Genomic DNA, 57,515 nt, shown 5'->3' with positions numbered 1-57,515 from the left:
GAGCACTGCGCTCACCTTCAGCTACACAGTCGCGGCAGGCCAGAACACCGCCGATCTCATCGTCTCATCGCTCACCCTCAACGGCGGAACTATCATCGACGGCAACGGCAACGTCGCCAATCTGGTGGGCGCCACCAACTCCAACCCGGTCGGAATCCTGCAGATCGACACGACGGCGCCGACAATCGCCTCGATCGTCGCGACCGGCACCGGCATCACCAACGGCACCGGCAGTGTGAACACCGGCCAAGTCGTCACCTTGACCGTCAATCTCAGTGAGGCCGTCACAGTCAACACCACCGGCGGCACGCCGACGCTCACCCTCAACGATGGCGGCACGGCGAGCTACACCGGTGGCTCCGGCGGCACCGCGCTCACCTTCAGCTACACGGTCGCGGCAGGCCAGACCACGTCCGATCTCGCCATCTCGTCTTTGAACCTCAACGGTGGGGCGATCAACGACAGACCCGGCAACGCCGCCAACTTGTCTGGCGCCGCCAACTACAATCCCACCGGCACCCTGCAGGTCAACCCGACCACGACCACCACTGGCGTACCGAAGTACAGCCATATCGTGGTCGTCGTTGAAGAAAACCACAACTATGACCAGATCGCCGGCAATAGCCAAGCACCTTACATCAACAGCCTCATGGCCGGCGGCGCATCGCTAACCAACATGACGTCGGAGGCTCATCCAAGCCAGCCGGACTATTTCGCCCTCTATGCCGGCTCGACATTCGGTACAACCGACGACAACTCCTACAGCCTCCCGGACCCAACACTTTACACGGTCTTGCACAACGCGGGTCTCTCGTTCACGGGCTATGTGGACGAGGGCGGGATCGGCAGTGACTTCAATCATGACCCCTGGGTTTCATTCCCGGAGGGGCGCACGGTTCAAACGGATTTCACCAGCTTCCCGGCGCTTTTTGCCAACGGCAATTATTCGAGCCTGCCGACTGTCTCGTTCGTCATTCCCAGCGTGAGCAACGACATGCACGACGGGACGATCGCCCAGGGTGATACATGGCTTCAGCAAAACCTGGGCGGCTATGCTCAGTGGGCGGTCAACAACAATTCGCTGCTGATCGTGACCTGGGACGAAAATGACGATTCGACTTCCGAGGCTGCTTCCAATCAGGTTCCAACTCTCTTGTATGGCGCCAACGTGGTCGCGGGAAACTACGGCGCCGCCTACAATCACTACAATGTTCTGAGCACGATCACTGATTCATTGGGCTTGACCGCTCCCAACAACGCCGCGACAGCGGCGCCCATTCAAGTGTTTGGGACAGCTGCCGGTGGGGCCGCGCTGGCCGCAGTGGATCAGGACGCGGGGCCCGAGGTCCCGGCACTGACCATCAGCAACACCTCGCTGACCGTGCAGGCCGGAGGATCCGTGGCGTTGGGCATCACCGCGACGCCCGTCGACTCCGACGACAAACTGTCGCTGACGATCAGCGGCTTGCCCAGTTACGAGTCGATCACAGCCCCAGCCGGAAACACTGTGACGAGCAGCCTTCAATCCAACGGAACCTATACCTGGTCCATTACCGAGGGCTCCTCCACGACAGGCAATCCACTCACCGGGCTGACGCTGTCGTCGAGCTATACGGGCACCGACCACCCGGTCGCTACGTTCACGGTAACGGCGAGCAACACAACTACGGGCGAAACCGCGACGTCGGTGGCGCAGACCATGCAAGTGACCGATCCTCCGGCGCCAACGTCGGGTGCAGCGCAGTCTTCATCGGCTGGCCCGAATGACCATTCGAGCGGGGATGCGGGGCATATTGGTCGCCTTGCAGCCATGATGGATCAATTCGCGGCAGCCGCCAGGTTGCCCGGAGACGCCTCTGGCCCGATCCACCAGGCATTTTATCCGACCGGCTGCTTGCAGGACCCGGCGTTGCTGGCTGCTCCCCATTTTCACACGGGATGAGCACGGTGGATCCGGTCACCCGCTCGGTGGAAAGGATTGCGGCGATCAATCTAGAGCGCAGACTCGGGCTGTGGCGAGGAGCCGTATGCACCCCAGATCGACTGGTCGTAGTTCACCATGGACCCCGTCATCAGACCTGACTCATCCGTCGACAGAAAGGCAACGGCACGCGCAACCTCATGGGGGTCAATGAGACGGCCAAATGGTTGAGCGGCCGACGCCTGTTTGAGCCAATCCGAGCTTGCACCATGATGCTCGATCTGAGTCCGGTCTTCGCCTTCGGTGGCCATCCATCCGATATTCAGCCCGTTGACGCGGATACGATTGCGCATGACGGCATAGGCCGTATTTTCCGTAAGTGTTGCCAGGGCGCCTTTTGACGAGCAATAGGCGGCGATGAACGGTTGGCCGGCTTTGGCCGACATCGAACCAATATTCACGATGTTGCCCGCGATCTTTTCACGGCGCATGATCTTGATCGTTTCCTGCATCAGGAAAAATGGGCCGCGAACGTTGACATTGAAGATCCTGTCGAACAATTCAGGCGACGTATCGAGGATCGTGCCGCGATCTGTTACTCCAGCGGCATTCACCAGTACGTCGATGCGGCCGAATTCTGCGTCGGCCTTTGCTATGACGGTCCGGCAATGTTCGACCTTGCCCAAATCGGCGGCGACAAATACAACCCTCGTGCCGGTTGCGTCCTGAATTTCTCTGGCTTTCGTCTGGCCTTTTGCTGCCGAGCGACCGCAAGTCACGATGCCGGATGCGCCACGATCGGCAAACAACCTCGCGATGGCTGCGCCGAGCCCCTGCGTGCCACCAGTAATGACCGCAATTTTTCCAGTCAGTCCGCTCATGACGATGTCCTTCGATTTGGTAACCGGCCGTAGCAATCAGACAACGAGGCGACGATCAGTTACGGGAGTAAGCCGCACCATGTCGGGGGTCGGGTGGCGAGAGCGCGGTTGAGCCGAAATCGCTTGCGGTACCCCGGTTGAAGCGGCCCGTTGAATGGCGAGCAGTGCGCGCATGTCCGCCAAGCCCTCGTCGCCATCCGCTTCAGGCGGCGTTCCCGATCTGATGCAGTCCGAGAAATACGCGACCTGCGCGCCAAAATGATCGATTTGCGGAAACCGGGTCTCGGCGATCTTTCCGTCACTGCGCAGCCGCAGCCGTGTCGCAGTCTCGAATCTGAAGCCAGGATCGAGCTCCAGGTCGCCCGTCGTTCCCACGACCCGATAATTGTCGACCGCCGCTGCCGCGAAGCTGGCGACGAATTGGGCGAGGCCGCCCGAGGGAAATCGCAGCGTTGCAGCCACCGAGGCGTCCACCTCGCCAAAGCGCGGGTCGTCGACCGGCCGGTGCGCCGTCGCTATGGCTTCGATCGGCTCTTCCGCAAAGATGTGACGGGCGGCGTTGATGCAATAGACGCCGACGTCCTGAAGCGGGCCACCCCAGGCCGTCGCTTGCAACCGATGATTCCCCAGAGACGTCTGGAAGCTGAACACCGACTGAAAGAACAGCGGTCGGCCGATGGCGTTGGCGCGGATGTGTTCGAGAACGGCGACGGTTCCCGGTTCGTGGTGCAGCCGGTACGCGGTCATCAGAAACACGTTGGCGCTGCGCGCCGCGGCGATCATGGCGAGCGCTTCGTCCTCGCTCACGGCGAGCGGCTTCTCGACCATGACGTGCTTGCCGGCGCGTGCGGCCCGAATGGCGTAATCGGCATGCATGTGGTTCGGCAGGGCGATGTAGACCACGTCGATCCCGGGGCTGGCGATCAGGGCGTCGTAGCCGTCATAGCCGACAACCGTGCCAATGCCGTAAAAGTCCGCGAGGCGCGCTGCCTTGGCGCGGTCGCCGGTCACGATGGCCGCAACCCGCGAATTTCCCGACTGAACCACGCCGGGCAGGAACGCTTGCTGCGAAATCCAGCCGGCGCCGACGACGGCATAATTGATCATCAATTCTCTCCCTGATGTCGCCGATGGAACGCCTGAAAGGGGATGAAACGTCTCGCCTGTGGTTTGGCGTATGGGTTCAGTCGTACAACGACGGACGTGACGGGTATCTCAACGTCGTCGCATGGTTCTCGGTTAGACCTGCTGCGATCTGCTCGGCGATGGCCGAGGCCATGTAGCCGTCCCAGGCGCTTGCCCCGACCGGAATTTCTGTCGTCACCGCGCCAATCCAGTCGGTCAATTGCCTGCGATAGGCGTCGCCAAAGCGCGGAATCCAATTGCCGGGATAGGAGACTCCGCCAATGCGGTCCTTGTTGCGCATCGTGAGCGAGGGCAGAGCCAGCGCGATCGTTCCTTCCCGACCCACCAGTTCGGCATGGACATGATAGCCGTAGGCGGCGTTGATATTGACCTCGGTCGACACGATCTCGTCGCGGTCGGTCCGCATCGTGATCATCAGCGGTTCGCCGCCGGGCCCGCTGGCGACATGAGCCGAGACCATTTCCGATCCGGTCAGCCATCGGCTGATGTCGATCTCATGCACGAATGAATTCGTCACTGCCATCGGTCCGGTAAACCACTCCGGCGCGCTGACGTTTCGGTGGACGTTGTGCAGCAAGACGGTTGCGCCCACAGCGCCTTCGTCCTTTATCCGCTTCATCTCCTGATAGCCGGGATCAAACCGCCGCATATAGCCGACCTGGATCAGCCTGCGCTTCAATGCGACTTCAGTCTGAACCACGCGCAGGGCTTCCGCCGCGGAGAAAGCCAGCGGCTTTTCGCACAGGACGGGCTTGCCCGCCTCCAGGCAGGCCAAGGTCATCTCCGCATGCGTCCCGTCCGGCGATGCGACGATCACCGCTTCAATGCGGTCTGAGGCGATCAGAGATCGAGGGTCAGGAAAGACAGTGGCGCCCGCCGCGGCCGCTTGCGCGCGGGCGGCGTCGGCGTCGAAGACCCCCGCCAGATGCGCGCCGGGGATCTCGCGGCTGACAAGACGCGCATGTTCCGAACCCATCACGCCCGTTCCAATGACACCTACACCAACGCCCATTTCCTTGCTCCTTCAGGCTTCCCCGGCCCAACGCCTTCGGACACGTTCGATCCGTTCGCAGTCGTGCTCCCGGGCAATCGCCGCACTGAGTCCCCGGGTCACGCGGCGATCATGCGCAGCTTGCGATCCCGGCGATTCATCGAACGACCTCATAGCCAGCCAAGGCCATGACGCGCACCAGCTCCGCGTGTCCTTTTTTTGCCATTGCGAGCGGTGGATTGATCTTCGGATCCTGCTCGGCCTCGACGACGAACCAGCCCTCGTAGCCGTAGGAGGCCAGTCGTCCGACGATCGAGGCGAAGTCGAGCGAGCCGTCGCCAGGCACCGTGAAGGCGCCCTTGACGACCGCGTCGAGAAAACTCTCTCTGGTGCGGTCAAGCTTGTCGATCACATCCATGCGCACATCCTTGGTGTGAACATGCGTAATGCGCTTGTGGTGCTTGTCGATGACGCGCATGACGTCGCCGCCGGCAAAAGCCATGTGGCCTGCATCAAACAGCAGCGGGATGCCTTCGCCGGAATGTCTCATGAACATGTCGAGTTCCGGCTCGGTCTCGATCACAGCGGCCATATGGTGGTGATAGGATAGCGGCATGCCCTGCTCGGCGCACCATTCGCCGAACTTCGTCATCTTGTGGGCATAGACCTTGATTTCGTCCTCCGAAAGCTTGGGCTTCGTTGCCAGAGGCCTCGAACGATCGCCCTGAACAGTGCGTGCGCATTCGCCGTAAACGATGCAGGGGGCGTTGACAGCCTTGAACAACGCCATTTGCTCGGTGACGCGTTGCTTTTCCTGTTCCAAATCGCCATCGAGCAACAGACCGGAGAACCAGCCGCCGCATACCTTCATTCTGTGGGCTTTCAGGACGGGGCCAAGCACGTTCGCGTCCATCGGAAAACGGCGGCCGGTCTCCATGCCGGTGAAGCCGGCCTCGCTCGCCTGACGCAGACATTCTTCGAGCGAAACATCATCGCTCAGCTCCTCCAGGTCGTCATTCCACCACGCGATCGGAGCGATACCCAATTTCGCCTTCATAGGAGTCTCCGGGAGTTAAACCGCTTGTCACTTGCGCAAACGGCGCTAAACGCCGACACGCTGTTTTTTGCGGCCGTCCAGTTGGCCTTTCGAGGCCTCGAGAACGCCCTCGCGGGCGCTGACTTGCGGCACGCCGACATCCCACCAGGCATCGCCGGGCGTCCAGGTGAAAGCGTCGGAGACGATGGTCAATACCGTGGTACGATCGGTGCTCAAGGCCCAATCCATGGCAGCACCGAGCTCGGCGAGGCTTTCGACCTTTCGCGCGAGCGCTCCCATGGATTCGGCGTGCCTGGCAAAGTCCACGGCGAACGGTTGCTTGACGCGGCAATCCTTGATCAGGTTGTTGAAGCTTGCGCCGCCCTTGTCGTTCTGCAGGCGATTGATCACGGCATAGCCGCCATTGTCGCAAACGATCACGATGATCTTGTGGCCGGTAAGAACGGTTGAATAGATATCCGAGTTCATCATCATATAGGTCCCGTCACCCACCATGACGATCGGGACGCGGGTTGAGTCGGCCATGGCCGCGCCCCATCCAGCCGCAATTTCATAGCCCATGCAGGAGAAACCGAATTCGCAGTCGAAAGTATTGGGGCTTTTGACGCGCCAGTTCTTCATCACTTCGCCGGGCAGGCCGCCGGCGGCAGCTATGAGATAGTCGCGCTCGCCGGCATGCGAACTGACGATGCCAACCACCTGCGCATAGGTTGGAATGGGTTCGTTCGTGGGCCTCTGATAGGAATCGAGCGCAGCGTTCCATTTCGCAAACTCGGATTTGCCGTGATTGGTCCATGTGACGTCGGACTTCCACCCTTTGAGGGAAGCTGCCAGTTCAGCAACGGTCTCGCGTGCGTCGCCGATCACCGCGAGGGCTTGATGCTTGGTTGCGTCGAAGCGCGCTGCGTTGATCGAGACGAATTTCGCGTCCGGCGCGAAGCAAGTCCATGAGCCGGTGGTAAAATCCATCAAGCGGGTGCCGATAGCCAGAATGATATCGGCTTCAGCTGCGAGAGCATTGGCCGAGGTCGAGCCAACGATGCCGATCGGACCGATATGAGCTGGGTGATGGTGCGTGAACGCACCTTTGCCCGCGATGGTTTCGGCAACCGGAATGCCGTGCTCCGTTGCAAAAGCGCCAAGAACTTCTTCGGCGCCGGAATAGCGCACGCCTCCGCCTGAAATGATCAGCGGTCGTTTGGCGCTCTTGAGAATTTCGAGCGCCTGAGCCAGACGATCCTTGTCGGCGCGCGGACGTGCAATGGCATGGACGGTTGGCTTGAAAAAGGCTTCCGGGTAGTCCCAGGCCATTTCCTGCACGTCCTGCGGCAGCGCGATGAAAGCCGGGCCGCAATCCGCCGGATCGAGCAGGACAGCGACAGCCTGCGGCAGCGACGAGATGATCTGTTCCGGGTGGGTAATGCGATCCCAATAACGCGTCACGGCACGAAAGGCGTCATTGACGTTGATCGAGGGGTCACCGAAGTGCTCGACCTGTTGCATGACCGGATCGGGGCGGCGATTTACGAATGTATCACCGGACAGCAGCAAGACCGGCAGGCGGTTGGAATGGGCAACTCCGGCGGCAGTTACCATGTTCAGTGCGCCGGGACCGATCGAGGAGGTGGCGACCATGACCTGGCGGCGACGTTTGGCCTTGGCGAAGCCTATGGCGGCAAGCGCCATCGATTGCTCATTCTGACCGCGCCAGGTCGGCAGGGTATCTTTTACGGCTTCCAGGGCTTCCGACAGACAGGTGACATTGCCATGGCCAAAAATGGCAAAGACGCCGGGAAAAAGCATCTCCTTTCTGCCATCAATGATCGTAAACTGATTGCACAGATAGCGAACCAGGGCCTGCGCCATGGTGCAGCGAACCGTCGACATGCGCGTTCCTCCCGAAATTCTCGATCACCTTCGATGGTGCATATTCGGTTTCGGGAATATTTATTGTCATTTCGTGCTTTTAGCAAGATAAATTGCTAAAACGCCGGAGCGCTCAATATCATCGCCTGGAAGAATGCCTTTGCTGCCGTGTTTGCGCGACAGTTCGATTGCGCGCCATCTCGGTCACCGTCGGAATTCGTGGCGTCGAGTCCCGGCCTGGCTGAAGCAGGGCGGCAGTTGCCATCGCAATACACTGGACCAAGCACATCGGTGCCGCGAGCGACCTGGAGAACAGATATTCGTCCTCCGGAATCGTGAAGAGTGTCCGGGCGTCTTTTGCGAGGGGCGACAATTGGCTGTCGGTAATGGCTATGATGTAAGTTCCGTTGGCTACGGCCACCTCGGATATGACGACGACTTCTTTTGCATAATGTCGAAATGCGATTGCGATCAGGACGTCGCGGTCGGTCATGGTCGTCGCCATTTCCTGCGCCAGGCCACCGGCAGGATCGAGAAGGACGACACGGCGGCGCAGCATCGTCAGAAGATACCTGAGCAACGATGCAATAGGTTCGGATCGGAGTTGTCCGGCAATGTAAATCGTTTCCGCCTGCACGAGCAGCTTGGCGGTGTCGGCGAGGGTTTTTTCCGATATGACTTCGAGAAGATCTTGAAGTGCCGCCATGTCGCGCACGACCAGATCCCGCAAATAGCCGAGACTGCCGTGGTCCTTATTTCGTGAAAGTTCACTTTCGAGAGCGCTGATGCGCTCCCGAAATCCGGGGGCGGCAGTGGCAAGTCTGGTTTGAAAAACAGATTGCAGCTGTTTGAAGCCGGAGTAGCCGAGGCTCTGCGCGAAGCGGACGAGGCTCGATGGATGAGTCCGGCATTTGGCGGCGACGGCATTGATCGATTCGAGTGCCACCACATTCGGATTCTGCGTCAGGAATCTCGCGATCTGCTGAAATCCGGTCGATAAGTTTGGGTATTCGCGAGTGATCAGATTGACGATCCCCTCATAATTTTTCGGGATTGTTGCTGCTGGTCCGCTGCGCTTGGTTGGCATTCTCATTCCTCGCCTGCGATTTCCATCACCCGCCTGAAAATCATTTCTTTGGCGTATCTCGGAATCCGCGTGGTTCATCAGTGTCAAAAAAGTTCATTTGTCGATCGTGAAATTATTGTTGCAAAAGTAGAATTAAGCAACGATAATTGTTTAGGGCGTATGGAATGCGCCGACAACAGAATTCGAAATGAGGAAACGTCGCTGAAGTCGCAAGAGCGGATTTGCTCGCCGTAAGAACAGTAGACCCGCATAGGCGGTTGCGATCACGGGAGGTAGGCCTGACAGATAGATTCATCGCGTCCCGACCTTGCGCCAACGTGTCGGCTCCTGAGCTTCAATAGCCGCGGAACGTTGTGCAGGACGAGGTTACCCGCGTCACACCAGTGTCCTTTGCGTCAGCGCATCAATGCGGGTTTGGCGAAGGAAGTCGCTCAACCCCAGGATAGGCCGGAGTTTCCTACATGTTGCGAGTTGCGGTTCTTGGCGCTGGGCGAATTGGGAAAATCCATGCGGCCAACGTGGCGGGAAATCCCAGGGCAAAGCTTGTGACAGTTGCCGATCCATACGGCACTGCAGCTAAGGAGTTGGCGGATCGCCTCGGTTGCGAGGCCTCGCTTGATCCCGGCGCGGCGATCGAGCGAGGCGATGTCGATGCCGTCATCATCGGCACGCCGACGGATACTCATGTCAGCTTGATGCTGCATGCAGTGCGGAACGGAAAGGCCGTACTTTGCGAGAAGCCGATCGACCTCGACATCACCAAAGTGGACGCTGCTGTCCTTGAGGTCGAGCGGCTCAACGGCCGCGTCATGGTGGCATTCAACCGCCGCTTCGATCCAAGCGCCCGACAGCTCCGCAGATCGATCGACGACGGTGAAATCGGCGATGTGCGGCAGGTCATCATCAGCAGCCGGGACCCGGGAACGCCGCCGCGCGAGTACGTACGTCACTCCGGCGGAATCTTTCGCGATATGGTGATTCACGATTTCGACATGGCGCGCTGGCTGCTCGGCGAAGAGCCGATCGAGGTCATGGCGACGGCGAGCCGACTTGTCGATCCGGGATTGGCTGAGTTCGACGATTTCGACACGCTCATGGTTCAGATGCGCACGGCTTCGGGTCGGCAATGTCATATCAACTGCTGCCGCGAAGCGGTCTATGGCTATGATCAACGGATGGAAATCTTTGGATCGACTGGAATGCTGCTGAACGAGAATCTGCGGCCGACCACGGTCCGGCGTTGGGGTAAGGCCGGGACAGAAGCGCGCGACCCGCTCCTGAATTTCTTTCTGGAGCGATATGCCGAGGCCTACAAGGCGGAATTCGATCAATTTGCCGATGCGCTCGAAAGCGGTTCGCCACTGCCTACGACCCCGCATGACGGGCGCCAGGCGCTTCGTTTGGCCGACTGCGCTCTTGAGTCCGCCCTGACGGGCCGAGCCGTCAAAGTTTGATCAGAATGGGATCGGGACGACATGCGGTATATTGGCGTAGGCGTCATTGGCACCGGCTTCATGGGCAAGGCCCATAGCTTTGCCTATCGGGCCGTTGCCGGCATTTTTCCGGACAGTCTGCGTCCGGTTCTGCAGTCGGTTGCAGATATCAATGGAGAAGCCGCAGAGCAGGCCGCCAAACAATTCGGTTTTCGCCGCTGGCGAACCGATTGGCGGGCGCTCGTAGACGACCAGGATATCGAGGTCGTCTCGATCACGGCGCCAAATGCCGTTCACCGCGAAATGGCGCTCGCGGCCATAGCGGCGGGCAAGCACGTCCATTGCGAGAAGCCGATCGCGCCAAATGCCGATGCGGCAAAGGATATGATGGAGGCCGCTGAAGCAGCCGGCGTCGTGACGCAAGTTGGTTATAACTACATCAAAAATCCGATCCTGAAACTTGCCCGCTCCATGGTTGCGGCCGGAGAACTCGGAGAAATCACCGGCTTTCGCGGCATTCACGCCGAAGATTACATGGCGGATCCGGAAGCTCCCTACAACTGGCGCCTGGATGCCAGCGGTGGAGCGGGTGCGATCGCCGATATCGGCAGCCATATTATCGGAATGGCCCGTTTTCTTCTCGGCCCCATCAGCCACGTCGACGCTGATTTGGAAACCGTCGTCAAAAGCCGCCCCGTTCGCGCCGGTTCATCGGAACGCCGCGCCGTCGAAGTCGATGATATTGCGCGCCTCGCCGTGAGATTTGAGCGGGGATGCCGCGGAACGATTGAAGCAAACTGGGTGGCGACAGGACGAAAAATGCAGCTCGGGTTTGAATTGACCGGCGCAAAGGGGTCTCTTGTCTATACGCAAGAACGCCTCAATGAGCTGCTGCAATACCGTACCGACGGCGACCCACGCCACAGCGGTTATACGCGCATCGAGGCAGGGCCCCAGCATCATCCCTATGGGCTGTTTTGCGTCGCGCCGGGTCACCAACTTGGCTTCAACGATCTCAAGACGATCGAGGTTGCGGAATTCCTGGAAGCGATTGCTGGTGGAGAGAGGCGCGGGCCGGATTTTCGCGAAGCCTGGGAAATTCAGAAGATCATCGATACGGCGGTTCGATCATCCAAATCGCGGACGTGGCAAGCGATCGAGTAGACGCGGCGACCATTGCCGCTGGAATGCCAGGGGCAACCCCGGCTATGATAAGATAGTCGAACTTGAAGCAGCCGGAAGAGCTGCATGACAGGGGAGGTGCTGCAGTGGCTCTGCTTGAAGTTCGTAACGTATCGAAGAGTTTTGGCGCTATTCACGCGGTCAACGACATCAGCTGGTCGGTCGAGCCCGGCGAGGTCGTGGGGTTGATGGGTGACAATGGTGCCGGCAAGTCCACTCTGGTCAAGCTGATTGCCGGGAATTTTCCACCAACCGATGGCGAAGTTCTTGTCGACGGCGAGGTCTGCCATTTCCATAAGCCCATCCAGGCGCGCGCCAAGGGCATCGAGGTCGTCTACCAGGATCTCGCGCTTGCGGACAATCTCACGGCCGCGCAGAACGTGTTCCTGGGCCGCGAGCTAAACAAGGGGTTTTGGCCCTTTCGGGTACTCAACAAGCAGGCGATGATCGACCGCTCGGCGAAATTGTTCGACGAGCTGAAATCCGAAACGCGGCCGCGCGATCTGGTCAGGAAAATGTCGGGCGGCCAGCGCCAGGCGGTGGCCATCGCCCGCACCCGGCTTTCCAACGCGAAGCTTGTCCTGATGGACGAGCCGACCGCCGCCATCTCGGTGCGCCAGGTCGCCGAGGTGCTCGAGCTCATCCGCCGTCTGAAGCACCAGGGGGTGGCGGTTATTCTCATCAGCCATCGTATGCCGGACGTGTTCGCGGTGAGCGACCGCATCATTGTCATGCGGCGCGGTACCAAAGTGGCCGACAAGGCAACCACATCGACCTCGCCGGAGGAAATCACCGGCCTGATTACGGGAGCGATCCGTGCAGCATGATCTCGTCAAGGCGGCCGACCCAGGTCATGCCGCAATTTCAGATGTTGCGGAGAACAAGGAGCAGACTTTCGCTGCGCGTGTCTTCGCGAGCCAGCCATTCTGGGTGACGATCGCGCTTATCGCGCTGGTCGTGATCATGGCCATCAATGAACCGAGCTTCGGCACCGTCGAAAATGCCGCCAACGTCACGCGCAACTTCGCGCCGATTGGAATCATGGCGATGGGGATGACCGTGGTCATCATCACCGGCGGCATTGACCTCTCTGTAGGGTCCGTGATGGGCCTGGTGGCGATTGTCGCGGGCCTGTTCCTGACCTGGCACTATCCCTGGTATCTCGCCTTCGCGATGGGGATGATTGCCGGGATTGCTTGCGGCGCGGTCAACGGCTTTTTCGTGGCCTATGTCGGTATGCCTTCCTTCGTCGTGACACTTGGCATGCTGTCAATCGCGCGGTCGCTTGCGGTGGTGTTTTCGGCCAACCAGATGCTCTATCAGTTCGGACCGGACGCGCCCATCGTTAGAGCCATCGGTCAGGCGAAATGGCCCTTGCGCGCGCCGGCCGGTTGGGCGCCGCAGTGGATGCCCGAATTGTCCTCGCATTTCTGGGTCATGGTCGGACTCGCCCTCATCGTCGGCTACGTGTTCAACTCCAAAGCCTGGGGCCGCCATCTCTTTGCAATAGGTGGCAACGAGCAGGCTGCCCGGCTCACCGGTGTTCCCGTCGATTGGATCAAATTTCAAGCCTATGTTTTTTCCGCATTCACCGCGTCGTTAGCCTCGCTTCTGCTGCTCGGTTACAACGGCTCGGCCATCAACGCCATGGGACAGGGCTACGAGCTGCGCGTCATCGCGGCGACCGTGATCGGCGGGGCGAACCTGATGGGTGGGGCGGGTACTGCCTTCGGGGCTTTCATCGGTTCGGCTTTTCTCGAGGTCATTCGCAATGCCTTGTTGATGGCGGGCATCGATTCCAATTGGCAGGGCGCATTTGTCGGCGCCTTCATCATTCTAGCGGTGCTTCTCGGCATGCAAACCGGAGGCAAGGCGATCGTTGCGGCAATTTTGGAGCGGTTGTTGCCGAAGAAGCATCGTTAGAAACCGAATTCACTGCGGGCAATCAGTGAAGGTCAATGAGGAGGAAACGAGATGAAAAGATTTCTTTTAAGCGCGGCTTTCGCTTTCGGCGCGATGTCGATAGCGATGTCCGGCGCCCAGGCGAAGGATGTCTTCGCTTTGGTGCCAAAGAACATGAACAACCCGTTCTTCGATCAGGCCCGTGACGGCTGCAAGAAGGCCGAAGCAGAATCAAAAGGTGCCTTTGAATGCATGTATATCGGCCCTGGTGAGCACGGCGGCGGCGAGGAGCAAGTGCAAATCCTGCAGGATTTGATTGCCAAGAAGGTGAATGGCATTGCCGTATCGCCATCCAATGCCGCAGCCGTCGCCGTGGCCTTACAAGCTGCCAAGCAGGCCGGTATTCCCGTTCTTACCTGGGACTCCGATCTGCTGCCTGACAGCAAGAGCCTGCGCGTTGCTTATATCGGCACCCACAATTACGAGATCGGCGTGAACCTCGCCAAACTCGCGATGCAGATCAAGCCGAACGGCGGCACCGTCTGCATCCAGTCGGGCGGCGCCGCTGCCGCTAACCACAATGAACGGATGCAGGGAATTCGCGACACATTGTCGGGCAAGAAATCGGCCGCTTCTCCTGGCGACCGCTTGACCGGCCAGAACGGGTGGACCGAGATTCAGGGGTGTCCGCTTTATACCAATGACGACTTCCCGGTATCTGTGCAGCAGTTCACCGACACTATGGCGAAGAACCCGAAACTCGATGCCTTCATCCCGACCGGTGGTTTCCCGCAGTTCATTCCCGACGCAAACCGCGCCGCGGTGGCACCGTATAAGGACAAGATTGCCTCGAAAGCACTTGCCCTCGTGGTGGCGGACACACTGCCGGTGCAGATCGATCAGATGAAGGAGGGCCTGTCACTCGGCCAGGTCGGCCAGCGGCCGTTCGAAATGGGTTACAAGACGATGTTGGCGCTGGAAGCGATGAAATCGGGCAAGCCCGCGCCTGCGGATCCGACTTACACCGGTCTCGATGTCTGCACGCCCGCGACCGTCGCCACCTGTATCGGCAAGTAAGTCTGTCCAATGCGACGGATGGGGCGGGAGGCAACTCCGGCCCCATGGTTTTGTCGCGGCGAATTTCCGGATCGGCTGACGATGGCTGCTCCGGATCGGATTCCGCCGCCCGCATTGGCGGTTACGGAATGACCGTTTGTGGTGCAGGCAGGCCCACGCATTTCGCGCCGGGTTCCGCGACGGTACGCACAAAAATGTTGCCAGGTTCTACTTGAAACCAGTCGTGTTGGCCGGCCAAGACGTGAACTCGCTTTTTGCATCCGGGGGTGTCAGTCAAGTCAAAAAAGTATCACGATTGGCCGCCAAATGTGGTGGTACGCGTCTATTTCGTGACCTACCGTGGCGGTCAAGCAAGAGCCGGTATCAAGAAAATCGGCCAGCTGGGAACGAGGTCGTTGCGGATATCTTGCCCGCGACCGGGAGGAAGGACATGGAGCCGGATCTTGAACTGGTCCAGATAAGGCCGGGGGAGTCGTTCGCCGCCTGGTCGCACGGTTATCCTTTCCGCACCGTACGATGGCATTTTCACCCGGAATATGAGCTGCACATGGTGGCGGCAACCACCGGCCGCTATTTCGTCGGCGATTTCATCGGCGATTTCGCGCCCGGCAACCTCGTGCTGACCGGGCCCAATCTGCCGCACAATTGGGTCAGCGACATTCCGCCGGGGACCAGCATTCCGCTGCGTTGCCGCATTATCCAGTTCAGCGAGGAGTTCATCGATGGCGCCATCAAGGCCCTGCCGGAACTCGCGGCGCTGCAGCCGGTGCTGGAATCGTCGCGGCGAGGTGTGCTGTTCAGCAGCGAAACCAGCCAGCGGCTGTTGCCGCTGCTCGAAGAGACGATGCAAGCCAATGGCATGCGCCGCATCGAGCTGTTCATGCTGATCGCCGGCGTGTTGAGCCGGGCACGGGGATCGCGCGTGCTGGCCAGCGCTAGCTATCTGCCCGATCCGTCCGGCTATATGTCCGCGGGCATCAATAAGGCGCTCGCCTATCTCCGCAAGCATCTGACCAAGCCGTTCAGCGAGATGGATCTCGCCGAGATCGCGGGCCAGACCACAAGCGCCTTCTCGCGTGCGTTCCGCCAGCACACCGGCATGTCGCTGACGCAATATGTCAAACGGCTGCGCATCAATCTTGCCTGCCAAATTCTGATGAGCGACGAGCAGGCTTCGATCGCAAGCATCTGCTATGAAGTCGGCTACAACAACATGTCGAATTTCAACCGACAGTTCCTCGCCGAAAAGGGAATGACGCCATCACAGTTTCGGCGGTTGCTGTTCGACAACATCAACGCGCCCAAAGCTGCATGAGAAAGCACCACGGCATAATCGCGTAGCTGCAAGCGCGGGAGGGAACGCAACATCGACAAATCACGGCCGACCGGCTTCCACCGGTTGCGCCAACGAAGACTGTTGTGTTCAGCGATAGACAACAAGAAGCGGGATCGTCCGGGATCGCCGGCGCCAACCCTACGCATTCAAAAGGCAACCGGAAAGGTTGCTCTTACACTAGGGAGAAGACCATATGACACGATCATCATTGAACGCGGTTGGGGTGGCGGCGCTAGCCTTGGGCGTCCTGACTGGAGGCTCCGCTTTCGGTCAGAATGCCAAGGTGTCAGGAGCGACCGTCGCCTTTCTGATGCCGGACCAGGCATCGACCCGTTACGAAGAACACGATCACCCCGGTTTCGTGGCTGAAATGAGCAAGCTGTGCCCGACCTGCAAGGTGCTCTATCAGAATGCCGACGCCAATGCGTCGCGCCAGCAGCAGCAGTTCAATTCTGTTATTTCGCAAGGCGCCAAGGTGATTGTCATCGATCCCGTCGATTCCACCGCCGCAGCGTCGCTGGTGAAGCAGGCGCAGGGCCAGGGCGTGAAGGTCATTGCCTATGACCGGCCGATCCCCTCCACGCCAGCGGACTTCTACGTGTCCTTCGACAACAAGGCGATCGGCAAGGCGATCGCCAAATCGCTGGTCGACCATCTCAAGGCGACCAACGTGCCGGCCGACGATGTCGGCGTGCTGGAGATCAACGGCTCACCGACCGATGCCGCGGCCGGGCTGATCAGGGACGGCATCCACGACGGTCTGGCCGGCAGCGGGTACAAGACGCTCGCAGAGTACGACACGCCGGATTGGGCGCCGCCAAAGGCACAGCAGTGGGCGAGCGGCCAGATCACCCGTTTCGGAAAGAAGATCGTGGGCGTTGTTGCTGCCAACGACGGTACCGGCGGCGCCGCGATTGCGGCGCTCAAGGCCGCCGGCGTCAATCCGGTGCCGCCGGTCACGGGCAACGACGCCACGATCGCCGGCCTTCAACTCATTATCGCCGGCGACCAATACAACACCATCAACAAGCCAAGCGAGATCGTCGCCGCCGCAGCGGCCAATGTGGCCGTCCAATTGCTGGCGGGGGAGAAGCCAAAATCTGAGACGACGCTGTTCAACACGCCATCGCAGCTGTTCACGCCGACGCTGGTCACAGCCGACAACCTCAAGGCAGAGATCGTAGACAAGCGGATCAACGGCAAGCCGATCCAGACTTCCGAAGTGCTCTGCGCGGGCCGCTATACCGAAGGCTGCAAGAAACTCGGCATTACGAAGTAGAATTTCGGCAAGGTATCATTTGGCCCGGCGATGCGGTTCGGTTCGCCGCATGGCCGGGACGATCACGGAACGCCCGCATGACCGACCCGGTATCCCAATCCAATTCGCGGAACGGCTTAGTGCTCAGCCTGCGCGGCATTTCGAAGAGCTTCGGCGCCGTCTCCGCTTTGACCAATATCGATCTGGATGTGCACGCCGGCGAGGTCGTCGCGTTAGTCGGCGACAATGGCGCCGGCAAGTCGACCCTGGTGAAGATCCTCGCCGGCGTTCATCTGCCGGATTCGGGCACGATCACCTTCTGCGGTGAAATCGTAGTCCTCGACGATCCGGCCGCGTCGCTGCGGCTCGGAATCGCGACCGTATTCCAAGACCTGGCGCTGTGCGAGAATCTCGACGTCGTCGCTAACATTTTCCTCGGACGGGAGCTTGATCCATGGCGTCTCGACGAGGTGGCGATGGAGATTCGGGCCTGGACCCTGCTCAACGAACTGTCGGCGCGCATCCCTAGTGTTCGCGAGCCGGTGGCATCGCTTTCCGGCGGCCAGCGCCAGACGGTTGCGATCGCCCGTTCGCTGCTGCTCGAGCCGAAGCTGATCCTGCTCGACGAACCAACGGCTGCGCTTGGCGTGGCGCAGACCGCCGAGGTGCTGGATTTGATCGAGCGCGTCCGCGATCGTGGTCTCGCCGTGGTGATGATCAGCCACAATATGGAAGACGTCCGCGCGGTCGCGGACCGGATCGTGGTGCTGCGGCTCGGACGCAACAACGGCATCTTCCATCCCGACGCTTCCAACCAGGAGCTCGTGAGCGCCATCACGGGGGCCTCGAACAATGCCGTGTCCCGCCGCGCGGAGCGGCGACAGGGCTCACGCGAACATTCAGGGGAGCCGCGGCCGTGAACGGCGACAAGGAACGTCGCGCAACGTCGGCGCCGCTCGATCGCGCGGACGAGCGGATTCGCCATGATGCGGGTCTTGCCGGCGCCACGCGCGCCTTCCTGGACCGGGTCCGCTCCGGCGATCTCGGTGCGCTTCCGGTCGTGATCGGGCTCGTGATCATCTGCACGGCGTTCCAGAGCCTCAATCCCGTGTTCCTGTCGAGCAACAATCTCGTCAACCTGCTGTTCGACTGTTCGACTGTGGGGGTGATCGCGCTTGGGATTGTCTGCATCCTGATGGTCGGTGAAATCGATCTGTCGGTCGGTTCGGTCAGCGGTTTCGCTTCGGCCGTGGTCGGCGTGCTCTGGGTCAACATGGAATGGCCCGCATGGCTCGCGATTTTCGCGGGCCTCGTCGTCGGCGGAGCCATTGGCGCACTCTACGCGGTGTTGTTTAACCGCTTTGGGATGCCAAGCTTCGTCTCGACACTGGCCGGCCTGCTCGCGGTTCTGGGCTTGCAGCTTTATCTTCTGGGCTCGACGGGCTCGATCAATCTGCCGTATGGCTCGCCGCTTGTGAATTTTGGCCAGACGCTGGTGATGTCGCCTGCTGTCGCCTACACGCTGGCTGCGGTGACCGGCGCGGTGATCTTCGCAACGGCCTTTCGAACGGCTGCCCGCCGCAAGCGGGCTGGTCTGTCGGCGAGATCGCTGGGCAGCCTGTTGCTTCGCGGCATCGTGATCACGATCGTCCTCGAGCTCGTCGTTTATTATCTCAACCAGGATCGCGGCGTGCCCTGGATGTTCGGTTTGTTCGTAGCCCTGGTCGTCGCGATGAACTATGCGTTGACCCGAACGAAGTGGGGACGCTCGATGAATGCCGTCGGCGGCAACCGGGAGGCGGCGCGCCGCGCCGGAATCAACGTGCGTCGGACCCACATGACGGCCTTCGTGCTATGCGCGACCTTCGCGGCCGCTGGCGGCATCCTTTCGGCGGCGCGCCTCGCGTCCGCGAGCCAGCAGGCCGGCACCGGCGATGTCAATCTCAACGCCATCGCTGCCGCCGTGATCGGTGGAACCAGCCTGTTCGGCGGTCGCGGCAGCGCTTATTCCGCGTTGCTTGGCATCATCGTAATTCAATCGATTGCAAGTGGTTTGACGCTGCTCGATCTATCATCTTCGCTCCGGTACATGATCACTGGCGCCGTGCTGGCCGTTGCCGTCATCGTCGATTCGCTGGCCCGCCGCTCGCGCATGTCCCATGGCCGGGCCTGAAATCACCCCAAGCAACAGGAATGCCATGACTCTCACGCTGTCCGGAAAAGTGGCCGCCATCACGGGAGCGGCCTCGGGGATCGGTCTGGAATGCTCCAGGATTTTGCTGCGCGAGGGCGCGCGCGTCGTGCTGGTCGACCGTGACGAGGATGCCTTGAAGTCGGCTTGCGCAATCCTCGGTCAGGAAGCGATCCCGTTGACGATCGACCTCACCATGCCTGAAAGCGTCAGCCGTATGATGCCGCGGATACTGGACCTCGCGGGCCAACTCGACATCTTCCATGCGAATGCGGGAACCTACGTCGGCGGCGATATCCTCGACGGCGATCCCGATATCTGGGACCGCGTACTGAACCTCAACGTCAACGCTGCCTTCCGCTCGGTACACGCCGTCCTGCCACACATGGTTGCGCGCGGGACGGGCGACATTATCGTGACGAGCTCGATTGCGGGTCTGGTGCCGGTGGTATGGGAGCCGATCTACACCGCTTCCAAGCATGCCGTTCAGGCGTTCGTGCATACGGTCAGGCGGCAGGTCGCCAAGCATGGGCTGCGCGTCGGCGCCGTGGCTCCGGGTCCCGTGGTCACGGCCCTGATCAAGGACTGGCCCAAGGACAAGCTCGATGACGAATTGGCCGCCGGAGGCTTGATGCAGCCGGCGGAAGTGGCCGAGGCCGTGCTGTTCATGCTGACGCGGCCGAGGAACGTCACCATCCGCGATCTCGTCATCCTGCCCCAGAGCAACGACTTGTAAGACGACTTGTAAGACGCGTCATCGTCAAACACGGTAAGGAAATCACGGAGCATGCCGGAAAAGAATTTCCTCGGCATCTATGTCGGCACGGGAAGTGCGCGGGCCGCAGTGTTCGATGAGGAATGGCGAAGAGATGCTTTCGCTTTTGGGGACTCTTGCGAGCGAAGAGGCCCCCGGAAGAGGGCATGACCATGCTGTGCGTCGCTCACGAGATGGGTTTCGCCCGCGAGGTCGGCAGGCGCTTGAGCGCACCTTGCGGATCGCCAGTGCGGGCTAGACTAGGCCTGGAAGAACGGATTGGCCGGCCGCGATAGGCCGAGGTGATCGCGCAGCGTGGTTCCCTCATAGTACGTGCGGAACAGCCCGCGCTCCTGCAAGATCGGTACGACGAGCTGGACGAAATCCTCGAAACCTTCGTGGAAATAGGGCGGCATGACGTTAAAGCCGTCGGCGGCATGCTCTTCGAACCAGAACTGGAGCGTGTCGGCGATGCGCTCGGCCGAGCCGCACAGCACCCAATGGCCGCGGGCGGCAGCTGTGAGGTTGTAGAGGTCGCGCAGCGTCATGTTCTCACGGCGGCCCTTGGCCAGCATGACGCTGGCAAAACTGTGATAGCTGTCGGACGGCGCAATGTCCGGGATCGGCCCATCGAGATCGTAGGCCGACATGTCGCGCCCGAAGCGGTCGGACAGGATGGCAAGCGCGTTGCTGCCGCTGACAAAGCTCTGGAGCACGTTGAGCTTCTCGAACGCCTCCTTGTCGGTGCGGCCGACGACGGGCATCACGCCGGGCAGCACCGTGACATCCTCGGCCTTGCGGCCGAACGCCGGCAGCCGCGTCTTCAGCGAAGTGTAGCCGGCTTTGGCTTCGTCGATGTCCTGCACCACGGAGAACACGATGTCGGCGGTGCGCGCGGCGAGCGCTTGCCCGGCCTCAGAGCCGCCGGCTTGCAGCACGACGGGGCGGCCTTGCGGGCTGCGGCCGATGTTGAGCGGGCCCTTCACCTTGAAGAACGCGCCGTTATGGTCGATCGCGCGCAGCTTCGCCGGATCGATGTAGACGCCGCTGGCGCGGTCGGCGACGATGGCATCATCCGCCCAGCCGTCCCACAGGCCTTTGACCACGTCGAGGAATTCGCCTGCCATCTCGTAGCGGCGGGCGTGGTCGGGGTGAGCGGTACCGAAATTTGCAGCCGTGGCCGGGTTGGCCGTCGTCACCGCATTCCAAGCCGCGCGTCCCTTGGAAATATGGTCGAGCGAGGCAAAGACGCGCGCGACCGAGAACGGATCGCTGTAGGTGGTGGAGACGGTGGCGCCGAGACCGATATGGCTGGTCGAGGTTGAAAGCGCGGCCAGCATGGTCAGCGGTTCGAGCCGCAGCGTGTAGGAGGGATGGGCAACGGCATCGGCATAGAGATTGTCGCCCATGAAGATCAGGTCGAACTTGCCGCGCTCGGCGGTGCGGCCGATCTCCTGGATCGCCGCAAAATCCTGAAAGCTGTCGACCGCGCCGGGATAGCGCCATCCCGCGACATGGCTGCCGGTGCCCAGGATGAACAGGCCGAGATGCATTTGTCGTTTCATGGCGTCATGTCCAGAACAGGATTTTTCGCTCGAGGAAGCCGATCAGGCCGAAGAAGGCGAGGCTCGCGGCGGAGGCGACGAAGATCGCCGACCAGACCTGGACGAAATCGATCTGGAGCACGGCCTGGTAGATCACCCAGCCGAGCCCCCCCTGGGCGCCGAGCATCTCGGTGACGATCGCCACGATCACGCTGCGTACCGTCGAGACGCGCATGCCGGCGAGCAGCAGCGGTAGCGCGGTCGGCAAGCGCAGGCGCCACAGCACGCCAAAACGGCTTGCGCCAAAACTCTTCATGAGGTCGACGGCGCGGCGGTCGACACGGTCGAGCCCGGACAGCATCGACAGCAGGATGGTGAAGCTCACCGCCATTGCCACCATGACGATCTTCGAGCTGACGCCGATCCCGAACCAGAGCAGGATCAATGGCGAATAGCCGACCACGGGCACCGAATTGATCGCGGTTGCGAGCGGCAGGATCGCGGCGCGAAGCGCCGGCACCAACGCGATGGCGACGGCGAGGCCAATGCCGATCAGGCAGCCGAGTCCGTAGCCCACCAGCGCTTCGAACAGGGTGTAGCCGGCAGCGTCGATGAGCGTTGCACGTTTCGACCATAGTCCGACGAGGATGTCGCTGACCGCGGGAAGAACATAAGCCGGCAGGTGCAGTCCACGCGCTGTGCCTTCCCAGCATGCGATCAGGAGGACGGCGCCCAAAATGCCGCGCTGGACGGCGAGCGAGGGAGAGGCGATTGCGCGGCTCATTGCTCGGCGTTCCAGAACACGAGGCGTCGCTCGACTGCGGCGACCACCGCATAGAAGCCGGTGCCGAGCAGCGCCGAAGCCAGCAGAGCGCCCCAGATCGCCACGACGTTCTCGGTGAACATGGCCTGGAGCAGCAACACGCCGAGCCCTGTGGTGTCGCCGAACCATTCACCGACGATGGCGCCGACGAGGCTCAGCGACGCGGCGAGCCGCAGCGCGACGAAGATCTGCGGCAGCGCGGTCGGAAGCTGCAAGCGGAGCAGGAGCTGGCCGTTGGAGGCGCCGAAGCTGCGCATCAGGTCGACCTGCCTGAGGTCGACGGTTTCGAGGCCGAGCAGGGTGTTCACTGTCACCGGAAAGAAGGTCAGGTAGAACGCGATGATGGCCTTGGCGAGCAGCGTGTTGCCGAACCACAGCACGACCAGCGCGCCGAAGGCGATGACCGGAATGGTCTGCGACACCACGAAGATCGGAAACACCATCTCGCGTAGTGCGCGGACGCGGAAGAATACGACGCCCATCAGCACGCCGAACGCGCCGCCGGAGGCGAAGCCGATCAGCGTCTCGGCGAGGGTGCGCAGGAAGGCGTCGACATAGGCGCGGGGCGTCGCCGCCATCGCCATCAGGATCGCGCTGAGGCGCGGCAAATAATAGGGCCGAATGCCGAACAGCAGCACCGCGCCTTCCCAGATCACCGCCGCGATAGCGAGGCCAAGCAGGAGTCGGATCAGCTTGCGCAACGAATCCGGCATCGTGATCGATCGCACGGCAGCGCGGCCGTCACTGAGCGATGTCGCCGCAGGGCTGCTCACGGCAGCCGGTCCGCCGCTGGGATGCTCTGGATGAAGCTGGCGTCATAGGCGGCGGCAAGATCGAGCGGCTTGGAGATCACGCCGTACTTCAGGAAGAAGTCGTGGGCGGTCTTGACCGCGTCGGCGTCGATCCAGAATATGCCGTTCTTCGCCGCTGCGCCCGCTGTCATCAGGCGCTTCACCTCGGTCAGCATGAACTCCTGCTGTGCGCGGTCGAGCGTCGGGGCTGCGGCCATCACGGTGTCGACGGCGCCCTTGGTATCTGAGAACGCGTCCTTCCAGCCCTTCAGCGACGCCCGCAGAAACGCCTTGACCAGCTCCGGCTTCTCCTTGGCGGTCGCCTCGGCCACGATCAGCGTGTCGCGCGGGAAGGTGATGCCGTAATCCTCGGCGACGAAGGTCTTCAGGCTGTCCTTCGGCATGCGCGACTGGATGGTGTAGAACTCATTGTAGTAGGTCGCCGTGATCACGTCGACGTTGCCGTCGACGAAGGGCGTCACCGAAACCTGCTGCGGCTGGATCTTCAGCTCATCCGGCTTGATGCCTTCCTTGGCCAGCATGCCGTTCAGCACATGGTTGGCGCCGGTGAACCAGGTGGTGACGGTCTTGCCCTTGAAGTCCTGGAGCGTCTTCACCGGACCGTCCTTGCGGGTGACGAAGATGAACGGCGTGATCTGGTGCGACACGCCGATGCAGACGATCGGCAGCCCCTTGTCGCGCGCCGCGAACACGCTGTCGGTGCCGCCGGACAAGCCGAACGTATCGGCGCCGGTCGCGACCAGATTTTCGGTCAGCAGATTGGGTCCGCCGGGATTGATGGTGAGGTCGATGCCCTCGGCCTTGTAGTAGCCCTTGGCCACCGCGACGTAGAAGCCGGCGAACTGCGCCTGCGGCAACCATTTCAGGCGCAGGCTTGCCTTCTGCAACTCGGCGGCGGGCGCAGCCGGGACAAGTGAGCCGGTCGCCAGTGCGAGTGCGGAGAGGACAGAGAAGGCGTAGCGTCGGCTCAACATGGTCATACTCCAGGCGATGAAAATCAATTGCGATAGGATGGATCGGTACGGTCGAGCTGACGCATCAGTGCCGGCCATTCGCGTTCGCCGGGCACGAGAATGTCGCCCTGCAATTCCCAGAATTGGCGGGCGGCCTTCTCGCAGACCTCGTGCGGTGGCATCACGAGCTTGGCGCCGGCTGCGGCCGCGGCCTGCATCTGGAGCTGGATCCGCGCGGCGCGCTCGAAATAATAGAGCAGCATGAAGGCTTCGCCTGGCGTCCGGCCGACAGTGAGGATGCCGTGATTACGCATCAGCATCACCTTGTGCTGGCCGAGATCGCGTACCAGGCGAACTTGCTCGTCCAGGTCGATGGCGACGCCCTCGTAATCGTGAAAAGCCTGGCGATCGTGGAAGCGCATCGCGAACTGGCTGAGCGGCAGCAGGCCCTTCTCCTGTCCTGAGACTGCAACGCTCGCGTCGGAATGGGTGTGCAGCACGCAGGCCGCATCATGGTTCGAGGTGTGGATCGCGGCATGGATGACGAAGGCGGCGACGTTGACGGCCTGCGGCGTGTCGTCGAGCTTGTTGCCCTTGGTGTCGATCTTCACCAGGCTCGAGGCTGTGATCTCGTCGAACAGAAGCCCATAGGGATTGATCAGGAACTGATCGTCATGGCCGGGAACGCGCATCGAGATGTGATTATAGATCAAGTCGTCCATGCCGAGCTTGGCGACCATGCGATAGCAGGCGGCGAGCTTGACGCGGGCGTCCCACTCCGCCGGATTGATCGCCCGCTGTTCTCTCGCTGACATCGCGTTCATTGCGAGTTCTCCTGCGCGATGGAGGATTGGAACGATTTCATGCTTTCCTCCTCGATCGCATCGAGCAGCACGCGCTTGAGGCGCACGAATTCAGGGGAGGTGACGATCTCGGGCTTGCGCGGGCGGGGAAGATCGACGACCTGTTCGAGCTTCACCGAGCCGGGACGTGCGGTCATGACCAACACGCGGTCGCCGAGGAAGATCGCCTCGTCGACGTCGTGGGTGATGAAGAGAATGGTGCGGCGGTACTTCTGCCAGACATCGAGCAGCCAGCGCTGCATCATCGCCCGCGTCAGCGCGTCGAGCGCGCCGAACGGCTCGTCCAGCAGCATCAGGTCGCGCTCGAACAGGAAGGTGCGCATCAGGGCGACGCGCTGGCGCATGCCGCCGGACAATTGATTGGGATATTGCTTCTCGAATCCCGCCAGCCCGAACTCGGGCAGCATCTTGAGCGCCTTGGCACGCGCCTGGTCGCGCGGCATGCCCTCGACCTCGAGCGCTAGGATGGCGTTGTCCACCACGTTACGCCAGGGAAACAAGAGGTCGCGCTGCGGCATGAAGGAGACGCGGCCGAGCAGGTCGGCGGCATGGCAGCTCTTGCCCTCGAAGCGCAGGATGCCGCCGGCGTCCGGCTCCTCAAGGCCGGCGACGATGTTGAAGAGGGTGCTCTTGCCGCAGCCGCTGGGGCCGACGACGGTGACGAACTCGCCGGGCGCGACGCTCGCATGAAGTCCGGACAGCGCCACGACGGAGCCAAAGGCCTTGTTGATCGCGCGCAGCTCGAGCAGCGGCTCAGGTTTTGGGTGAGCCTGCGGGACTTCGATGGTCGGTCCGGGATTGGGGAGGCGGGCGGCCTGCACCGGCATGTCCTTGTATAATGGCGGCGGCCATTCGCATACGAAAGCGGGCCGCGTCGAAATCTCTTAGCAACTCGTGTGCCAGTGCGATTTCCCCGCAAATCAGGCATAAGACTTGCGAGATCGACGGCGAGAAGGTCGGAGAGGTGCGCATCTCCGAGAGAGAATAGGGCATTTCACTGGGATGTGAGTGCCAATATGTATACTTACATTGGTATCGGAGAAACATGATGGCAGATATTAGTGCACAGAGTGGAGGCAAGCGCGTCAAAAATGGGCACGAAACCCTCGCTGCGAGCCCCGGCATGACGCTCGCCGAGAGCCTGCGCCAGAAGCTCGAAGGGGCGATCGCGGCGGGCCATCTCGACCCCGGCAGCCGGCTCGACGAACAGGAAATCGCCCAGCGTTTCGGCGTCTCGCGCACGCCGGTGCGAGAGGCGTTCCGCCTGATGGCCGCCAACAATTTGGTCGAGCTGCGCGGCCGGCAGGGCGCGACGGTCCGGAGCATCAAGGCGCAGGCGCTGATCGAGATGTTTCAGGTCATGGCGGAGCTGGAGGGGCTCTGCGCACGGCTTGCCGCCCGGCGTGTCTCGCAAGCCTGGGGGGCGGAAATTGACGAGATTCACCAGCGGCTTGTGGCGGCGGGCGAAACCGGCGACATCGACGTCTTCTACGACATCAACCAGGAATTCCACGAAGCGATCTACGAGGCCTCGCGCAATGCCTTCCTCGCGGATCAAACCCGCAAGCTGCGCAATCAGGTGGCGGCCTATCGCCGCCGGGTGACGCGCATGCCGAACCGGATCGCCGATACGATCCGCGAGCATGAGGCGATCATGCAGGCGATCCTGGCTCACGATCCGGAGCGCGCGCACAGCGCCATGCGGGACCACGTCAACCTGCTCGGCGACAACCTTCTGGACTTTCTCGCCGGCTTCGAATGACCCGGGGATCGGTTGGTATGCAAATTGCTAGACTTTGTATATCTGGATTGCATCCTGGAGACCCGGAGTGGACCTGAAGCTGACGAACAAGACCGCCCTGATCACCGGGGCGTCGAAAGGAATTGGACTTGCGGTGGCCGAGCTCTTCGCCGCGGAGGGCTGTCATTTGCATCTCGCTGCCCGCAACGGTGAGGCGATGCTCGAGGCCAAGAAGCAGCTCGAAGCCCGCCATGGCGTGAAGATCACCATCCACGCACTCGACCTGTCGAGCACGGCTGCGATGGAGAAGCTCGCGGCCGAAGTCGGCGACATCGACATTCTCATCAACAACGCCGGCGACATCCCGGCCGGCTCGCTGGAGATCCTCGACGATGCCGCATGGCGGCGCGGCTTCGATCTCAAGGTGTTCGGCTACATCACGCTGTCGCGTCTTTATTATCCGCGCATGAAGGGCAAGGACGGCGTCATCATCAACATCATCGGCAATTCGGGTGAGAACTGGGACGCGAGCTACATCGCGGGCTCGACCGGCAATGCGGCGCTGATGTCCTTCACCAAGGCGCTCGGCGGCCGCAGTCTCGATCACGGCGTGCGCGTCGTCGCGGTCAATCCGGGGCCGGTGGCCACCGACCGCATGCTCAAGATCATGAAGCGCAAGGCGATCGACATGCTCGGCGACGAAAGCCGCTGGGAGGAGCTGTTCGACAAATATCCGGGCAAGCGCCCAGCGACGTCGGAAGAAGTGGCCGATCTCGTCGCCTTCCTTTCCTCGCCTCGGTCGGGCTACGTCACCGGCACCGTGGTGACGATCGACGGCGGCATTGCCGCGCGCGGCTCGGTGATCTGAGGCGTCGATGTCGGGACCTCAATCCGCGGCGCTGGTCCGCAATCGCTATTTCGACGAGCTCTCGGCGACGCCGGAACTCTGTTGGCTCGGCCAGAACACCAACCATATCGAGAGCCATCCCGCCGTGCGCGAAGCGATGCTGCGCTCGATCGAGGCTGGCGAGTTCAATGCCTACGCCCCGCCGCTTGGCTTCGAGGCGCTGCGCGCCGCGATCGTCGCTGATCTCGGGACGCCCGGTGCCGAAGCGCTGGTGACTGAGGGTGGCGTCAACGCGCTGGCCATGATCTGCCGCGCCCGCTGCAAGCCGGGCACGACGTTTGTGACGACCGATCCGACCTGGAAATGGCCGTGCCTGTTCGCGCGCCAGCAGGGCGCCGAGGTGATCGAGATTCCGATCTACGATCCGGCCTGCAACTATCGCCTGACGGCTGAGGCGCTGAAGGCCCATGTCGATGAGCGCACCGCGATCATTTATCTGGTCGATCCCAACAATCCGCTCGGCATCCGCTACACGCGCGAGGAGATCGAGAGTTTTGCGGCGATCGCGCGCGACTGCGGCGCGCTGCTGGTGCACGACTGCACCTACCGCGATTTCGCCGACGGCCACACGCCGGCACTTCATGTGGCGCCGAAAGGCTCGGTGGTCTCGACCAGCTTTTCGAAATGGCTCGGGCTCGCCGGCCTGCGCATCGGTGCGCTTGTCGCAGCGCCCGACCTGTTCGAGGAGTTGGCGCACACCTCCACCAGCGTGCTCGGCGCAAGCGTCATCGCCCAGCGCGCCGCGCAGGCGGGCTTGTCGGTCAAGGCCGAATGGATGAAGAAGGTCCGCAGCACCGACCGCGCCAACAAGGCGATGATCCAGGAGGCGGCGGCCGGTATCGAGGGACTCGCGCTGCCGATCATGCCCTCGCACGGAAACTTCCTGGTGCTCGAAACCATCGCGGCAGGCATCCGCCCCGAGGCGCTGGTCGAGTGCTATCGCCGCCAGGGCATCATGATCCGCCAGGGCACTTATCACACCCAGCGCTTCGGCGACCGTTTTGTGAAGATCAGCACCTCGGTGCCGCAGGCCTGGGTCGAAAAGCTCTGCACGCTATTGCCGGAGATGGTCGCGCAGGCACGCACGCTGAACGACCTGCCGCCGCAATTCTAGGGACGATGCCGATGACGATGATCACAACGAAGGACGGTGTGAAGCTTCATGTGGAAGAAGCGGGCGAGGGCACGCCGATCCTCTTCATTCACGAGTTCGGCGGCAATCACAAAAGCTGGGAGCCGCAGCTTCGCTATTTCAGCCGCCGCTACCGCTGCATCAGCTACGCCGCGCGCGGCTATCCGCCGTCGGGCGTGCCCGACAGCGTGGAGGCCTATTCGCAGGCGATCGCTGCGGACGATGCGGTCGCCGTGCTCGACGCGCTCGAGATCGAGAAAGCGCACATCGTCGGCCTCTCCATGGGCGGCTTCTGCACGGTGCATTTCGGCCTGCGCACGCCGGCGCGCGCTTTGTCGCTCACCGTCGCCGGCGCCGGCTATGGCTGCGAGAAGGAGTTCGAGGATTATTTTCGTGGCGTCTCGCGCGAAGTTGCCGACAATTTCGAAAAGCAGGGCGCGAAGGAGTTTTCGAAGATCTATGCGCTCGGCGCGAGCCGCGTTCAGTTCCAGAACAAGGATCCGCGCGGCTGGCAGGAATTCGCCGATCGTCTTGCCACCCATTCCGATCGTGGTGCCGCCAACACCATGCGCGGCGTCCAGGCGCGGCGGCCGTCCTTCTATGACCTCGAAGACGACCTGAAAAAGATGATGGTGCCGACGCTGGTCGTCGTCGGTGACGAGGACGATCACTGCCTCCAGCCCGGCTTCTTCCTGAAGAAGACCATTCCGGCCTGCGGCCTCTCGGTCTTCCCCAAGACCGGCCACACGCTCAATCTCGAAGAACCGGCGGCGTTCAACGCACTGCTCGCCGAGTTCATTGCCCAGGTCGAGGTCGGACACTGGCTGCCACGCGATCCCCGCGCGCTGCCGGGCCAGATTATGCGTACGAAGTAGATCGATGACGAGCCAGCCTCTGATCAACGCCGATCGGCTCTGGATCCGCTTGATGTCGCTCGCCGAGATCGGCGCGACGCCGGCCGGCGGGGTCAACCGCCAGGCGCTGAGCGATGGCGAGATCGCGGCGTGGCGACGGGTCATCGGCTGGGCGCTTGAGGCAGGATTGACACCGTCGACGGATGATGCGGGAAACCTGTTCCTGACGCTGGCCGGCCGCGACCGCGCCGCGCCGCCGTTTCTCCTTGGTAGCCATCTCGATAGCCAGCCGACCGGCGGCAAGTTCGACGGTGCGGCCGGCGTGATGGCAGCGTTGGAGGCGGTGGTCTCGCTCGCCGAGCGAGGCGACAAGCCTGCGCGCGACATCATCGTCGTCGCCTGGATGAACGAGGAGGGCTCGCGCTTCGCTCCGGGCATGATGGGTTCGGAGGCCTTTACGGGCGAGCGCGACATGGACGCGATCCGCGCCGCGCGCGATGCAGACGGCATCAGCGTCGGCGAGGCGCTCGATCGCCTCCATCAGGCTTTTCCCGATATGCCGCATCGACCACTCGGCTTTGCGGTCGGAGCCTATCTCGAATTGCACATTGAGCAGGGACCATTGCTGGAAGCGGCCGCCTGCACCATCGGTGTCGTCACCGGCATCCAGGGCAAGAAGACCTTTCAGGTGGTGGTCGTGGGTGCCGAGGGCCATGCCGGCACGCTGGCGCAGTTGGAGCGGCGGGATGCGCTCGCGGCCTTTGCCCGGATGGCGACGGCGCTCCATACCGAGATCGGCACCATTGACGCAGACATCAAATTCACCATCGGCCGGGTTACAGTCTCGCCGAATGCGCCGTCCGTAGTGCCGTCGCGCGTCAGCTTCAGTATCGATCTGCGTCACCCTGACAATGCCGTGCTCGATGCGGCCGGTGCGCGTATCAAAGCTCTTTGCGAGGAGAACGCCTCGCCGTGCGCGGTCGCGGTGGCGCCGCTCGTCGATGCGCCGTCGAACGCCTTCGATGAGCGCCTGCGGGCGAGCATCGCACAGGCGGCGCGTGAGCAGGGACATTCCACCATGACGATCCTTTCCGCGGCAGGTCACGATGCCCGTCATCTCGCCAAAATCTGTCCCGCTGCCATGATCTTCATCCCGTGCCGCGACGGCGCGAGCCATGTCGAGCACGAATGGGCCGAACCTGATCACGTTGCCGCCGGCGCGTCCGTGCTGGTGCAGGTGTTGCGCAGGCTCGCCTTTGCGCCTGCCGTCGAGGCGTAAGAATACCGATGCAGGACGTCGCCCCTCAAGACTACCGCGACGCGATGGCTTGTCTCGGTGCGGCCGTCAGTATCGTCACGACCGACGGCGGCGCGGGCCGTGCCGGATTTGCTGCATCTGCGATTTGCAGCGTCACGGACGATCCGCCGACGCTGCTGGTCTGCATCAACCGCGGCTCCTCGGCCTATGCCGGCGTGACGCGCAACAAGGTGGTGTGCGTCAACGTGCTCTCGGCCCGGCACGAGCCACTGTCCCGCTTGTTCAGCGGCAAGGTGCCAGCGGAGGAACGGTTTGCCGCAGCCGCGTGGTCGACGCTCGAAACAGGCGCGCCGATGCTGGCCGACTGTGCTGCCGCGTTCGACTGCCGGATTGCCGATATCGTCAATGTCGGCACGCATGATGTGCTGTTCTGCCGTGTCGTGGCTGTGCAAAAATCCGGCTGCACCGACAATCTGATCTATTTCGGCCGCGCCTATCATACGGTCGGGGTGACCGATCCAGCCGAGCCTGGGTGCTCGTTTTAGGGGCGAAAGCTCCAAGCGGAATCTTGCCGCCTTTGGTCGTTCAATTCCACCCGTCTGATTTGTGCGGGCGCAGCAGATTGTTTGTCCAGGCTTCGGCAATGTGGGGCAGGGAGAGAGTTGGCCTTTGGTCGAGGAGGAGTTCGAGCACCCGCGGCGGAGTTAGTGGCAGCTCCAGGATCGGTTTTCCGATTGCGTTGGCGACGGCACAAGCGACGGCGGCTGCGACATTCAGGATCGGAACTTCGCCGGCGCCCTTCGTCCCGAGCGGACCGATCGACGGCGCACCTTCGTACAGGTTGATCTCGACCGGCACGACATCGAGGGCCAGCGGCACGCGGTAGGTCTCGAAGCCATTTTGACGGACGCGGCCATTGCTGCCGATCGTCACTTCCTCATGCAGGGCATAGCCCAATCCCTGCACAACGCCGCCCTGGATCTGGCCATGGATTGCGCGCGGGTTCAGCGCGCGGCCGACGTCCTGCACGACGCGATAGCTCAATACCTCGACGTGTCCTGTCTCAGTGTCGACGGCAACCTCACAATCATGGACGGCGAAGACGGGGATGTCGATCGCGTCGATGAAATGGCCGGCGACGCAGCCGGGCATCGCAGGCATACCGGCTCCTGTGAAGGCGCCGGTGCCGGAGATCGGGCCGATCTGCGCCTGGGCGCGGGCCGCAACCTCGGAGATCGGGCGGCCGGAGCCCGGTGCTCCGGCAATTTCAATTCGCCCCGAGCGCATGACCAGATCCTCGGGCGCGGCCTCGATCATCTCGGAGGCGACCTTCAGCAGCTTCGTGCGCACCTCGTGTGCCGCCGACAAGCTGGCCGCACCGAGCGACACGGTGGTTCGTCCTCCTCCGACACCGACATCGTAGCCGGCGGCGTCCGTATCGGCTGCGCGCACGATCACATCATGAGGGCTGAGGCCGAGCGTGCCGGCCACGATCTGAGGCAGAGCCTGCATCATGGAGCCTGACCCGATCTCGACCCCCGACGTCACCAGCGTCGCCGTCCCGTCGGCATTCATGTTCACGGTCGCGGCCGACGGGCCGACAAAGACGAACCATGTGCCGACGACGGTCGCGCGTCCATAAAGCCGGCCGTCATCACGCCCGGGCGGCGTTGCGGCGGCATCGCGCATCGTATCCATCCGGTCCAGCATTGGGCCGAGCACGTCGCCCTCGAACACCTGGCCGGTGGCCCCGAGATCGCCGTCGCCGAGCACGTTGCGGCGGCGGAAGGCAAGGGGATCCATGCCGATCCGGGCCGCGATTTCGTCGCTGTGCAGCTCGAGCGCAAAGGTGTTGTAGACGCCGTTGCAGGCGCGGAAAGCGCCGTTCGGAGCGGTGTTGGTATAGACCGCGCGCGAGACGAGCCGCACTGCGCCAAGGGAGTAATTTCCGCCAAGCGTGTGAGCGGTCATCGTCGTCAGGAAAATCTGTTCGCCACCATATGCGCCGCAATCCATCAGCACGACGGCTTCCCGTCCGACGATCTCGCCATCGCGCGTCACCGCCGAGCGTATGCGAATCTCGGCGTTTTCGCGAAAGAGACAGGTGAGCATCTCCTCCTCGCGCGAATTGACAAGCCGGACCGGCCGTCCGCTCGCGCGAGCGAGAAGGGCCGCAAAAGGCTCGATCGCGAGATCGAATTTGAGGCCGAAGCCGCCGCCGACCGGCGGTACCGTGACGCGGACCCGCGAGGCCGGCACGCCCAGCAGGCGTGCGGTTGCGTTGCGGATGGTCCAGGGCACCTGGGTGGATGTCTCGATGTGGAAGCGCCCGTCTTCATAACTTGCGACCACTGCGCGCGGCTCGAAGGCGACGTGGTTCTGGCGACCGACCCTGAAGGAGCTATCGATGATCTCGACGTCGCTCCGGGCAAATGCGGCATCGACGTCACCGCGAACGACGGTCGCCTCCCAGGCGATGTTGCCTCCGCGGACACCGCCCTCGAGCAGAACCTCGTAGTTGCGCCAGTCGGGATGCACGAGTGGAGCATCGGGAGCAAGCGCATCCGCCATGGTGAGAACCACGGGCAGTGGTTCGATCTCGACGTCAATTGCAGCAAGCGCGGCGTGAGCCTGCATCAGCGTGTCCGCCGCGATCGCGGCGATCGGCTCGCCGTCGTAGCGGATCACGTCGCGGGCAAAGAGCGGGTGGTCGGCGATGCCGATCCCGATCATGCCGGGCGCATCGGCAGCCGTCACGACGGCGCGCACACCGGGCATGCGGGCAGCCTTGGAGGTGTCGAGGCGGGCGATCCGGCCTGATGGCACGCCGGCACGCAAGATAGCCGCGTGCAGCATGCCGGGCAGGTAGCGATCGATGGTGTAGCGCGTGCGGCCGCGCAGTTTGTCCGCCGCGTCGCGTCGTCTAAAATTCATGGTTGCGGAAGCGTCGGACACTTTTGCGTCTCCCGTCATGTCGTCGCAAGCGCCAGCAGCGCGGCCTCGATGATGCGTTCGTATCCGGTGCAACGGCAGATGTTGCCCGTGAGAGCAGCACGAATATCGTCGCGCGTTGCCCCGGGGCGGGTTGTGAGGAGATGCGTCAGGCTCACCACCATGCCGGGAAAGCACATGCCGCATTGGACCGCGTCGCAGGCCTCGAGCGCGGCCTGGATCGGGTTCAATCCGCCATTGACGGCAAGGCCCTCGACGGTACGGATATCGCAACCCTTGGCGAGCGCGGCCGGCATCAGGCACGACGGGGTGGGATTGCCGTCGATCAACACCATGCAGGCGCCGCAGAAGCCCTCGCGACACACCGGCTTTGCGCCCGTCAGATGAAACTCCTCGCGCAGGACGTCGACGAGTGGCGTGATGGGATCGGCAGTGGAGGTGAGGTGATCGCCGTTGACGGTCAGGCTAAGGCCCATGTTCATCCCCGACGGTTCAAGAGCCAAGCGCGGCGGCTGCACGGCGGACGAGGCCGGGTAGGACGCGCACCCGGTACCAGGCAGGCACGTCGGTACTGTCGCGACCCGTAAATTCATCCGCCAGCCCGGCCGCTGCATGCGCAGCCTTCGCCGCGTTCAGCGGATGTCCGACAAGAGCGTCCTCAAGGCGCTCCCATCGGCGCGCAACCGGCTCGACTGAACCGACGGCGACACGTGCCGTCTGAACACGCCCGACATCGTCAAGGCTCACGGCGAGACTGACGATGGCGGTCGGATAGTCGCCGGCCTGTCGCAGCGGCAGGCGAGCGTGAGCGGTCTTGCGCTCCTGCCGCGGCACAATGATGCGTTGGACCAGCCACCCGGGCGCAAGTGTCGATCTCATTGTCAGAAATTGCTCCAGATCGATCCGCTCCCGGCCGCCTCGTCTCGCGATCTCGACTTCGGCATCGAGGCAGAGCAGCGCGGGCACGCAATCGGCCGCGGCAAATGCTGTCGTTGCGAGGTTGCCGCCAATGGTCGCCATCCCGCGGATAGCAGGATTGGCGGAGCGGCCGGCCGCCGCCGTGAGCACATTAAACTCCGAAAGCTCCGCCAGCGCTGCGGCCAGCGTGGCGTGCGTGACCGCCGCGCCGATTTCAACCGCATCGGCATCGATTTTAATGCCATGGAGCTCCGGAATGCTCCCGATTGCGACGTAACGGGGCTTGAGCAGCTCGTGCCGGATTGGGGCGCGCATGATCCAGGTGCCGCCGGCGAAGGGCGCGGCTGCGGCGCCGCCTTCGTCGAGCGCATCGAGCGCGGACGTCAGCGATGGCGCAACGTAGACGGACCTCGAAGCAGGCGTATCCATGTCGTCCGCGCTCTCGGTTCGATCGGTCAGCCCGTGCTCCACTTCGCCACTGAGCGCCGCTCGAACACCTCGCGAAACTGACTTGTGGATTTTGGAAGCAGAGCACCGGTGCCCCAGTCGAGGATCACGGCGTGCTGGCGGATCACGTCGAGCACGCCGATCGCGCCGTTGCGATAATTTTTCGCCACGATCTCAGGATCGAGCCGCACATTGGCGACACGCTTGGCCCTGATTTTGGCGCGAAGCGCCGCGGTCGCGCCCTTGTCGACCTCATATTCGCAAAGCTCGGCGTCAACGGTATGCACGACAACGCCATAATCCTTCGCAGCCCGCTCGACCGAGACATAGTCGTCCTTGATGTCCTCGATCACGAGGGCCGGGTCGCGTTCGAGCGGATCGCCGAACCCGCCGCCACCGGCTGTCGGGCGCGAGAAGATATCGCCTTCGCCGATCGGGACATCCGAGAAGATCGAGCCGAGCCGCTCTTCGGCTTGGCCACCGGCGCGGGTCAATGTCAGCCCGTGCGGCATGGACGGCAAGCCGCCCTCGATGCCCCACACCACCGCGCGCTCGCGGTCGCAGATATAGGAGATCACGGTCTTCTCGGCCTGGAGCATGCGGGAGGTTTTCACGACCCCGGCGCCGCCGCGCCATTTGCCCGGACCGGGCGAGTCCTTGAGGATTTCGCATTCGGTGGTCAGGATCGGATTGGCGCGCTCCTGGCCCTCGACGGGCTGCGACATCAGGCCGGTGCCGAAGCATGCCGTCGTGACATTGCTGCCGTCCTTGCCGTTGCGCCCGCCCCAGCCGCCGGGCAGCCAGTCGTAGAACATGAAGATGGGCTTGTCCGGGCTGCGGGCGTCGAGACCACCGGTGAGCAGATACTCGAGATTGAAGGCGCAGGCGAGCGCGCGCTCCGGCATCAGCTTCGACCACATTTCGTAGATCGAATTCATGATCTTCTCGAACGGCATCAGGAAGCCGGTGACCGCGATCGGCCATTTGGCATCGACGATCGAGCCTTCCGGCGCGATGATTTCAAAGCAGCGGTAGAATCCGGAGTTGAGCGGGAGATCGGGGAAGAAAGTCTTCATGCCGGCCGCAACGGCCGAGAAGGTCGTACCGAAGGCCGAGTTGTAGATCGAACCGATGGTTGGATGGCTGCCGGTGAAGTCGTAGATGGCGCGGTCGCCCTTGATCGTCAGCTTGATACGGATCGGGATCATGCCTTCGCCGCCGGCGGGGTCGCGGTCGATGAAGTCGACCGTCTCCCATTCGCCATCGGGCAGGGCCGCAATGCGCTGGCGCACCGAACGTTCGACATAGTCCTGCACGGCAGCAAGACCGGTCTCGACCGTGTCGCGACCATATTTGTTGACGAGACGCAGGATCTCGCGCTCGCAGACCTGGGTGGCCTGGGACTGCGCCTGGATGTCGCCGATGATCGAGACCGGGTCGCGGGTGTTCGAGGCGATCAGATGCGCGACGTCCTTGCAGAAGCGGCCCTTGTCGAACAGCCGTACCGGCGTGATGCGCAGCCCCTCGCGGAACATTTCGCGCGCGGAGACGTCGAACGACCCCGGCACGCTGCCGCCGACATCCGACCAATGGCCGTTCGACTGGCTGAAGGCGATGATCTTGCCGTCGGCGAAGATCGGCCGGATCAGGCGAACATCCGGGAAATGCGTGCCGCCGGCGTAGGGGTCGTTGATGGCGAAGACGTCACCTTCATGCATATCCCCGTCGAAGAAGCGCATGACGTCCTTGCAGGTGAAATGCAGCGTACCGACATGGACGGCGATGTCCTGATTGCCCTGTGCGGCGCATTCGCCCTTGGCGTCGTGCAGGGCGCTGGAAAAATCGCGGTTGTAGATGACGAACGAGTAGCAGGTCCGTAGCACCTGCTCGCCCATCTGGTCGACGCTGGTAATGAAGGAGTTCTTGAGGACCTCGAAGGTCACGGGGTCGAGCGGGAGATCCCCGGCCATGGTTCACTCCTTCACGCGGATGATGATGTTGAGATATTTGTCGACCTCGGCGCTGGCGCCTGGCGGTACGACGGTCGTCGCGTCGACCTGCTCGACGATCGCGGGCCCTTGAAAGGAGAAGCCGCAGGGCAGGTCGTCGCGCTCGTAGACGGGCGTGTCCAACCCGTTGCCGTCGAACCACACCCTGCGGCGGCCAACCGGCTCAGGGATCACACCGGTCGGTTCATGGATGGCGAACTCCGCCTTGGGGACGACGCCCACCGCCTTGAGATTGAGACGGAAGAAGCTGACCGGGGCGCTGTCACGGCGGAAATTGTACTCACGCCTGTGCTCGGTATGAAAGCTTTGGACGAGGTCCGCGATCGCACCGATGGGGCGCGGTGCATGGACCGCGAGCGACCGCCACTGGCCGCGGTACATCATGTCGATCGATCGCTGGAGCACGATATCCTGTGACGCAACGCCTTCGTGGGTGAGCCGGGCGAGCGCGTCCTTCTCCAGAGCGGCGAACTGTGCTTCGATGTCGGCGGCGTCGGCCTCATCGGCGCCGGTCATGCAGCTCTGCGAAAAATCGTGCTGCATGTCGACCAGGAGACAGCCGAGCGCCGAGGTCACGCCGGGGTTGGGCGGCACGATCACGACCGGGATCGCAAGCTCGCGGGCGACATCGACCCCATGCAGCGCGCCGGCGCCGCCGAAGGCAACCAGGGCAAAGTCGCGCGGGTCGTAGCCGCGGCTGATCGAGATCAGCCGTACGGCATCCGACATGTTGGCGTTGGCGACCTTGACGATCGCGTCGGCTGCCTCGTGCAGGCCGAGGCCAAAGGGCTTTGCGACGCCATCCTCGACCGCCTGGCGTGCCAGCGCGGAGTCGAGTTTCACCTTGCCGCCGGCGAGATTTGTGCCGAGCCGGCCGAGCGTGACGTTGGCGTCGGTATTGGTCGGCTGGGTATTGCCGTTGCTGTAGCAGGCGGGGCCCGGAAAGGCGCCAGCCGATTGCGGGCCGTTGCGCAGGGAGCCAGCCGAGTCGGTCCAGGCCAGCGATCCACCGCCGGCTCCGATGGTGAGGACCTCAATGGACGCAAAGCGGATCGGATAACCGAACTCGATGTGCCAGTCCTTGGTGATGCGCGACTGCCCCTCATAGGCGAGCGAGACGTCGGTCGATGTGCCCCCCATGTCGAGGCCAATGGAGTTGGGAAAGCCACAGAGGCCGGCGATGTAGCGGCTGGCGATGGCGCCGGCAGCAATTCCGGAACCGGCAAGGCGCGCGGCAAAATCCTTGACGCTGGCCGGCGTCATGACACCGCCGCCGGTATGCAGCAGCAGGAGATCGCGGGTATAACCCTCATCGGCGAGACGCTCGCCGAGCCGGCTCGTGTAGCTGACCACGACCGGGCTCACGACGGCATTGGCGACCGTGGTCGAGAACCGCTCGTGCTCGAAGATTTCGGGGAGCACCTGCGAGGAGATCGAGACGGGGATGTCGGGCATCTCCTCGACGAGAATATCGCGCATGGCGCGCTCGTTCGCTCCGTTGAGATAGGCGTTCATGAAGCAGACCGCGACCGCGGCAACGCCGCGGCGCTTGAGAATACGCGCGACGTTGCGTGCTGCCTCGACATCCAGCGGCTCGATCACGATGCCGCCGGCGTCGACGCGTTCCGGCACGGTCAGGCGGTCGCGCCGCGGGACGTATGGCTTGACGACGTCCTTGTAGGTGTCCCAGAGGTCTTCCTTGTTGGCGCGGCGGATTTCGATGACGTCGCGAAAACCCTTGGTCGTGACCACGGCGGTGCGGGGCAGGCGGCGCGTGATCAGCGCGTTGGTTGCAACGGTGGTGCCGTGGGAGAAGAGCGCCACTTCGGCGAGATCGACACCGGCCTTGGACACACCGCCCATGATCCCGTCGATGGGGTCGGGGGTCGACGCCGTCTTCTCGATGCGGATCAGGCCGGTTGCCTCGTCCATGATGCAGATATCGGTAAAGGTGCCGCCGACGTCGACGGCCACGCGAAGGTTCTGCACCATGCGACTTCCTCATCGAATTGCGATCGACGATCATAGGCAGATCAGGGGCGGCAATTCTTGACGCTGAGCGCAGGAAGATTTGTGCGAGAGAGCACCAACGACCGCCGCACGGGCGCCGGCTGCCGGATGCCTAAAGGTCGGTCAGGCGCGCGAATGAGCTTTCAGGCAAGGGGCGGTGCGCGCCGCCGCGCGAGCCTCGCTCGGGGTGCAGCCGAACCGGCTGCGGTAATTCCGGCTGAACTGCGCCTGGTCGCCGAACCCCCACAGGTAGGCGATTTCCGAAATGCTCTTGCGGCAGCCGGGATCGCGCAGCATGGCGTCGGACATTGACAGGCGTTGGTTCCGGATATAGGCGCAAACGGTGATGCCTTCTCCCTCAAAAACCTGATGCAGATATCTGAGCGAGATGCCACAGCCGTCCGCGATCATTTGCGGCGTGAGTCGCATGTCGTCGAGACGCGTGCGAATGAACTGCTCGCAGCGATGGAGGTGGCCGTTGCGAACGGACGAGGAATGGCCCACCAGCACGCGGTCATCCGACTCGATCACCATCGCCAGGAGATCGATGAGATGCTTGCCCATCACGGCCCGGGCCGCTTCGTCCATGTCCGCGATGCGGTCGCCGGCAAGCCGCAGCGTGTCGACGAACAGTGCACCCACGCTGCGGTTGGCGTCGAATTGCAGGGTTGCGAGGCGTTCGGGACGGGATATCCTTGCGCGCAAGACGGCGCTTGGGATCTTCAGCACCCAGAGCGCCGCCGGATCATCGTGGCTGAATTCATAGGGCAGATGGCTTCGCTCGATCACGAATGCGCCGGGCCGGCACCGGACATCCTTGCCGTCCTGCTCGAAGCGGATTTCGGCGAGCTCCGGGACCGTGATGAGGAAACATTCTTCCCGCTCGTTCACGAGGTGCCGTTCGTGGCGCCTGTAGAGCAGGCCATTCGAGACATTGCGGGAGACCGAGAGAGGGCCCATGGACCAGGCGCCCAGGCTCGCGTGGAAGTCGCGGCCGCCGGGAAAGACAAGATCAAGCGGGAAGTATGTCTTGGAGACAACGTCCTGCCAGAAATGCCGCCGATTTTGCGAGGGAACATTGCTGGTCGCATAAGTGGCCTGCATGCCGCACTCCGTCCCTGCCATCGCCCGTTCGGGCCTTGCGCTCTTTCATCGCGCCGACCGCCGTGATCGGCCCAAGCTTGGCGAGGACGACATGACGGCGTCAAATCGAAATAAGCGGGTGCCGATATCTCAGATTTCGATGGCCTCGTCCGATCGTTGTCGGTGGTCGGTGCCGACCGGAGGACGTGCCGGACCAACCCCCGCCACGGCAAAGCGCATGAAATCGCGATACGCTTTCGCAGCATCGGAAAATTCGCTGTCGCGGCGCCAGGCCAGTCCGACGTCCATGCTGGGCACTTCGTTCTCGATGACGCGGGTCTCGATCCGCTGGCCCTCGAGCGACCAGGGCCGGTAGACGAGATCGGACAGGATGGTAATGCCCATTCCGCCCGCAACCATGGATCGGACGGCTTCGACGGAGGAGGTGCGGAAGATCGTTCGCGGTTCGAGCGACAAGGCATTCCAGTAGCGCATCGACGTGTGCTTGGCTTCGTCGACGGTGAGCATAACGTAAGGGTAGGTCGCGATCTCAGCGAGATGGACGCGCTCGGCGCGTGTCAGTGGATGATCGGGAGAAAGCCACAACCGGCGCGGCGACCGCAACAACGTCTCGCTCGCAAGCATGGCGTTGTTGTGCAGGTTCGAGACCAGCATGACCGCAAGGTCGAGCGCACCGTCGACGACGGCGCGTTCGAGCACGTCGCGCGGCATCTCGAACAGCTCGACCGTGATCCCGGGAAAGCTTGCCTGGAAACGCATCTGATGCCGCGGCAGAAAATAACCGGAAACGGTATAGGTGACGCCAATGCGCACCGTTCCGAACAGCGGACCGGCGGACATATGCGTCCCGTGGACGGCTTCGGCGACTGAAGCAAGGATCTGGCGTCCTTGCGACAGGAACCGGTTGCCCTCCATGGTGACGGTCACGCCGGTCGGGGTGCGCTCCAGCAGGCGGGCACAGACGATGGCTTCGAGTTGCTGGATCGCGGCGGTGACCGCGGATTGCGAGACATTCAGGTCGATGGCTGCTTGGCTGATACGCCCCGTCTCGGCGGCGGCGACGAAATAGCGGATTTGTTTCAGAGAAACGGACATCACGGTCGATCCGATATTTTGATTTTACCTAACTCACGAGCGGTTGAGCGCTGCTTTTGGGCGCAAAGGATTTCAATGCAACTCCCGTGCCTAGTCTGCGCGCGGGCAACTTGAGCAACACAATAGTGGAATAGCGGACGGTCAGAGCGACCAAGCGCCGTATCGGAGCTTGGTCGACCGGGGGCGCAGATACCGTACGGCCCTTCAGCGCCTACGCCAATAGAGCACTGCGAAGCTTGCCCAGCAAGCCGGCCCGGCTCTTGCGCGCCGCAAGGGCCTCATCCATCCCGACCTTGACGAACTTCACCGGAGTGTTGGGCTGGAGCTGGCCGATCAAATCCATGTCCGCTGCGATGACCGTGCCGACCATGAAATAGCCGCCGCCCGAGACCGCGTCACGATGCAGCACGATCGGCTCAGTGCCGCCGGGAACCTGGATTGATCCGTAGGGGTAGCAGGCATCGGTGATGTTGGAGGGATCAGAACCGGCTCCGAAGGGCGGCTCGCGCGGCACGAATTCGAGCGGCTTGCCGCCCTTGAAGCGGTAGCCGATCCGGTCAGCTTCCGGTGCGACCTTCCAGGTGTCGCCGAAAAACCCCACGCCGGCCGTCTCGGTGATGCGGTGCCAGTAAAGCCCGGGCATCACGCGCAGTTCGGTCGGCATCGCCGCCGGCAGGCCGCGCAGCTCCTTCGCGACTGTGCGGCCATCCCTGACGGCTGCACCGGCTTTGCCGATCGGAAGTTCGTCACCGGCTTCGAGCTTCCGGCCCTTGAAGCCGCCGAGTGCGCCGAGCGCATAGGTGGAGCGGGAGCCCAGGACAAGCGGCACGTCGATGCCGCCAGCGATTGCAATATAGCCGCGGGCGCCCTGCTTGAGGAAATCGAAGGACAGCTTTTGGCCGCGCTTCACCTTGAAGCTCGTCCAGGTCTCGCGCGGCTCGCCATCGAGCTTCGGCGGCAGCTCGGCTCCGGTGATTGCGACCAGGGCGTCATCGGTGAATTCTAGCTCCGGCCCCATGAATACGGCCTCGAGGACCGCAGCGCCTTCCTCGTTGCCCACGAGCAGGTTTGCCGCGGCAAGCGCGAGACGGTCCATGCCGCCGGAGAGCGGGATGCCGATGTGATAGTAGCCGGGACGCCCCAGGTCCTGCACGGTGGTGGCAAGGCCGGGCTTCAAGACTTTAATTGCCATGGAGAACCCCCTCGAGCTCGCGGTTATAGGCGTCGATGTCGTTGTTGAACTCGGTTAGCGAAAACGAAACGTCGCGGATAACAGGCGCGAAACGGCCGGCATCGACATCGGCCACGGCAGCGTCATAGGCCGCTCGGTCGATCGGCTTCCATTTCACGATGTCGCCCGGCTTGAACAGGCACATGAAGTCGCGCAAATAGCTGATCTTCTGGTTGGGATCGTAGATCGGCATCGGCGTGATGCCGAACATCTGGTAGCCACCGGCGCCGCGTACCGAATAGATGCAGCTGAAGCATCCGCCGTGCCCGACGGTGAGTTTTGGCGTATCCGTGCGTGGGCGCAGATATTTCGGCGCCTGGATCTGCCGCTGGCGTTCCACCATCTGGTAGAGGAACGGCAGGCCCGCGACGAAGCCGACCATCGAGACGAACCACGGCGCGCTGGAGTGCGCCTTGATGAAAGCGTCGACCCCGTCGAGCCCGTTGATGCGCGCAGCATATTCGAGATCGGTGCCGTTGGGATCCTGGTGGCGCTCGCGGAAGCGCATCAGGGTCTCGTGCGTCCAGGGATCATTGTAGAGCACGGGGATTTCGATGATCCGCGTCTTGATGACCGGTGCGGATGTTTCCGATGCGGAATCCAGCCGTTTCAGCTCGGCAAGCAGGTCGTCGGGCTTGATCTGATCCGGATCGAACTTGACCTGATAGGACGCGTTGGCCGGGCAGATCTCGGTCACGCCCTTGATCCTGGCATCGCGCACCGCATTGGTGACGAACAGGCCCTTGAAGAAAGCCTCCAGTGACATGGACTCAGCGACCTCGGCGAAGATGTGCTCATCGCCGCCGTAGGAAAATCGGGTTTGCATGACTAGCGGCCTCCTGTTGCTGACGGGGCGGGTTCTCTCGCGGTCATTGCGCGACCTTGGCGGTCGGTGACGGCGCCGCGGTGCCGAGCGACGACGCATGGTTTTCCAGCCATGGCTCGAGCCAGGCGGTATGAAAGCGCGCGGCCTGAACGTCGGGATCTCGCGCGAGCGCCTGATGCAGGGGCTTTGTCGTCGCCAGGCCCTCGACGCTGAGCTCGGCAAGAGCGCGCTCGAGCCGCCGGATCGCACGCGGTCTGTCCTCGTCGTGCACGATCAGCTTGCCGAGCAGGCTGTCGTAGAACGGCGGCACCGTGTAGCCCTGATAGAGCATGCTGTCGAAGCGCACGCCTTCACCACTGGGCACGCTGAGCGCATTGATCGTGCCGGGGCTTGGGAGAAAGCCCTTCACCGGATCCTCGGCGTTGATGCGGACTTCGATCGAATGACCGCGGACGCGAACCTGGTCCTGGCGGATGCGGAGCGGCTCGCCGCCGGCGATCCGGATCATCTCGCAGACGAGGTCGATGCCGGTGACCATCTCCGTGACAGGATGCTCGACCTGGATCCGGGTGTTCATCTCCAGAAAGTAGAATTCGTGACTGCGGTCGTCATAGAGATATTCGAGCGTTCCGGCGCCGCGATAGTCCACCGCCTTGGCGAGCGCGACCGCCGACGAACACAGTCTGTCGCGAACCGCCGGCGTCAGCGACGGCGAGGGCGCTTCTTCCCAGACCTTCTGGCGGCGTCGTTGCAGCGAGCACTCGCGCTCGAAACAATGGATGACGTCGCGCCCGTCACCGAGGATTTGTACCTCGATGTGCCGCGCGCCTTCGATCAGCTTCTCGACATAGAGCCCGCCATCGCCGAAGGCGGCGAGTGCTTCCGCCTGTGCCTGAGGCATCAAATGATGGAATTCCTCGGCGGAACGCGCGATGCGGATGCCGCGTCCGCCACCGCCGGCCGCGGCCTTGATCATCACGGGAAAGTCGGTCTTCTCGACCAATGCGAAGGCTGCGTCGGCAGATTCCAGGCGTCCGGCGCTGCCGGGGACGGTCGGCACGCCGGCGGCTTGCGCAGCCTCCCGGGCCGCGACCTTGTCGCCCATCAGCCTGATCGATTGCGCGGTCGGGCCGACGAAGATCAGCCCCGCTGCTTCGACCGCGGCCGCGAACTCGGCGTTCTCGGCCAGGAAGCCGTAGCCGGGATGGATGGCGTCGGCGCCGGTCGTCCCGGCGGCGGCGAGGATCGTCGCCTGGTTGAGGTATGATTTTGATGCCTGCGGCGGACCGATCTCGATCGACTGGTCGGCCAGCCGGACGGCAAGCGAGTCCTTGTCGGCCTTGCTGTAGACCTGGACGGTCGCAATACCGAGCTCGCGCGCCGCACGAATGATGCGGACGGCGATCTCGCCGCGATTGGCGATGAGGAGCTTCTGGATCGTCATGAACGCGCGAACCGTCTCAAACGTCAATCTCGGCAATCGGCTGGCCCGCCATAATGGCCTCCTCGTTCTCGGCCAGGAAGCGCAGGATCTTGCCCGCCGCGCCGGCCTTCACCTCGTTGAACGATTTCATCACCTCGATGAGACCGATCGTGTCGTGCTCCGTGATGGTATCTCCGTCGGACTTGTAGTCCGGCTTGTCGGGCGCGGGCTTGCGATAGAATATGCCCGGCAGCGGCGAGAATATCTGTTGAGTTGCCATGGGGTCCTCCTGGTCGTTCGCTTCTTCGGGTCGTTCTCACCGCGCGGTGAGATAGGGGCGGACGGCTTCGCGAACCGCGTGCGCGATCGCGACGGCATTGGGCGTGTCGGAGTGGATGCAGATCGAGTCGGCTCCGACCAGGACGTCGTTGCCGGCCACCGACCGGGTCTTGCCTTCATTTACGGCTCGCGTGCACCGTGAGGCCGCGTCGGCCGGATCCTTGGCCTCGTGCTCGCGCGTGATGATGAGGCTGCCGTCGGCATTGTAGTCGAGGTCGGCATAGTATTCGGCGACGAAGGTATGGCCGCGCCGCTCGTAGACCATCTGATGCAGCGTACCCTTCATGCCGAGCAGCGGCACCTTATAGACATCGGCGGCATCCGCGACGGCCTCTGCGATGTTCTCGCTGCGCGCGGCCATGCCATAGAGGGCGCCGTGCGGCTTGATGTGATTGAGCGGCAGGCCCTCGGCATCCAGGAATGCCTTGAGCGCGCCGATCTGATAAAGCAGGCAGTTCGTCAACTCCTCGCGGTCGATCTTCATCTCCCGCCGCCCAAAACCCTGCAAGTCCGGCAGTGACGGATGGGCGCCGACCTTGACGCCGAACTGCTTGGCGAGTTGCACCGTTTGCCGCATGTGATTGAAGTCGGATGCATGGAAGCCGCAAGCCACGTTGGCGACATCGATGTGGGGCATCAGCGCCTTGTCGTCGCCCATCTTGTAGAGGCCATAGGCCTCGCCCATGTCGCAATTAATCACGACCATTCTCCTGTTTCCTCTCAACGGCTTGCGTTCGATCCAAGGGGGACGGCCGCCCGCAGGTGCGACAGGCACCGCGGGCGGCGCATTGCCGATTTACTTTGACACCAGATAGTCGACCGGGATCTTCTCCGAGATGGTCCACTGATCGACCATCTTCGGCTTGCCGGCCTCGGTGTCGATGATCAGGTAACGGCCCTGGTTTTGATGGTGGATGTCCTTGTTGAAGGTGCGCGGCCCGAACAGCGTGGCCTCGTTGTTCATCTTTTCCAGTTCCGCGACGACGGCCGGAGCGTCGGTGGTCTTGGCGTGCTCGACCGCCTTGGCCCAGACGTCGATCAGGACATAGCCGGGATAGACGTACTGGCTGGACGGATCGCCGCCCGTCACGTCCTTGTACTTCTTGTTGAACTCGTTGACCTTCGGATTGGGATCGTCGCCGTAGATCGAGCCCTGCACCGGAACGTAGAAGTTCGACAGATCCGGAATGGCGTTCAGCCAGTAGCTGCCGTCCATGCTCGAACCGTTGAGGATCATCGACTTGATGCCGGCGGCCCGGATCTGCTTGATGGCCGACACCGCGCCCGGCATCATCGTGCAGACCATGATGGCGTCGGGCTCCTTCGGCAGGCTCTTGATGCGCGTGATCTGGGACGCGATCGAAGCATCATCATTCTTGAAGGTGTCGCTTCCGGCCAGCGTCGCGTCCTTCAGCTTCGGCATCATCCAGTCGAAGCCGTCGCAGATGCCCTTGTTGTAGACGGTCCAGCTATCGAGCAGCCGGTAGAAGCTGCGGGCATTCTTCTTGTTGTAGGCCCATTCCGCCATGGTCGCGCCCTGCACGGCCGCCAGAACGGAGCCGGAGAACGAGTAGGGACCGACGCCGGGGATGCCGGCCTTGATCGACTCGGCGCAGAGGAAGAACGAGACCTTGCCGGCCGCCTGCGCCTGGAGGGCCGCCGGCGCGCCGAAATCGTAATCGCAGGAGACGACCACGAGATCTGCGCCCTGGTCGAGCACGGCAAGGCCGGCCTTGGCGCCTTCGGCCTGGTCGGTCTTGGTATCGGCAAAGACGGCCTTGATCTTCTTGCCGAGCAAGCCGCCCGCCTTGTTGATCTCGTCGATGCGGATCATTGCCGCATCTTGTGCCGGCTTGTCATAGGCCTGCATGAAGCCCGACGCTGCGGTCGCAAATCCGATGACGATCTCGTCGGCCGCCTTGGCCGGTGCGAACCAGAGTGCGGACACTCCAGTCAGGACACCCAGTATTCTCGCAAGACGCATAACCATTCCTCCAGTTGTGCAGTGAACTTCAGTTCAGTTCCTTCATCGCCGTCCGCACCGGGCGTGACAAACGTCGCAGCATCGGCCATCCGCGCCAGGAGAACTCCTGGTTGCGGGTGAGACCGGTCGGCAGATACATCAAGATGACGATGGTGATGATGCCGATCGCGATCTCCTGGACCCCGTTCGGCAGTGCGACCTTGATTGCGCCAAGGCTGATGCCTTTTTCAAGATTGCGGAACAATTCGATCAGCACCGAGATCGTGACGACGCCGGTGACGGCGCCGCTGAGGCTGTACATGCCGCCGACGACCAGCATTGAGAGGGTGATGAAGGTCGTCCGCAGATAGAAGGCACCGGGGTTGACGATGCTGAGGAAGTGCGCGTAGAGCGCACCGGCGATGCCGATGATGAAGGCGCTGACCACGAACGCGACCAGCCGTTCGCGGACAATGTCGATACCCGAGGCGCTGGCGGCAACGGACTCATCGCGTGTGGCCCGAAGCGCGAGCCCGGAGCGGGAAATCGCGTAGAGGTAGGCGATCGCGATCGCAACTGCGGCACCCAGCCAGCCGATCCACACGTTCATGGTCGGCGGTATGCCGACGATCGAACCTTGTCCGCCCGTGACCGAATCCCAGTTCGAATAGACGTTGTTGATGACGCCGAGCAGTCCGAAAGTCGCAATCGAGGCGGCAATCCCCGACAGGCGCATGATGACGCGTCCGACGACGAGCGCGAACAGGGCGGCGAACACGCCCGAAATCGGCGTGGCCACCCACATCGGCAATTGCGTGTGCAGCAGCCAGGTCGGCAGTCCCTTGAGCGTCATCGATTTCATCACGGGCGGAATCGCGAGCCAGGCGGTCATGTAGGCGCCGAGGCACATGAAGCTGATGTGCCCGAACGACAGCAGGCCGGAATTTCCGACAAACACGTAGAGGCCGACGACAACCATGATGTTGATGAACATCTCGACGGCGGTTCGGTTGAATGCGCGGCTGCCGAACTGATAGCTCAGCGCAGCCATGACGAGCAGGACGACGATCAGGACGATCGGTGTCAGCATCGTTTGCCGGATGACGGACGGCCGCTTTGGCATCGATCAGACCCTCTGCTTGGTGGATTTCGGTGCAAACAGGCCTTGCGGCCGCACCAGCAGGACGACGATCACCGCGCCATAGACGAAGGCATCGCGAAAGACGCGCGCGTCGTGCGGCAGTGTCGCCTGGAAGATGACGCTGGCGGCGCCGATGATGAAGCCGCCGGCGACGGCGCCGGGCACGCTGCCGAGACCGCCGATCACGGTGGCGATGAAGGCGATCAGCATGACGTTGGCGCCCATGTTGATGTCGGCGGTGCCGGAGATGGTGGCCAGGATCAATCCGATCGCCGCGGCCAGCATGCCGCTGATGGCAAAGGCCAGCAGGATGACGCCGTTGGCACGGACCCCGAGCATGCGCGCCATGGTGAAGTTTTCGGCTGCGGCGCGCATTTCGAGGCCATAGCGCGTGCGCTTGAGGAACAGCACCAGCACAGCGAGCGCGGCCAGCGTGATGACGATGGTCACGACTTGGAGCATCGGGATGTGGGCGCCGAGAAAATCGACCGGGAGGCCGAGGCTTGGCCACAGCGTGATCGACTTCGGGCGGCTCGAATAGAGCATCAGCATCAAGTGCCGGATGACGAAGCCGAGGGCGAAGGACGCGATCATCATCGTCGCCGGATTGGTGTTGCGGAAACGGCGGAATACGACGATCTCCGACAGGATGGACAGTGTCGCGCCGATGATCAGCAACAGCGGAATCAGGAGATAGAACGGCAGCATGCCGGCGAAAACGACCGCGGTTGCATCGATCGACGGCCATAGCATTGCGAACACGCAGAAGGCGATGAAGTCGCCATGGGCGAAGTTGACCAGCCGCATGACGCCGAAGATCAGCGCGATGCCGAGGGCGCCCAGGGCATAGAGACTGCCGAGGCTCAGTGCGTCGAAGATGATCTGCAGAACCGCCGTCATTCTCAGTGGTCTCCGAAGCCGAAATAGGCTTGCTTCAGACGTTCGTCCTTGATCATGTCGGCGGCCGCACCCTCGAGGACGATGCGCCCGCCGCGAATCAGGATCATGCGTCCGCCGGTCATCATGGCGCGCGTCGAGCTCTGCTCGACGATCAGCAGCGTCAGCTTGCGCTGCGCCCGTAGCCGCACCAGGATCTCGTAGACCTGATCGATGATCTTGGGTGCAAGTCCCAGCGAAGGCTCGTCGATGGCCATGATGCGCGGAGCCGTCATCAACGCACGACCGATGACAAGCATCTGCTGCTGGCCGCCGGAGAGCATGCCAGCCGCAGTGTGGCGGCGATCGGCCAGCATCGGGAATTCGGCGTAGACGGAGTCCAGGTCGCCGGCGATTCTGTGCCTGTCGGCTCGCATGCCGGTGCCGACCTTCAGATTTTCCTCGATGCTCAGTGCGCCGAAGACGTTGCGTCCTTCCGGCACCAGCGAAAATCCGCGCCGGGCGATGTCCTCCGGCGAGGCACCCGTCACGTTGGCGCCGTCCATGGTGATGGAGCCCGAGCCCGCCGGCACGACGCCGGCGATCGCGTTCAGCAGGGTCGACTTGCCTGCGCCGTTGGGGCCTGTCACGAACAGAACCTCACCTTCGGCGATCTTCAGCGTGACGCCGCGCAATGCCGTCAGGCGTCCGTAGCTGACGGTGATGTCGTCGACGGCGAGCAGCGTCATGATGCGGCGCCCATCTCGGTCGCGGGCGCCGTGATCACTTCGTCGCGCTGCGTGCCCATATAGGCGTGCCGGACTGCGTCGCTGTTGCGGATCTGCGCCGGTGCGCCGACTTCGATGATCTCGCCGGAATCGAGCACGAAGATGCGCTCGCAGAGTTCGAGCACGAGGCCGATGTTGTGCTCGATCAGCAGCACGCCGACGCCGAGTTCAGTCGCGATCCGCCTGATGATGACGGCCAGGTCGTGGCTTTCATGCTCGGACATGCCGGCTGCGGGTTCGTCGAGCAGCAAATAACGTGGCGTGCACATGATGGCGCGGCCGATGGCGACGCGGCGCTCGTCGGTGTAGGGCAGCGCGCCTGCGATCGTGCTGCCGAGATGCGATATGCCAAGCCAGGCCATCACGCGCTCGGCCTCCGCGATCGCCTCGCGCCGCGTCTGGCCCATGCCCACGCCCGTGACCTCGAGATTGTCCACGACCGGCAGGTCGCGGAAAAGTCGGCCGGACTGAAATGTGCGAGCGACGCCCTTGCGTCGAAGCTTGTGGGGCGGGATGCCATTGAGCATCTCGCCGTCCAGATCGACGGTCCCTGTGCCGACCGGCTGGAACCCCGTCAGCACGTTGATAAGTGTCGTCTTACCGGCGCCGTTGGGGCCGATCAGTCCGGTGATGCGTCCCCGCGGAACGTTGAGCGCGACTTTGGACAGTGCTTTCAAGCCTTCGAATTGGACGCTGACGTCGCGAGCGCCCAACTCCAAGCCACCGGAAGTCATCTCAACGCCTTCTCACTCGCCGCCAATCACAGACGGAGTTTTGCGTTGCGGGAGACGCTTGTAAAATTCGAAATATCGTTCGCGGATATCTGAAATTATGATGACGGTGACATTCCGGGAACGCATCGTGGCGGGGCAACGTCGATTGTCGTGCTCCGGAGTCCCAGAACAGCAAGACTGAAGCGACGGCAGGACTGGAGCTAAAAGACAGGGGCGAAGGCAAGACTTGAGTGAAGGCAAGACTTGAGTGAAGGCAAGACTTGAGAGGAAACGGCCGGATTGAAGGGAAATGAGCAATCCGGATCCGTTACGGGCGACGTCGTGTTCTCGGAATGGCTGAGGAAGGAGAGCGTCGATTGTGAAGCAAGACCCCAGAGCGGCAATGATGCGCCCAGCTGGGTCTGCATGCGCGCGATCAAGCTCGGAGTCATCATGAGAGTGGACCGGTCCGCATGGCCGTGGCGTCGAGCAGATCAAGAAGGCTCGACACGATGCGATCAGGGACGATATCTGCGGCCGTATTGAACGGGACGTCGCTGGCGAGCAGGATGGAGCGCAGGCCCGCGGCGTTGCCGGCCGCGATATCGGTTGCGCCCTGGTCGCCGATCATGATCGTTTCGTGCTTTGCGGTGCCGAGATGCGCGAGCGCCTGTTCGATCAGGGTCGGGGACTCCTGTGTCTTCAAGGCCGGGATTCCGCTCATTTCGAAACATGGGAATTATAGGCTCACCGTCACTGAGCGGCTGTTCCGTGCGTCCATCATTCCTGTCCTGCACAGTGGACAGGCGTGGCTGCCTCGGAGTTGGGCGGTGCGCTCCAGGTGATCAGGAGCCGCCGCGCGCAATCGTCGCATCCGGGAGTGTCAGCAACGGAATCGTGGAGCAGCAGGAATCGGGCAAGCACGGGCTTTGGTCTACGCTTTGCAAGTTGCGGCTAGGCAAGTTGCGGCAAGTTGCGCGACACGATCGAAACGGCTGAGTGCCCCGCGCCCTCGGCAGCAGTTTCAGCATTGGCAAAATCATCGAGGGATAGGACATGATCAACCGTAGAGACGTGATGTTAGGTGGGCTTGCCGGTGCCGCAGCGTTTGGCTTCGGACGGGTCAATCCCGATTTTCTAGTGAACTCCGCCTTTGCAGCCGAAGGCAAGGCACTGCGATTTCTCGGCGCGGAAGCGCTGTCTGGAAATTGGGATCCGACCACGCACACCAATCTCGGTCAGTTGATCGTCGAAGGATTCGTGTTCGGCTATCTGACGCGCGCGCCGATGAAACCGGACAAGCCGGACGAGCTGATCTTCGAATTGGCCGAGTCCATGACGCCGATCGATGCGTCCACGATGGAGGTCAAGCTTCGCAAGGGCGTGAAGTTTCATGATGGCACGCCGTTTACGGCAGCCGACGTCAAGGCGACCTACGAGTATGGCTGCCAGCCCGATCGGCCGGCGCAGTGGTATCCGGGCCTCGTCACCATTGACGTCGTCGACGATTTCACCTGCCGCATCAATACCAAGGCGCACGGTTATCCGGCGGCGCTCTACTACTATCTCTCTTCGTTCCTACCGATCATGTCTGCCAAGGACATCGCCAACAAGGCGCAGTTGTCGGCTCGCATGAACGGCACGGGGCCATACAAATACGTCGAGCAGAAGGGCGACACGACCGTTCTCACCGCCAACGCCGATTTCTTCCTCGGCGCGCCGAAGATTCCCGGCGTCGAATATCATTTCGTCGGCGACACCACGACCCGGACGCTCTCGCTGCTGAACGGCTCGGCGGACATTATCGAGCGGCTGGAGCAGGAGCAGGTCGAGACGATTTCCAAGGATGCTCGCTTCAACATCCACAAGGCGGTGTCGGTCGAGAACAAATATCTGTTCTTCCGTTGCTCCAAAAAGCCGTTCGACGATCCGCGCATCCGGCTGGCGGCGTGCCACTCCATCGATCGCAAACAGGTGCTGGAAGTGCTCGGCGTCTCCGGAACCTACTCCAAGGCGCACATCTCGCCGGTGAAGTTCGGCTATACGGAGGTCGCCGATTATCCGGAATTCGATCCAGCCAAGGCCCAGAAGCTGCTGGCGGAAGCCGGTTTCCCGAAAGGCCAGGGCCTTCCCGAGCTCACCTATTACACCTCGGTCGGCTTCTATCCGAAGACCAAGGAATATGCCGAACTGATCACTGGCATGCTTCAGGAGCAGGGCTTTAAAGTCAATCTTCAGACCCTCGAAGTCGCGGCTTGGGGCAATTTGCTCTATGACAAGCCGGGTGGCGGTGAAGGCAACATGATCGACTGCGGCTGGTGCACAGGGTCGCCTGAGCCGGATCTGGTGCTGCGCACCCACTTCCACTCGTCGTCGAAGCGTATTACCGGCATCGTCGACAAGGACATCGACGCGGTGCTCGACAAGGAGCGCAACGCCACCTCCATCGAGGAGCGCAAGAAGATCCTCCAGACCGAGACGCTGCCGACCATCGCCAAGAAGGCGCCGGCACTTGCGCTGTTCACGTCGGTCTTCATCCACGCCTACAGCAAGAAGCTCGACGGCCTCTACATCTACCCGAACGGCATGCAGGACATGACCAAGGCCACACTGGCATGATGGTTGCTGCGGCAGGTCGGACTTGTCCGGCCTGCCGGAACTCCCGACGAATGCAAGGGTAGCTCTTCCCGATGTTGATCCTGGAATTCCTGGTCAAGCGGATCGCGCAGGGCCTCCTGATCGTCTTCATCACCTCGTTGATCATCTTCACGCTGTTGCGCGTGGTTCCAGGCGATCCCGTCCGTCTGATCGTCGGTGGCATGGCGCCACCCGATGTGGTCGAGAAGGTGGCGACCAAGATGGGGCTGCGCGATCCCATCATCGTCCAATACGGCCGCTATATGCGCGGTCTGCTCCAGGGCGACCTCGGACAATCCTATCTGCGGCCGCGTAGCGGCATGATTGCCGCCGGCGGACAATACGTCGATCCGACCAAGTCGGACATGGCGCTGGTGACCGACCTCATTCTCGAGCGTTTGCCATTCACGCTGCAATTGGGCGGCATGGCCTTGTTGTTCGCGCTGTTGATCTCGTTTCCGGTGGGAATAGCCGGCGGCCTGCATCAGCATCGATGGCAGAACGCCCTGGCGTTCGGCATGCAATCGCTGTTCGTGTCGATCCCGAATTTCTGGCTCGCGATCGTTCTGATCCTGTTTCTGTCGATCAAGCTGAAGCTGCTTCCGGCGCTCGGCTACCAGGGCTTCTCTTATGTCGTTCTGCCGGCCTTGGTGCTGGCGGTGGAGATCGCGCCCTTCATCATCCGGACGCTTACGACGTCACTCGGCGAAGTGATGCAGGCGCCGTTCATCGATGAAGCCAGGGTTCGCGGCCTGTCGCGCCGCCGCATCGTCTATTCCCATGCTCTGCGCAATGCGGCGGTCCCGCTGGTCAACCTGCTCGGGATCCAGCTTTCGACCCTGATCGGCGGCGTGCTGGTGATCGAATACATCTTTGACTATCCGGGTCTCGGCAATCTGACCGTCGTGTCCGTCGTCGGGCGTGATTTCCCGGTCATCCAGGGCATCGCCATCACGACCAGCGCGGTGTTTGTCTTCATCAATATCATCGTGGATCTGGTCGCTTATCTCATCGATCCGCGCGTGGAGATCTGACCATGACGGCCACCACGGTCATTGCTGCGGAGCCCGAGCCTCGATTGGCGCGCATCCGGTCCGTCAATCGGAGGATACTGGCTGCAGCCTGGGGCATGTCGAGCTTCAAGGTCGGCTTCTTCGTCTTCATCGCACTGCTGCTCGCATCCGCGATCTATCCCGAGGTGTCCTCGGTCAGCGCCACCAAGATGGTGGTGAAGGACAAGTTCCTGGCGCCGGTCTATCTGGGCGACAAATGGACCTGGGATCACGTGCTGGGCACGGATCAGCTCGGCCGCGACATCCTGATGCGGAGCCTGATCGGGCTGCGCTATTCGCTGCTGGTCGGCATCGTCACTGTCCTCCTGATCTTCATCATCGGCTGTGGTCTCGGCCTGTTTGCAGGCTTCAAGGGCAAATGGTGGGACACCATCATCATGCGGATCACCGACGCCCAGCTCTCGATTCCGATGATTATCCTGGCGATCACCATTCTCGGCGTGTCGCGGCCGACTGTCCCGACCATCATCATCGTGCTGGCGCTGTCCGGCTGGCCGCTGTACGCGCGCGTGGCCCGCAGTGCCGCGGTCGCCGAGCGCGGCAAGGAATATGTGCGTGGCCTGCGCGTGCTTGGGGCCGGAGATTGGCGCATCCTGTTGCTATTCGCAGCACCCAACATCCTGCCACCGATTGCCTTCGTCGCGGTGCTCGATGTTGCCCGCATGATGATCTTCGAGGCGATCCTGGGCTTCCTTGGGCTCGGCATTCAGCCGCCGACTCCGAGCTTTGGCAGCATCATCGCCGATTCCCGCAAGTACCTGCTTAACGCCTGGTGGATCGGGACCATCCCGGGCATCTTCCTCGCCGTCGCGCTCACCTCGATCAATCTCATGGGCTCGGCGCTGGAAAAGGCGCGCAACCGCATCTATGGAGGTCTCTGAGATGGATCTCTCGCGCATTCTCGAAATCGACGATCTGACGGTCGGTGCCACGACGCCGGGCGCGGCTCCAATTCTCGATCACATCAGCTTCAGCCTCAGCACGTCGGAGATTTTCGGCATCTACGGGGAGAGCGGTGCGGGCAAGACGGTGCTCAGCCGCGCGCTGGCGAACTGGTTGCCGGAGAGCCTGGAATATCGCGCCGGACGGGTCGCCTTCGCCGGACACGACATCCTTGGCGCCGGTGCGCGCGAAGTGCGGATCGGACGCGACATCGCCTATATCGGCTCCAAGCCGCAGAGTTCGCTGGATCCGACGGTGCCGGTCGGGGTCCAGATCGCGGAGAAGCTGCACAGCGTCAGGCCTGAATGGAACGGACGCGAGTGTCGTGACCGGGTCATGCAGCTGCTCGGCGAGGTCCGAATCCCGTCGCCAAAGGAACGTTACTGGGACTACCCGTCGAAATTCTCCGGCGGCATGATGCAGCGCGCGATGATCGTGGACGCCATTTGTGCCGAACCCGCCGTGCTCATCGCCGACAACGTCACCCAGCCGCTGGACGTCACCATTGCCGCGCAGATCGTGGCTTTGCTCCATGACCTCTGCACGCGGCACAAGATGGCGACGATCTATCTGTCCTCCTCCTTGCCGACACTCGGGCAGTTCGGCGATCGAACGGCGGTGCTGTACCAGGGCCGGTTCGTCGAGCAACAGGCGTTCGCCGAACTGCTGGCGTCGCCGCAATCCGACTACACGCGCAAGGCCATCGCGAGCGTGCCGCGGATGTGGGAGACAGCGGAGGGGCCGCTTGCCCGCCGTCGGGATCAAGGCGAAGCCCCGTTGATGAAGGTGGAGAATGTCCATCGTACCTATCGCGCCCGCAAGCGCGGCACCTTCAACACTTACAGCAATGTGCGGGCCGTGCGTGGCGTGACGCTCGACATCATGCCGCGCGAGAATTTCGGCATTGTCGGTGAATCCGGCTGTGGCAAGTCGACCCTGACCCGCCTGCTGGCCTGGCTGGAGACGCCCGACAGCGGCAGTATCGTCTTGAATGGGACCTCGCTCGGCGCGCTGTCATCGCGGGACCTGATCCGCAAGCGCAACGAGTTTCAGCTTCTTTTGCAGGACCCCTACAATGCCTTGCCGCCGCGTACCACGGTCGGCCGCATGATCGAGGAGAGTCTCCTGATCCGCGTCCGGGTCCCGCGCGCCGCTTTGCGGAAGCGGGTGATCGCCGCGATGGCCGAAGTCGGTCTCGCCGCCGAGCTCTACGATCAGCTGCCGAACGCGCTCTCGACCGGCGAGCGCCAGCGCATCTCGATCGCAAGAGCCCTGATTCTCGATCCCAAGCTCCTGATCCTCGACGAGACCTTGTCGGCGCTGGACCAGCGCGAGCAGGGCAGGCTGATCGAGTTGTTCTCGAAACTGCAGGAAAAGAACGACCTCACCTATGTTTTCATCTCGCACGATCTGGCGATGGTGCGGAAGGTCTGCACGCGGATCGCGGTGATGTATCTCGGCGAGATGGTCGAGATCGCCGACAACCATGATCTGTTCTTCGATCCGCAGCATCCCTATACCAAGGCGTTGCTGTCGGCGGCTCCGACTCTGGAAGAGAAGCCGTTCGATCCCTCCGATTTCCTGCTGGAGGGCGAGCCGCCCAGCCCGATCGACATTCCGGCAGGCTGCAGCTTCGCCTCGCGCTGTCCGAAAGCATTCGGCCGTTGCCGGGTGGAGACGCCGAGGCTCGTCGAGCATTCGCCCGGGCGCTTCGCTGCTTGCCATCTTCTCGACGGCGATCACGCGCAGGCGGCGGCTTAAAGACGAGGCCGTGAACTCATAAACCCGCTGGACGGACAGCTTGTCAGTGTCCGCCATGCCCCGATAGCTGACGTATTGTTGCGTAGCAGCGAAACGACGCTATGGGCCACAAGCGGACGAACGTCGCTTCCAATTGACAGTCGCAGAGTGATGTTTCCTTAATGTCGTATGAGAGACACTCCGCACGGACAATAGAGGCATTGGTTAGAGCGTTAGCCGATCAGGTTGCAAGTACCCTGCGGCCACGAAGTAGTTTGTGGATTCTGCGGGCGTGTAGGTGTCGACGATGCGACCAATA

51 protein-coding genes (1 of these 51 running past the window's edge) are annotated in these 57,515 nt (G+C 62.5%); 21 read left to right on the top strand and 30 right to left on the bottom strand.

Annotated elements, in window-relative coordinates; all coding sequences use genetic code 11:
* Positions 1–1,942, top strand: partial view of an alkaline phosphatase family protein gene (locus ABID59_RS29895; RefSeq protein ID WP_354085742.1) — the end only. 6,461 nt of this gene lie to the left of the window's left edge; 1,942 of the gene's 8,403 nt are visible here — the last part of the coding sequence; its start codon lies beyond the left edge, outside the window; it ends in the stop codon at positions 1,940–1,942.
* Positions 1,943–1,992: 50 nt separating this feature from the next.
* Here ABID59_RS29895 and ABID59_RS29890 read toward each other — a convergent pair whose 3' ends face one another.
* The 6 genes from ABID59_RS29890 to ABID59_RS29865 form a co-directional block, all read right to left on the bottom strand.
* Positions 1,993–2,802 carry an SDR family oxidoreductase gene (locus tag ABID59_RS29890; RefSeq protein ID WP_354085741.1) on the bottom strand — a complete coding sequence of 270 codons (810 nt, stop codon included), beginning with the start codon at positions 2,800–2,802 and terminating at the stop codon, positions 1,993–1,995.
* 36 nt (positions 2,803–2,838) lie between these two features.
* Entirely contained in the window at positions 2,839–3,909 is a 1,071-nt protein-coding gene (locus ABID59_RS29885) for a Gfo/Idh/MocA family protein (protein WP_354085740.1), read from the bottom strand.
* Positions 3,910–3,985: 76 nt separating this feature from the next.
* Complete coding sequence (locus tag ABID59_RS29880; protein WP_354085739.1) at positions 3,986–4,960, bottom strand: Gfo/Idh/MocA family oxidoreductase; 975 nt, start codon at positions 4,958–4,960, stop codon at positions 3,986–3,988.
* A gap of 136 nt (positions 4,961–5,096) precedes the next feature.
* On the bottom strand, positions 5,097–5,996 hold the full coding sequence (gene iolE / locus ABID59_RS29875; RefSeq protein ID WP_354032105.1) for a myo-inosose-2 dehydratase: 900 nt from the start codon (positions 5,994–5,996) through the stop codon (positions 5,097–5,099).
* A gap of 45 nt (positions 5,997–6,041) precedes the next feature.
* Entirely contained in the window at positions 6,042–7,883 is a 1,842-nt protein-coding gene (iolD, locus tag ABID59_RS29870; RefSeq protein ID WP_354085738.1) for a 3D-(3,5/4)-trihydroxycyclohexane-1,2-dione acylhydrolase (decyclizing), read from the bottom strand.
* Between the two features lie 118 nt (positions 7,884–8,001).
* Positions 8,002–8,949, bottom strand: coding sequence for a MurR/RpiR family transcriptional regulator (locus tag ABID59_RS29865; protein WP_148749164.1), 948 nt, complete (start codon positions 8,947–8,949; stop codon positions 8,002–8,004).
* A gap of 461 nt (positions 8,950–9,410) precedes the next feature.
* Between ABID59_RS29865 and iolG the strand changes: the two genes are divergently transcribed.
* From iolG to ABID59_RS29815, 10 genes are all read left to right on the top strand, one after another.
* Positions 9,411–10,403, top strand: coding sequence for an inositol 2-dehydrogenase (iolG, locus tag ABID59_RS29860; protein ID WP_354085737.1), 993 nt, complete (start codon positions 9,411–9,413; stop codon positions 10,401–10,403).
* 21 nt (positions 10,404–10,424) lie between these two features.
* Entirely contained in the window at positions 10,425–11,546 is a 1,122-nt protein-coding gene (locus tag ABID59_RS29855; protein WP_354085736.1) for a Gfo/Idh/MocA family protein, read from the top strand.
* 104 nt (positions 11,547–11,650) lie between these two features.
* Positions 11,651–12,391 carry an ATP-binding cassette domain-containing protein gene (locus ABID59_RS29850; RefSeq protein ID WP_354032190.1) on the top strand — a complete coding sequence of 247 codons (741 nt, stop codon included), beginning with the start codon at positions 11,651–11,653 and terminating at the stop codon, positions 12,389–12,391.
* Positions 12,392–12,527: 136 nt separating this feature from the next.
* Positions 12,528–13,487, top strand: a complete 960-nt coding sequence (locus ABID59_RS29845) for an ABC transporter permease (RefSeq protein WP_347340217.1) — start codon at positions 12,528–12,530, stop codon at positions 13,485–13,487.
* Positions 13,488–13,538: 51 nt separating this feature from the next.
* Positions 13,539–14,543, top strand: coding sequence for a substrate-binding domain-containing protein (locus ABID59_RS29840; RefSeq protein ID WP_354085735.1), 1,005 nt, complete (start codon positions 13,539–13,541; stop codon positions 14,541–14,543).
* A 430-nt stretch (positions 14,544–14,973) separates the two neighbouring features.
* Positions 14,974–15,858 (top strand): AraC family transcriptional regulator, encoded by an 885-nt coding sequence (locus tag ABID59_RS29835; RefSeq protein ID WP_148749221.1) that lies wholly within the window; start codon positions 14,974–14,976, stop codon positions 15,856–15,858.
* A 214-nt stretch (positions 15,859–16,072) separates the two neighbouring features.
* A complete protein-coding gene (locus tag ABID59_RS29830; protein ID WP_354085734.1) occupies positions 16,073–17,158 on the top strand; it encodes an ABC transporter substrate-binding protein in 1,086 nt (361 codons plus the stop codon).
* A 77-nt stretch (positions 17,159–17,235) separates the two neighbouring features.
* The gene (locus tag ABID59_RS29825; RefSeq protein WP_354085733.1) at positions 17,236–18,057 is read left to right on the top strand and encodes an ATP-binding cassette domain-containing protein; all 822 of its coding nucleotides are present in this window, start codon (positions 17,236–17,238) and stop codon (positions 18,055–18,057) included.
* A complete protein-coding gene (locus tag ABID59_RS29820; protein WP_354085732.1) occupies positions 18,054–19,310 on the top strand; it encodes a sugar ABC transporter permease in 1,257 nt (418 codons plus the stop codon). The genes ABID59_RS29825 and ABID59_RS29820 overlap by 4 nt, the downstream gene beginning before the upstream one ends.
* A 25-nt stretch (positions 19,311–19,335) precedes the next feature.
* Complete coding sequence (locus tag ABID59_RS29815; protein WP_148749156.1) at positions 19,336–20,064, top strand: SDR family oxidoreductase; 729 nt, start codon at positions 19,336–19,338, stop codon at positions 20,062–20,064.
* 278 nt (positions 20,065–20,342) lie between these two features.
* Here ABID59_RS29815 and ABID59_RS29810 read toward each other — a convergent pair whose 3' ends face one another.
* The 6 genes from ABID59_RS29810 to ABID59_RS29785 are packed head-to-tail and all read right to left on the bottom strand — an operon-like array spanning position 20,343 to position 25,898.
* Positions 20,343–21,647 (bottom strand): LLM class flavin-dependent oxidoreductase, encoded by a 1,305-nt coding sequence (locus tag ABID59_RS29810; RefSeq protein ID WP_354085731.1) that lies wholly within the window; start codon positions 21,645–21,647, stop codon positions 20,343–20,345.
* Positions 21,648–21,651: 4 nt separating this feature from the next.
* A complete protein-coding gene (locus tag ABID59_RS29805) occupies positions 21,652–22,410 on the bottom strand; it encodes an ABC transporter permease (protein ID WP_354085730.1) in 759 nt (252 codons plus the stop codon).
* A complete protein-coding gene (locus ABID59_RS29800) occupies positions 22,407–23,222 on the bottom strand; it encodes an ABC transporter permease (protein WP_354085729.1) in 816 nt (271 codons plus the stop codon). Before ABID59_RS29800 ends, ABID59_RS29805 begins: the two co-directional genes overlap by 4 nt.
* Positions 23,219–24,235 (bottom strand): ABC transporter substrate-binding protein, encoded by a 1,017-nt coding sequence (locus ABID59_RS29795; protein ID WP_354085728.1) that lies wholly within the window; start codon positions 24,233–24,235, stop codon positions 23,219–23,221. Before ABID59_RS29795 ends, ABID59_RS29800 begins: the two co-directional genes overlap by 4 nt.
* 23 nt (positions 24,236–24,258) lie before the next feature.
* A complete protein-coding gene (locus ABID59_RS29790) occupies positions 24,259–25,038 on the bottom strand; it encodes a class II aldolase/adducin family protein (protein ID WP_354085727.1) in 780 nt (259 codons plus the stop codon).
* Complete coding sequence (locus ABID59_RS29785; RefSeq protein WP_502916839.1) at positions 25,035–25,898, bottom strand: ABC transporter ATP-binding protein; 864 nt, start codon at positions 25,896–25,898, stop codon at positions 25,035–25,037. Before ABID59_RS29785 ends, ABID59_RS29790 begins: the two co-directional genes overlap by 4 nt.
* Before the next feature lie 302 nt (positions 25,899–26,200).
* Between ABID59_RS29785 and ABID59_RS29780 the strand changes: the two genes are divergently transcribed.
* The 6 genes from ABID59_RS29780 (at position 26,201) to ABID59_RS29755 (ending at position 31,514) form a co-directional block, all read left to right on the top strand.
* A complete protein-coding gene (locus ABID59_RS29780) occupies positions 26,201–26,839 on the top strand; it encodes a GntR family transcriptional regulator (protein WP_354085725.1) in 639 nt (212 codons plus the stop codon).
* Positions 26,840–26,906: 67 nt separating this feature from the next.
* Entirely contained in the window at positions 26,907–27,686 is a 780-nt protein-coding gene (locus tag ABID59_RS29775; protein WP_354085724.1) for an SDR family oxidoreductase, read from the top strand.
* 7 nt (positions 27,687–27,693) lie between these two features.
* Positions 27,694–28,839, top strand: coding sequence for a pyridoxal phosphate-dependent aminotransferase (locus ABID59_RS29770; RefSeq protein ID WP_354085723.1), 1,146 nt, complete (start codon positions 27,694–27,696; stop codon positions 28,837–28,839).
* A gap of 11 nt (positions 28,840–28,850) precedes the next feature.
* Positions 28,851–29,732 carry an alpha/beta fold hydrolase gene (locus ABID59_RS29765; protein WP_354085722.1) on the top strand — a complete coding sequence of 294 codons (882 nt, stop codon included), beginning with the start codon at positions 28,851–28,853 and terminating at the stop codon, positions 29,730–29,732.
* 4 nt (positions 29,733–29,736) lie between these two features.
* Positions 29,737–30,990 carry a Zn-dependent hydrolase gene (locus tag ABID59_RS29760; protein ID WP_354085721.1) on the top strand — a complete coding sequence of 418 codons (1,254 nt, stop codon included), beginning with the start codon at positions 29,737–29,739 and terminating at the stop codon, positions 30,988–30,990.
* Between the two features lie 8 nt (positions 30,991–30,998).
* A complete protein-coding gene (locus ABID59_RS29755; RefSeq protein WP_354085720.1) occupies positions 30,999–31,514 on the top strand; it encodes a flavin reductase in 516 nt (171 codons plus the stop codon).
* A gap of 40 nt (positions 31,515–31,554) precedes the next feature.
* On the opposite strand, the gene ABID59_RS29750 is transcribed toward ABID59_RS29755, so the two are convergent.
* From ABID59_RS29750 to ABID59_RS29665, 18 genes are all read right to left on the bottom strand, one after another.
* On the bottom strand, positions 31,555–33,924 hold the full coding sequence (locus ABID59_RS29750; RefSeq protein WP_354085719.1) for a xanthine dehydrogenase family protein molybdopterin-binding subunit: 2,370 nt from the start codon (positions 33,922–33,924) through the stop codon (positions 31,555–31,557).
* A 14-nt stretch (positions 33,925–33,938) separates the two neighbouring features.
* Positions 33,939–34,403 carry a (2Fe-2S)-binding protein gene (locus tag ABID59_RS29745; protein WP_354085718.1) on the bottom strand — a complete coding sequence of 155 codons (465 nt, stop codon included), beginning with the start codon at positions 34,401–34,403 and terminating at the stop codon, positions 33,939–33,941.
* 10 nt (positions 34,404–34,413) lie between these two features.
* Entirely contained in the window at positions 34,414–35,268 is an 855-nt protein-coding gene (locus ABID59_RS29740) for an FAD binding domain-containing protein (protein WP_354085717.1), read from the bottom strand.
* 26 nt (positions 35,269–35,294) lie between these two features.
* Positions 35,295–37,256: a hydantoinase B/oxoprolinase family protein gene (locus tag ABID59_RS29735; RefSeq protein ID WP_354085716.1), complete on the bottom strand. Its 1,962-nt coding sequence runs from the start codon at positions 37,254–37,256 to the stop codon at positions 35,295–35,297.
* Positions 37,257–37,259: 3 nt separating this feature from the next.
* Entirely contained in the window at positions 37,260–39,284 is a 2,025-nt protein-coding gene (locus ABID59_RS29730) for a hydantoinase/oxoprolinase family protein (protein WP_354085842.1), read from the bottom strand.
* A 144-nt stretch (positions 39,285–39,428) separates the two neighbouring features.
* On the bottom strand, positions 39,429–40,409 hold the full coding sequence (locus ABID59_RS29725) for an AraC-like ligand-binding domain-containing protein (RefSeq protein WP_354085715.1): 981 nt from the start codon (positions 40,407–40,409) through the stop codon (positions 39,429–39,431).
* A gap of 129 nt (positions 40,410–40,538) precedes the next feature.
* Positions 40,539–41,504, bottom strand: coding sequence for a LysR family transcriptional regulator (locus tag ABID59_RS29720; protein WP_354085714.1), 966 nt, complete (start codon positions 41,502–41,504; stop codon positions 40,539–40,541).
* Between the two features lie 211 nt (positions 41,505–41,715).
* Complete coding sequence (locus tag ABID59_RS29715; protein ID WP_354085713.1) at positions 41,716–42,696, bottom strand: 5-oxoprolinase subunit C family protein; 981 nt, start codon at positions 42,694–42,696, stop codon at positions 41,716–41,718.
* Entirely contained in the window at positions 42,686–43,561 is an 876-nt protein-coding gene (locus ABID59_RS29710; protein ID WP_354085712.1) for a 5-oxoprolinase subunit B family protein, read from the bottom strand. The genes ABID59_RS29715 and ABID59_RS29710 overlap by 11 nt, the downstream gene beginning before the upstream one ends.
* Before the next feature lie 43 nt (positions 43,562–43,604).
* Positions 43,605–45,005, bottom strand: coding sequence for an acetyl-CoA carboxylase biotin carboxylase subunit (locus ABID59_RS29705; protein WP_354085711.1), 1,401 nt, complete (start codon positions 45,003–45,005; stop codon positions 43,605–43,607).
* 16 nt (positions 45,006–45,021) lie between these two features.
* Positions 45,022–45,264 (bottom strand): acetyl-CoA carboxylase, encoded by a 243-nt coding sequence (locus tag ABID59_RS29700; RefSeq protein WP_148749137.1) that lies wholly within the window; start codon positions 45,262–45,264, stop codon positions 45,022–45,024.
* Between the two features lie 36 nt (positions 45,265–45,300).
* Positions 45,301–46,029: a LamB/YcsF family protein gene (locus ABID59_RS29695; RefSeq protein ID WP_148749136.1), complete on the bottom strand. Its 729-nt coding sequence runs from the start codon at positions 46,027–46,029 to the stop codon at positions 45,301–45,303.
* A 90-nt stretch (positions 46,030–46,119) separates the two neighbouring features.
* Positions 46,120–47,271, bottom strand: a complete 1,152-nt coding sequence (locus ABID59_RS29690; protein ID WP_354085710.1) for an ABC transporter substrate-binding protein — start codon at positions 47,269–47,271, stop codon at positions 46,120–46,122.
* A gap of 64 nt (positions 47,272–47,335) precedes the next feature.
* On the bottom strand, positions 47,336–48,409 hold the full coding sequence (locus tag ABID59_RS29685; protein WP_148749134.1) for a branched-chain amino acid ABC transporter permease: 1,074 nt from the start codon (positions 48,407–48,409) through the stop codon (positions 47,336–47,338).
* Positions 48,410–48,412: 3 nt separating this feature from the next.
* A complete protein-coding gene (locus ABID59_RS29680; protein ID WP_354085709.1) occupies positions 48,413–49,327 on the bottom strand; it encodes a branched-chain amino acid ABC transporter permease in 915 nt (304 codons plus the stop codon).
* A 2-nt stretch (positions 49,328–49,329) separates the two neighbouring features.
* Positions 49,330–50,052: an ABC transporter ATP-binding protein gene (locus ABID59_RS29675; protein ID WP_354085708.1), complete on the bottom strand. Its 723-nt coding sequence runs from the start codon at positions 50,050–50,052 to the stop codon at positions 49,330–49,332.
* On the bottom strand, positions 50,049–50,768 hold the full coding sequence (locus ABID59_RS29670; protein ID WP_354085707.1) for an ABC transporter ATP-binding protein: 720 nt from the start codon (positions 50,766–50,768) through the stop codon (positions 50,049–50,051). The genes ABID59_RS29675 and ABID59_RS29670 overlap by 4 nt, the downstream gene beginning before the upstream one ends.
* A gap of 487 nt (positions 50,769–51,255) precedes the next feature.
* The gene (locus ABID59_RS29665) at positions 51,256–51,510 is read right to left on the bottom strand and encodes an HAD hydrolase-like protein (protein WP_354032133.1); all 255 of its coding nucleotides are present in this window, start codon (positions 51,508–51,510) and stop codon (positions 51,256–51,258) included.
* A gap of 350 nt (positions 51,511–51,860) precedes the next feature.
* On the opposite strand from ABID59_RS29665, the gene ABID59_RS29660 reads away from it, so the two are divergent.
* From ABID59_RS29660 to ABID59_RS29645, 4 genes are all read left to right on the top strand, one after another.
* Positions 51,861–53,423 carry an ABC transporter substrate-binding protein gene (locus ABID59_RS29660; protein ID WP_354032134.1) on the top strand — a complete coding sequence of 521 codons (1,563 nt, stop codon included), beginning with the start codon at positions 51,861–51,863 and terminating at the stop codon, positions 53,421–53,423.
* A gap of 71 nt (positions 53,424–53,494) precedes the next feature.
* Positions 53,495–54,475, top strand: a complete 981-nt coding sequence (locus ABID59_RS29655) for an ABC transporter permease (protein ID WP_354085706.1) — start codon at positions 53,495–53,497, stop codon at positions 54,473–54,475.
* Between the two features lie 2 nt (positions 54,476–54,477).
* Positions 54,478–55,395, top strand: coding sequence for an ABC transporter permease (locus ABID59_RS29650; protein WP_148749128.1), 918 nt, complete (start codon positions 54,478–54,480; stop codon positions 55,393–55,395).
* A 1-nt stretch (position 55,396) separates the two neighbouring features.
* On the top strand, positions 55,397–57,217 hold the full coding sequence (locus ABID59_RS29645; RefSeq protein ID WP_354085705.1) for an ABC transporter ATP-binding protein: 1,821 nt from the start codon (positions 55,397–55,399) through the stop codon (positions 57,215–57,217).
* Positions 57,218–57,515 lie beyond the last annotated feature (298 nt).

This window comes from Bradyrhizobium sp. S3.3.6 (assembly GCF_040546905.1).
GTDB classification, from domain to species: Bacteria; Pseudomonadota; Alphaproteobacteria; order Rhizobiales; family Xanthobacteraceae; genus Bradyrhizobium; species Bradyrhizobium cytisi.
The sequence above is the reverse complement of the archived record's forward strand: the minus strand, read 5'-3'. Positions and strand labels throughout refer to the sequence as shown.

What these genes read in the sequence shown, in the direction of transcription:
- ABID59_RS29805 (WP_354085730.1), bottom strand. Translation starts at nt 22,410, where the DNA reads ATGAGCCGCGCAATCGCCTCTCCCTCGCTCGCCGTCCAGCGCGGCATT.
- ABID59_RS29720 (WP_354085714.1), bottom strand. Translation starts at nt 41,504, where the DNA reads ATGTCCGTTTCTCTGAAACAAATCCGCTATTTCGTCGCCGCCGCCGAG.
- ABID59_RS29840 (WP_354085735.1), top strand. Translation starts at nt 13,539, where the DNA reads ATGAAAAGATTTCTTTTAAGCGCGGCTTTCGCTTTCGGCGCGATGTCG.
- ABID59_RS29725 (WP_354085715.1), bottom strand. Translation starts at nt 40,409, where the DNA reads ATGCAGGCCACTTATGCGACCAGCAATGTTCCCTCGCAAAATCGGCGG.
- ABID59_RS29835 (WP_148749221.1), top strand. Translation starts at nt 14,974, where the DNA reads ATGGAGCCGGATCTTGAACTGGTCCAGATAAGGCCGGGGGAGTCGTTC.
- iolE (WP_354032105.1), bottom strand. Translation starts at nt 5,996, where the DNA reads ATGAAGGCGAAATTGGGTATCGCTCCGATCGCGTGGTGGAATGACGAC.
- ABID59_RS29790 (WP_354085727.1), bottom strand. Translation starts at nt 25,038, where the DNA reads ATGAACGCGATGTCAGCGAGAGAACAGCGGGCGATCAATCCGGCGGAG.
- ABID59_RS29675 (WP_354085708.1), bottom strand. Translation starts at nt 50,052, where the DNA reads ATGACGCTGCTCGCCGTCGACGACATCACCGTCAGCTACGGACGCCTG.
- ABID59_RS29685 (WP_148749134.1), bottom strand. Translation starts at nt 48,409, where the DNA reads ATGCCAAAGCGGCCGTCCGTCATCCGGCAAACGATGCTGACACCGATC.
- ABID59_RS29715 (WP_354085713.1), bottom strand. Translation starts at nt 42,696, where the DNA reads ATGGCAATTAAAGTCTTGAAGCCCGGCCTTGCCACCACCGTGCAGGAC.
- ABID59_RS29830 (WP_354085734.1), top strand. Translation starts at nt 16,073, where the DNA reads ATGACACGATCATCATTGAACGCGGTTGGGGTGGCGGCGCTAGCCTTG.
- ABID59_RS29795 (WP_354085728.1), bottom strand. Translation starts at nt 24,235, where the DNA reads ATGTTGAGCCGACGCTACGCCTTCTCTGTCCTCTCCGCACTCGCACTG.
- ABID59_RS29855 (WP_354085736.1), top strand. Translation starts at nt 10,425, where the DNA reads ATGCGGTATATTGGCGTAGGCGTCATTGGCACCGGCTTCATGGGCAAG.
- ABID59_RS29765 (WP_354085722.1), top strand. Translation starts at nt 28,851, where the DNA reads ATGACGATGATCACAACGAAGGACGGTGTGAAGCTTCATGTGGAAGAA.
- ABID59_RS29880 (WP_354085739.1), bottom strand. Translation starts at nt 4,960, where the DNA reads ATGGGCGTTGGTGTAGGTGTCATTGGAACGGGCGTGATGGGTTCGGAA.
- ABID59_RS29700 (WP_148749137.1), bottom strand. Translation starts at nt 45,264, where the DNA reads ATGGCAACTCAACAGATATTCTCGCCGCTGCCGGGCATATTCTATCGC.
- ABID59_RS29705 (WP_354085711.1), bottom strand. Translation starts at nt 45,005, where the DNA reads ATGACGATCCAGAAGCTCCTCATCGCCAATCGCGGCGAGATCGCCGTC.
- ABID59_RS29710 (WP_354085712.1), bottom strand. Translation starts at nt 43,561, where the DNA reads ATGCAAACCCGATTTTCCTACGGCGGCGATGAGCACATCTTCGCCGAG.
- ABID59_RS29735 (WP_354085716.1), bottom strand. Translation starts at nt 37,256, where the DNA reads ATGGCCGGGGATCTCCCGCTCGACCCCGTGACCTTCGAGGTCCTCAAG.
- ABID59_RS29810 (WP_354085731.1), bottom strand. Translation starts at nt 21,647, where the DNA reads ATGAAACGACAAATGCATCTCGGCCTGTTCATCCTGGGCACCGGCAGC.
- ABID59_RS29655 (WP_354085706.1), top strand. Translation starts at nt 53,495, where the DNA reads ATGTTGATCCTGGAATTCCTGGTCAAGCGGATCGCGCAGGGCCTCCTG.
- ABID59_RS29865 (WP_148749164.1), bottom strand. Translation starts at nt 8,949, where the DNA reads ATGCCAACCAAGCGCAGCGGACCAGCAGCAACAATCCCGAAAAATTAT.
- ABID59_RS29825 (WP_354085733.1), top strand. Translation starts at nt 17,236, where the DNA reads ATGACCGACCCGGTATCCCAATCCAATTCGCGGAACGGCTTAGTGCTC.
- ABID59_RS29650 (WP_148749128.1), top strand. Translation starts at nt 54,478, where the DNA reads ATGACGGCCACCACGGTCATTGCTGCGGAGCCCGAGCCTCGATTGGCG.
- ABID59_RS29660 (WP_354032134.1), top strand. Translation starts at nt 51,861, where the DNA reads ATGATCAACCGTAGAGACGTGATGTTAGGTGGGCTTGCCGGTGCCGCA.
- ABID59_RS29740 (WP_354085717.1), bottom strand. Translation starts at nt 35,268, where the DNA reads ATGGATACGCCTGCTTCGAGGTCCGTCTACGTTGCGCCATCGCTGACG.
- ABID59_RS29885 (WP_354085740.1), bottom strand. Translation starts at nt 3,909, where the DNA reads ATGATCAATTATGCCGTCGTCGGCGCCGGCTGGATTTCGCAGCAAGCG.
- ABID59_RS29680 (WP_354085709.1), bottom strand. Translation starts at nt 49,327, where the DNA reads ATGACGGCGGTTCTGCAGATCATCTTCGACGCACTGAGCCTCGGCAGT.
- iolD (WP_354085738.1), bottom strand. Translation starts at nt 7,883, where the DNA reads ATGTCGACGGTTCGCTGCACCATGGCGCAGGCCCTGGTTCGCTATCTG.
- ABID59_RS29780 (WP_354085725.1), top strand. Translation starts at nt 26,201, where the DNA reads ATGACGCTCGCCGAGAGCCTGCGCCAGAAGCTCGAAGGGGCGATCGCG.
- ABID59_RS29695 (WP_148749136.1), bottom strand. Translation starts at nt 46,029, where the DNA reads ATGGTCGTGATTAATTGCGACATGGGCGAGGCCTATGGCCTCTACAAG.
- ABID59_RS29755 (WP_354085720.1), top strand. Translation starts at nt 30,999, where the DNA reads ATGCAGGACGTCGCCCCTCAAGACTACCGCGACGCGATGGCTTGTCTC.
- ABID59_RS29760 (WP_354085721.1), top strand. Translation starts at nt 29,737, where the DNA reads ATGACGAGCCAGCCTCTGATCAACGCCGATCGGCTCTGGATCCGCTTG.
- ABID59_RS29845 (WP_347340217.1), top strand. Translation starts at nt 12,528, where the DNA reads ATGGCCATCAATGAACCGAGCTTCGGCACCGTCGAAAATGCCGCCAAC.
- ABID59_RS29645 (WP_354085705.1), top strand. Translation starts at nt 55,397, where the DNA reads ATGGATCTCTCGCGCATTCTCGAAATCGACGATCTGACGGTCGGTGCC.
- ABID59_RS29770 (WP_354085723.1), top strand. Translation starts at nt 27,694, where the DNA reads ATGTCGGGACCTCAATCCGCGGCGCTGGTCCGCAATCGCTATTTCGAC.
- ABID59_RS29890 (WP_354085741.1), bottom strand. Translation starts at nt 2,802, where the DNA reads ATGAGCGGACTGACTGGAAAAATTGCGGTCATTACTGGTGGCACGCAG.
- ABID59_RS29745 (WP_354085718.1), bottom strand. Translation starts at nt 34,403, where the DNA reads ATGAACATGGGCCTTAGCCTGACCGTCAACGGCGATCACCTCACCTCC.
- iolG (WP_354085737.1), top strand. Translation starts at nt 9,411, where the DNA reads ATGTTGCGAGTTGCGGTTCTTGGCGCTGGGCGAATTGGGAAAATCCAT.
- ABID59_RS29815 (WP_148749156.1), top strand. Translation starts at nt 19,336, where the DNA reads ATGACTCTCACGCTGTCCGGAAAAGTGGCCGCCATCACGGGAGCGGCC.